Annotated in this window: 54 protein-coding genes; 28 read left to right on the top strand and 26 right to left on the bottom strand. The window is 71.8% G+C overall.

Features of this window, described 5'->3' with window-relative positions; translation table 11 throughout:
• Positions 1-5 precede the first annotated feature (5 nt).
• On the top strand, positions 6-599 hold the full coding sequence (locus tag ABD401_RS19625) for a MerR family transcriptional regulator (RefSeq protein ID WP_425566204.1): 594 nt from the start codon (positions 6-8) through the stop codon (positions 597-599).
• A 60-nt stretch (positions 600-659) separates the two neighbouring features.
• Here ABD401_RS19625 and ABD401_RS19620 read toward each other — a convergent pair whose 3' ends face one another.
• The 3 genes from ABD401_RS19620 to ABD401_RS19610 form a co-directional block, all read right to left on the bottom strand.
• The gene (locus ABD401_RS19620; protein ID WP_344607875.1) at positions 660-1,421 is read right to left on the bottom strand and encodes an anti-sigma factor; all 762 of its coding nucleotides are present in this window, start codon (positions 1,419-1,421) and stop codon (positions 660-662) included.
• Positions 1,418-2,017 (bottom strand): sigma-70 family RNA polymerase sigma factor, encoded by a 600-nt coding sequence (locus ABD401_RS19615; RefSeq protein WP_344607873.1) that lies wholly within the window; start codon positions 2,015-2,017, stop codon positions 1,418-1,420. The genes ABD401_RS19620 and ABD401_RS19615 overlap by 4 nt, the downstream gene beginning before the upstream one ends.
• A gap of 62 nt (positions 2,018-2,079) precedes the next feature.
• Positions 2,080-3,540, bottom strand: coding sequence for a hypothetical protein (locus ABD401_RS19610; protein WP_344607871.1), 1,461 nt, complete (start codon positions 3,538-3,540; stop codon positions 2,080-2,082).
• Between the two features lie 95 nt (positions 3,541-3,635).
• On the opposite strand from ABD401_RS19610, the gene ABD401_RS19605 reads away from it, so the two are divergent.
• From ABD401_RS19605 to ABD401_RS19585, 5 genes are all read left to right on the top strand, one after another.
• Positions 3,636-5,681, top strand: coding sequence for an acetoacetate--CoA ligase (locus ABD401_RS19605; RefSeq protein WP_344607869.1), 2,046 nt, complete (start codon positions 3,636-3,638; stop codon positions 5,679-5,681).
• A 91-nt stretch (positions 5,682-5,772) separates the two neighbouring features.
• A complete protein-coding gene (locus ABD401_RS19600) occupies positions 5,773-6,453 on the top strand; it encodes a lysophospholipid acyltransferase family protein (protein ID WP_344607867.1) in 681 nt (226 codons plus the stop codon).
• Between the two features lie 15 nt (positions 6,454-6,468).
• Positions 6,469-7,326 carry a HipA family kinase gene (locus tag ABD401_RS19595; RefSeq protein WP_344607865.1) on the top strand — a complete coding sequence of 286 codons (858 nt, stop codon included), beginning with the start codon at positions 6,469-6,471 and terminating at the stop codon, positions 7,324-7,326.
• A complete protein-coding gene (locus ABD401_RS19590; RefSeq protein ID WP_344607863.1) occupies positions 7,323-7,721 on the top strand; it encodes a DUF3037 domain-containing protein in 399 nt (132 codons plus the stop codon). The genes ABD401_RS19595 and ABD401_RS19590 overlap by 4 nt, the downstream gene beginning before the upstream one ends.
• Positions 7,721-8,488 (top strand): CoA transferase subunit A, encoded by a 768-nt coding sequence (locus ABD401_RS19585; RefSeq protein ID WP_344607861.1) that lies wholly within the window; start codon positions 7,721-7,723, stop codon positions 8,486-8,488. The genes ABD401_RS19590 and ABD401_RS19585 overlap by 1 nt, the downstream gene beginning before the upstream one ends.
• Before the next feature lie 7 nt (positions 8,489-8,495).
• Here the strand turns inward: ABD401_RS19585 and ABD401_RS19580 are convergent, their stop codons facing one another.
• Positions 8,496-12,848 (bottom strand): bifunctional nitrate reductase/sulfite reductase flavoprotein subunit alpha, encoded by a 4,353-nt coding sequence (locus ABD401_RS19580; RefSeq protein ID WP_344607859.1) that lies wholly within the window; start codon positions 12,846-12,848, stop codon positions 8,496-8,498.
• Positions 12,849-12,956: 108 nt separating this feature from the next.
• Here ABD401_RS19580 and ABD401_RS19575 point away from each other — a divergent pair, with 108 nt between their 5' ends.
• Entirely contained in the window at positions 12,957-13,328 is a 372-nt protein-coding gene (locus ABD401_RS19575) for a YchJ family protein (RefSeq protein ID WP_344607857.1), read from the top strand.
• 62 nt (positions 13,329-13,390) lie between these two features.
• On the opposite strand, the gene ABD401_RS19570 is transcribed toward ABD401_RS19575, so the two are convergent.
• Both ABD401_RS19570 and ABD401_RS19565 read right to left on the bottom strand, forming a co-directional pair.
• Complete coding sequence (locus ABD401_RS19570) at positions 13,391-14,269, bottom strand: dioxygenase family protein (protein ID WP_344607855.1); 879 nt, start codon at positions 14,267-14,269, stop codon at positions 13,391-13,393.
• A gap of 50 nt (positions 14,270-14,319) precedes the next feature.
• Positions 14,320-14,976, bottom strand: a complete 657-nt coding sequence (locus ABD401_RS19565) for a class I SAM-dependent DNA methyltransferase (RefSeq protein WP_344607853.1) — start codon at positions 14,974-14,976, stop codon at positions 14,320-14,322.
• Positions 14,977-15,069: 93 nt separating this feature from the next.
• On the opposite strand from ABD401_RS19565, the gene ABD401_RS19560 reads away from it, so the two are divergent.
• Positions 15,070-15,861 carry an ArsR/SmtB family transcription factor gene (locus ABD401_RS19560; protein ID WP_344607912.1) on the top strand — a complete coding sequence of 264 codons (792 nt, stop codon included), beginning with the start codon at positions 15,070-15,072 and terminating at the stop codon, positions 15,859-15,861.
• Here ABD401_RS19560 and ABD401_RS19555 read toward each other — a convergent pair.
• Positions 15,849-16,418: a GNAT family N-acetyltransferase gene (locus ABD401_RS19555; RefSeq protein ID WP_344607851.1), complete on the bottom strand. Its 570-nt coding sequence runs from the start codon at positions 16,416-16,418 to the stop codon at positions 15,849-15,851. The genes ABD401_RS19560 and ABD401_RS19555 overlap by 13 nt on opposite strands.
• 47 nt (positions 16,419-16,465) lie before the next feature.
• On the opposite strand from ABD401_RS19555, the gene ABD401_RS19550 reads away from it, so the two are divergent.
• A complete protein-coding gene (locus ABD401_RS19550; RefSeq protein WP_344607849.1) occupies positions 16,466-17,020 on the top strand; it encodes a TIGR03086 family metal-binding protein in 555 nt (184 codons plus the stop codon).
• Between the two features lie 52 nt (positions 17,021-17,072).
• Complete coding sequence (locus ABD401_RS19545; RefSeq protein ID WP_344607847.1) at positions 17,073-17,705, top strand: type II toxin-antitoxin system Phd/YefM family antitoxin; 633 nt, start codon at positions 17,073-17,075, stop codon at positions 17,703-17,705.
• Positions 17,706-17,831: 126 nt separating this feature from the next.
• On the opposite strand, the gene ABD401_RS19540 is transcribed toward ABD401_RS19545, so the two are convergent.
• Positions 17,832-18,506, bottom strand: a complete 675-nt coding sequence (locus ABD401_RS19540; protein ID WP_344607845.1) for an Ltp family lipoprotein — start codon at positions 18,504-18,506, stop codon at positions 17,832-17,834.
• Positions 18,507-18,560: 54 nt separating this feature from the next.
• Complete coding sequence (locus ABD401_RS19535; RefSeq protein WP_344607843.1) at positions 18,561-19,661, bottom strand: hypothetical protein; 1,101 nt, start codon at positions 19,659-19,661, stop codon at positions 18,561-18,563.
• 255 nt (positions 19,662-19,916) lie between these two features.
• Here ABD401_RS19535 and ABD401_RS19530 point away from each other — a divergent pair, with 255 nt between their 5' ends.
• Both ABD401_RS19530 and ABD401_RS19525 read left to right on the top strand, forming a co-directional pair.
• A complete protein-coding gene (locus tag ABD401_RS19530; RefSeq protein ID WP_344607841.1) occupies positions 19,917-20,126 on the top strand; it encodes a hypothetical protein in 210 nt (69 codons plus the stop codon).
• A gap of 37 nt (positions 20,127-20,163) precedes the next feature.
• The gene (locus ABD401_RS19525; protein ID WP_344607839.1) at positions 20,164-21,048 is read left to right on the top strand and encodes an AraC family transcriptional regulator; all 885 of its coding nucleotides are present in this window, start codon (positions 20,164-20,166) and stop codon (positions 21,046-21,048) included.
• Position 21,049: 1 nt separating this feature from the next.
• On the opposite strand, the gene ABD401_RS19520 is transcribed toward ABD401_RS19525, so the two are convergent.
• Genes ABD401_RS19520 through ABD401_RS19505 form a run of 4 tightly spaced genes read right to left on the bottom strand, consistent with a single transcriptional unit; the run spans position 21,050 to position 24,888 of the window.
• Positions 21,050-23,449 (bottom strand): ATP-binding cassette domain-containing protein, encoded by a 2,400-nt coding sequence (locus ABD401_RS19520; protein ID WP_344607837.1) that lies wholly within the window; start codon positions 23,447-23,449, stop codon positions 21,050-21,052.
• A gap of 35 nt (positions 23,450-23,484) precedes the next feature.
• Positions 23,485-23,895, bottom strand: a complete 411-nt coding sequence (locus ABD401_RS19515; RefSeq protein ID WP_344607835.1) for a VOC family protein — start codon at positions 23,893-23,895, stop codon at positions 23,485-23,487.
• Between the two features lie 5 nt (positions 23,896-23,900).
• Complete coding sequence (locus ABD401_RS19510; protein WP_344607833.1) at positions 23,901-24,362, bottom strand: helix-turn-helix transcriptional regulator; 462 nt, start codon at positions 24,360-24,362, stop codon at positions 23,901-23,903.
• 28 nt (positions 24,363-24,390) lie between these two features.
• Positions 24,391-24,888 carry a MarR family winged helix-turn-helix transcriptional regulator gene (locus ABD401_RS19505; RefSeq protein WP_344607831.1) on the bottom strand — a complete coding sequence of 166 codons (498 nt, stop codon included), beginning with the start codon at positions 24,886-24,888 and terminating at the stop codon, positions 24,391-24,393.
• 84 nt (positions 24,889-24,972) lie between these two features.
• Between ABD401_RS19505 and ABD401_RS19500 the strand changes: the two genes are divergently transcribed.
• The 12 genes from ABD401_RS19500 to ABD401_RS19445 all read left to right on the top strand — a co-directional run bounded on the left by ABD401_RS19500 (position 24,973) and on the right by ABD401_RS19445 (position 37,042).
• Positions 24,973-25,260 carry a hypothetical protein gene (locus tag ABD401_RS19500; RefSeq protein WP_344607829.1) on the top strand — a complete coding sequence of 96 codons (288 nt, stop codon included), beginning with the start codon at positions 24,973-24,975 and terminating at the stop codon, positions 25,258-25,260.
• Positions 25,261-25,288: 28 nt separating this feature from the next.
• Positions 25,289-26,761, top strand: coding sequence for a protein adenylyltransferase SelO (locus ABD401_RS19495; protein WP_344607827.1), 1,473 nt, complete (start codon positions 25,289-25,291; stop codon positions 26,759-26,761).
• 10 nt (positions 26,762-26,771) lie between these two features.
• Positions 26,772-27,596, top strand: a complete 825-nt coding sequence (locus ABD401_RS19490) for a mycofactocin-coupled SDR family oxidoreductase (protein ID WP_344607825.1) — start codon at positions 26,772-26,774, stop codon at positions 27,594-27,596.
• A 13-nt stretch (positions 27,597-27,609) separates the two neighbouring features.
• Positions 27,610-28,374 (top strand): maleylpyruvate isomerase family mycothiol-dependent enzyme, encoded by a 765-nt coding sequence (locus tag ABD401_RS19485; protein WP_344607823.1) that lies wholly within the window; start codon positions 27,610-27,612, stop codon positions 28,372-28,374.
• A gap of 129 nt (positions 28,375-28,503) precedes the next feature.
• The gene (locus tag ABD401_RS19480; protein WP_344607821.1) at positions 28,504-30,708 is read left to right on the top strand and encodes an MMPL family transporter; all 2,205 of its coding nucleotides are present in this window, start codon (positions 28,504-28,506) and stop codon (positions 30,706-30,708) included.
• A gap of 57 nt (positions 30,709-30,765) precedes the next feature.
• Positions 30,766-31,167 carry a TOBE domain-containing protein gene (locus tag ABD401_RS19475; protein ID WP_344607819.1) on the top strand — a complete coding sequence of 134 codons (402 nt, stop codon included), beginning with the start codon at positions 30,766-30,768 and terminating at the stop codon, positions 31,165-31,167.
• 50 nt (positions 31,168-31,217) lie between these two features.
• On the top strand, positions 31,218-31,805 hold the full coding sequence (locus ABD401_RS19470; protein WP_344607817.1) for a hypothetical protein: 588 nt from the start codon (positions 31,218-31,220) through the stop codon (positions 31,803-31,805).
• Positions 31,806-31,856: 51 nt separating this feature from the next.
• Positions 31,857-32,711 carry a molybdate ABC transporter substrate-binding protein gene (modA, locus tag ABD401_RS19465; protein WP_344607815.1) on the top strand — a complete coding sequence of 285 codons (855 nt, stop codon included), beginning with the start codon at positions 31,857-31,859 and terminating at the stop codon, positions 32,709-32,711.
• 27 nt (positions 32,712-32,738) lie between these two features.
• Entirely contained in the window at positions 32,739-33,605 is an 867-nt protein-coding gene (gene modB / locus ABD401_RS19460; protein WP_344607813.1) for a molybdate ABC transporter permease subunit, read from the top strand.
• Entirely contained in the window at positions 33,602-34,666 is a 1,065-nt protein-coding gene (locus ABD401_RS19455) for an ABC transporter ATP-binding protein (RefSeq protein ID WP_344607811.1), read from the top strand. Before modB ends, ABD401_RS19455 begins: the two co-directional genes overlap by 4 nt.
• A 10-nt stretch (positions 34,667-34,676) precedes the next feature.
• Positions 34,677-36,362: a S49 family peptidase gene (locus ABD401_RS19450; RefSeq protein WP_344607809.1), complete on the top strand. Its 1,686-nt coding sequence runs from the start codon at positions 34,677-34,679 to the stop codon at positions 36,360-36,362.
• Positions 36,363-36,673: 311 nt separating this feature from the next.
• Positions 36,674-37,042 carry an RNA polymerase-binding protein RbpA gene (locus ABD401_RS19445; protein ID WP_344607807.1) on the top strand — a complete coding sequence of 123 codons (369 nt, stop codon included), beginning with the start codon at positions 36,674-36,676 and terminating at the stop codon, positions 37,040-37,042.
• Between the two features lie 142 nt (positions 37,043-37,184).
• Here the strand turns inward: ABD401_RS19445 and ABD401_RS19440 are convergent, their stop codons facing one another.
• The 3 genes from ABD401_RS19440 to lnt form a co-directional block, all read right to left on the bottom strand.
• Positions 37,185-37,691 carry an FxsA family protein gene (locus tag ABD401_RS19440; RefSeq protein WP_344607805.1) on the bottom strand — a complete coding sequence of 169 codons (507 nt, stop codon included), beginning with the start codon at positions 37,689-37,691 and terminating at the stop codon, positions 37,185-37,187.
• A 118-nt stretch (positions 37,692-37,809) separates the two neighbouring features.
• The gene (locus tag ABD401_RS19435) at positions 37,810-38,595 is read right to left on the bottom strand and encodes a polyprenol monophosphomannose synthase (protein WP_344607803.1); all 786 of its coding nucleotides are present in this window, start codon (positions 38,593-38,595) and stop codon (positions 37,810-37,812) included.
• Positions 38,592-40,106 (bottom strand): apolipoprotein N-acyltransferase, encoded by a 1,515-nt coding sequence (gene lnt / locus ABD401_RS19430; RefSeq protein WP_344607801.1) that lies wholly within the window; start codon positions 40,104-40,106, stop codon positions 38,592-38,594. Before lnt ends, ABD401_RS19435 begins: the two co-directional genes overlap by 4 nt.
• 140 nt (positions 40,107-40,246) lie before the next feature.
• Here lnt and ABD401_RS19425 point away from each other — a divergent pair, with 140 nt between their 5' ends.
• The 3 genes from ABD401_RS19425 to ABD401_RS19415 all read left to right on the top strand — a co-directional run bounded on the left by ABD401_RS19425 (position 40,247) and on the right by ABD401_RS19415 (position 42,298).
• Complete coding sequence (locus tag ABD401_RS19425; RefSeq protein WP_344607799.1) at positions 40,247-40,765, top strand: cysteine dioxygenase; 519 nt, start codon at positions 40,247-40,249, stop codon at positions 40,763-40,765.
• Positions 40,762-41,178, top strand: a complete 417-nt coding sequence (locus ABD401_RS19420) for a rhodanese-like domain-containing protein (protein ID WP_344607797.1) — start codon at positions 40,762-40,764, stop codon at positions 41,176-41,178. The genes ABD401_RS19425 and ABD401_RS19420 overlap by 4 nt, the downstream gene beginning before the upstream one ends.
• Before the next feature lie 100 nt (positions 41,179-41,278).
• Positions 41,279-42,298 carry a sulfite exporter TauE/SafE family protein gene (locus ABD401_RS19415; RefSeq protein ID WP_344607795.1) on the top strand — a complete coding sequence of 340 codons (1,020 nt, stop codon included), beginning with the start codon at positions 41,279-41,281 and terminating at the stop codon, positions 42,296-42,298.
• Between the two features lie 526 nt (positions 42,299-42,824).
• Here ABD401_RS19415 and kal read toward each other — a convergent pair.
• Genes kal through kdd form a run of 4 tightly spaced genes read right to left on the bottom strand, consistent with a single transcriptional unit; the run spans position 42,825 to position 46,664 of the window.
• Positions 42,825-43,241 carry a 3-aminobutyryl-CoA ammonia lyase gene (kal, locus tag ABD401_RS19410; RefSeq protein ID WP_344607793.1) on the bottom strand — a complete coding sequence of 139 codons (417 nt, stop codon included), beginning with the start codon at positions 43,239-43,241 and terminating at the stop codon, positions 42,825-42,827.
• Complete coding sequence (gene kamE / locus ABD401_RS19405) at positions 43,238-43,987, bottom strand: lysine 5,6-aminomutase subunit beta (RefSeq protein WP_425566203.1); 750 nt, start codon at positions 43,985-43,987, stop codon at positions 43,238-43,240. The genes kal and kamE overlap by 4 nt, the downstream gene beginning before the upstream one ends.
• 11 nt (positions 43,988-43,998) lie before the next feature.
• Positions 43,999-45,561 (bottom strand): lysine 5,6-aminomutase subunit alpha, encoded by a 1,563-nt coding sequence (kamD, locus tag ABD401_RS19400; RefSeq protein ID WP_344607789.1) that lies wholly within the window; start codon positions 45,559-45,561, stop codon positions 43,999-44,001.
• Positions 45,558-46,664: an L-erythro-3,5-diaminohexanoate dehydrogenase gene (gene kdd, locus ABD401_RS19395; RefSeq protein ID WP_344607788.1), complete on the bottom strand. Its 1,107-nt coding sequence runs from the start codon at positions 46,662-46,664 to the stop codon at positions 45,558-45,560. Before kdd ends, kamD begins: the two co-directional genes overlap by 4 nt.
• A 110-nt stretch (positions 46,665-46,774) precedes the next feature.
• Here kdd and ABD401_RS19390 point away from each other — a divergent pair, with 110 nt between their 5' ends.
• Positions 46,775-48,139, top strand: a complete 1,365-nt coding sequence (locus ABD401_RS19390) for a KamA family radical SAM protein (protein ID WP_344607786.1) — start codon at positions 46,775-46,777, stop codon at positions 48,137-48,139.
• Positions 48,140-48,268: 129 nt separating this feature from the next.
• On the opposite strand, the gene ABD401_RS19385 is transcribed toward ABD401_RS19390, so the two are convergent.
• From ABD401_RS19385 to ABD401_RS19360, 6 genes are all read right to left on the bottom strand, one after another.
• The gene (locus ABD401_RS19385; protein ID WP_344607784.1) at positions 48,269-49,237 is read right to left on the bottom strand and encodes a type IV toxin-antitoxin system AbiEi family antitoxin domain-containing protein; all 969 of its coding nucleotides are present in this window, start codon (positions 49,235-49,237) and stop codon (positions 48,269-48,271) included.
• A 215-nt stretch (positions 49,238-49,452) separates the two neighbouring features.
• Positions 49,453-51,819 carry a peptidase M6 immune inhibitor A gene (locus ABD401_RS19380; RefSeq protein ID WP_344607782.1) on the bottom strand — a complete coding sequence of 789 codons (2,367 nt, stop codon included), beginning with the start codon at positions 51,817-51,819 and terminating at the stop codon, positions 49,453-49,455.
• A gap of 85 nt (positions 51,820-51,904) precedes the next feature.
• Positions 51,905-52,390 carry a nitroreductase family deazaflavin-dependent oxidoreductase gene (locus ABD401_RS19375; RefSeq protein WP_344607910.1) on the bottom strand — a complete coding sequence of 162 codons (486 nt, stop codon included), beginning with the start codon at positions 52,388-52,390 and terminating at the stop codon, positions 51,905-51,907.
• A gap of 41 nt (positions 52,391-52,431) precedes the next feature.
• Positions 52,432-53,904 (bottom strand): PEP-utilizing enzyme, encoded by a 1,473-nt coding sequence (locus tag ABD401_RS19370; RefSeq protein WP_344607780.1) that lies wholly within the window; start codon positions 53,902-53,904, stop codon positions 52,432-52,434.
• Positions 53,901-54,359, bottom strand: a complete 459-nt coding sequence (locus ABD401_RS19365; protein ID WP_344607778.1) for an Lrp/AsnC family transcriptional regulator — start codon at positions 54,357-54,359, stop codon at positions 53,901-53,903. Before ABD401_RS19365 ends, ABD401_RS19370 begins: the two co-directional genes overlap by 4 nt.
• A 3-nt stretch (positions 54,360-54,362) precedes the next feature.
• Positions 54,363-55,475: a M24 family metallopeptidase gene (locus ABD401_RS19360; RefSeq protein WP_344607776.1), complete on the bottom strand. Its 1,113-nt coding sequence runs from the start codon at positions 55,473-55,475 to the stop codon at positions 54,363-54,365.
• Positions 55,476-55,911 lie beyond the last annotated feature (436 nt).

Genomic DNA, 55,911 nt, shown 5'->3' with positions numbered 1-55,911 from the left:
GCGCCGTGAGCGACACCCCGGGCACCCCCGCGACCGGCACCGCGCCGGACACGCGCGCAGTGCTGGCAGCGGGCGAGCAGGGCCTGCTGTTCGAGCCCGAGATCACCTCGCTGACCGAGGAGATCGGGTACCGCGGCCCGACGGCCTGCGCCGCGGCCGGCATCACGTACCGGCAGCTCGACTACTGGGCCCGCACCGGCCTGGTCGAGCCGAGCATCCGCCCGGCCACCGGCTCGGGGACGCAGCGGCTCTACGGCTTCCGCGACATCCTCGTCCTGAAGATCGTCAAGCGACTGCTCGACGCCGGCGTCTCGCTCCAGCAGATCCGCCAGGCCGTCAGCCACCTCGCCGACCGGGGGGTCTCCGACCTCGCGACGCTCACCCTGATGAGTGACGGCGCGACCGTCTACGAGTGCAGCTCCCCGGACGAGGTCGTCGACCTGCTCCAGGGCGGCCAGGGCGTGTTCGGCATCGCCGTCGGCCGCGTCTGGCAGGAGGTGGAGGGCTCGCTCGCCGAGCTCCCCGGCGAGCGTCCCGACGCGACGGGGGACGTCGCGACCGACGAGCTCGCCCAGCGCCGGGCCCGCCGCACCGGCTGAGCCGGCCCGGCGGGATCTCCCGTCGCGGACTGCCCCCGCGGGACTGTCCCCGCGGGGCGCTCAGGCCCCGGCGGGGAAGTTGACCGCGAGGACCGGCGAGGTCGTCGGCCGGTCCGAGCCACCCGCGGGTTCCTCGGTGACCGCCAGCGCGGTCGCCCGGTCCGGGAAGCCCTTCATCACGCGCGTCGTGTTGCGGCCGTCGGTGTCGAAGGTGCCGACGGACCGGACCGACGAGCCCGGGCCGAGCAGCCAGATCTGGTAGGTCCGGCCCGCACCCGGGTCCCGCAGGCCGTGCGCCATGAAGACCATGGCGCCCGCGCTGCGCGACATCATCACGGCCGCCGTGGCGTCGCCGGCCTTCGCCGACACCGACTGCGCGTCGGGGGCGGTCTGCACGGCGGCGATCAGCTCAGTGCGCCGGCGGAGCTCGGAGTTCTCCTCGTTCAGCGTCAGCGCCCAGGTCCCGACACCGAGCGCGACGACGGCGACCGCGGCGGCCGCGCCCAGGGTCCACTGGCGGACCCGCGAGTCACGGCGGCCCCGGCGGCGGCCCGCGGACTCCAGCGGAGTCACGACCGGGGGCAGCTGGCGCGTCGTGGCAACCTCGGCCATCACCCGCTCGCGGAAGCCGGGCGGCGGGGTCTCGGCGGCGGCGATGCCCAGCACGTTCGCGGTGGCGGTGAGTTCGGCCACCTCCTCCCGGCACTGCGCACAGCTGTCGAGGTGGACGGCGAACTCCTCGGCCTCGGCAGGGTCGAGGGCGCCCATCGCGTAGGCGCCGCTGAGCAGGTGCAGGTCGGCACCGGTGTTCGAGGAACTCATGCCGTCACCCCCAGGCAGTCGCGCAGGCGGATCAGTCCGTCCCGCATGCGGGTCTTCACGGTGCCGAGCGGCACGTCGAGGAGTTCACCGACCTCGCGGTAGGTGTAGCCCCCGTAGTAGGCCAGTCCGACGGACTCGCGCTGCAGGTCGGTGAGCGTGCCCAGGCAGCGCCGGACCGCTTCCTTCTCCAGCCGGGTCTCGACGGCCTCGGAGACGTCGTCGTAGGCGGGCTCGTAGGACTGCGGCGCCAGGCGACGCGTGCGGTCGGTGGCGGCCTGCTCCGAGCGGACGCGGTCCACCGCGCGGCGGTGGGCCATCGTCAGGATCCAGGACATGCCCGAGCCCTGGTTCGCGTCGAAGCGGGAGGCGGTCTGCCAGACGGTGACCAGCACCTCCTGGGCGACCTCCTCGGACTGCGCGGGGTCGCGCAGGACGCGGCGGATCAGTCCGTAGACCGGTCCGGAGACGCGGGTGTAGACCGCCTCGTACGCGGCGGTGTCGCCCCGCGCCACGCGGACCAGGAGGTCCTCGAGGCGCTCGGGGGCGTCCGCCGGCACCGTGCGGGCCGTGGGCAGCGGGACAGGACCGGAGCTCATGTCCGATCTTCGGGGCCGGAAGCCGCCCGGATTGGTGTCCATGTCGGTCGGGCCGGCCCGCCTCAGTTGCTGCGGAAGGCCACCTCGAGGGCGTCCACCGCCCCGATCATCGCGGCGAGCTGGGCTCGCAGGCGTTCCTCGACGGTCTCGGCCGGGATCGCGCCCTTCGTCACGTTCTTGAGGAACGTCGACACCGTGCCCAGGTAGGTGTGGAGGGCCTCCGCGGCGGTGCGCCGGACCTCCAGGTCCCCGTCGAGCAGCCCGCGCGTGTAGTTCTCCAGGTCACGGAGGTGGATGCGCCAGCCCTGGAGGAACTCGGCCTCCTTGAACGGCCCGCCGACGTCCTTCACCAAGTCGGCGATCTGCTTGGAGTTGTCGTCGAGGCTGACCTGGACGCGGCGGTAGTTCGTGCCGACCAGCCCGGCCGAGCCCGCCTTCACCGCGACCTGGAAGGCCATGACGGTCAGGTAGGAGTGACCGGTCATCGTGGCGGTGAGGTTCGCGCGCAGCTCGGCGGCCTTGTCGGTGACGCTGCCCTTGCGGTCGGTCGCCGCGGCGAGGCCGGCGGCGAGACGCTGGGAGATCTCCGGCATCGCGTCGGCCGCCTCGCGCAGGGCGACGAAGCTCTCGCCGTCCCGGCTCGCGAGGCCCTCGATCGCCTCGGTGATCGCGTCGAGGTAGTCGCCGAGGTCGGTGCGCACGGTGTACGAGGACAGCCGGCTCTTGGTGATCGCCCGGAAGTACTGGCCGGCCTGGGACGCCCAGCCGTCGAGCTGGCGGCGGGCGGTCCGCTGGTCGTTCTCGTTGCGGCCCCGCGCGGCGAGCGCGTAGTCGGTCAGCAGGCCGACGTGCTCGCGCCAGGACTTCGCGAAGTCGTACTCGTCGAGGTCGAACGGCGGTTCGGTCGCGGTCGGGCGAGGGGAGGGGGACTCCTTCTTGCCCTTCTTCCCCTTGTCGCCCGGGTTGGCCGGCGGCGCACTCGGCGGCGGGGTGTCCGCGGTCGGCGCGAGTCGGGCCGTCCCCTTGCCGCCGCGACCGCCCTTCCCGGTGGACTCGGCCGCGAGCGAGCGCACCAGCTTGATCAGGGCCGTCGAGTTCGTCTCGACCGCGGCCCAGGCCGCCTCGGACTGCTTGCTCTTGCGGTCGGTCTGGTAGACGGTGCTGACCGCCGACCCCACCGCGTACACGTGGGTGGCCAGCCGGGACGTCAACTCCGCCGCCAGGTCGGAGGCGGGGGACTTCACGTCTCCGGAGAGCTTGTCCGCCTTCGCGATGCCGCGCGCGAGCACCAGAGCCAGGTCCGGAGCCTGCGCGGCCGCGTCCACCGCCCCGCTGTACGGGTCCGGGTAGGCCGACGGCGTGATCGCGAGGCCCAGATCCGGCGCGGTCGCTGCCGTGGTCGAGTCCGGGCCCGGCGTCGAGGTCCCCCCGTCGCCGCCGCAGGCCGGGACGGTCCCGAGGACCGCCAGGGTGATCCCGGCGGCGAGGACACGCCGGGAACGGAACCGCCATCTGTCGCGCACGGGCGAATTCTGCCGTACCGCCCTGACCCGGCTGCCAGGGGCGAAGCCGGGCACCCGGGGAAGAATGACGTCGACACCGTTCCCCGGGAGGTTTCATGTCGCAGGTTCCGTCCGGCCCCGCTGCCGCCGACGACCTCGGCCCGGTGCTGTGGCAGGCCTCGCCCGAGCGTGCCGCGGCGTGCACCATGACGCGGTTCCTGACCTGGCTGTCCGAGCGTGAGGGCCGGGACTTCCCGGACCACGACTCGATGTGGGCCTGGTCGGTCGAGGAGACCGACCGGTTCTGGGCCGCCATGTGGGACTTCGTCGACATGCGGTCGCCGACCCCGTGGACCGCGGTCCGCGAGGGCGACACCATGCCGGGCGTCCGCTGGTTCCCCGGGGCGAGCGTCAACTTCGCCGAGCGATGTTTGCGGCCGGGCGCGGACGACGATCCGGCGCTGATCTGCCTGAAGGAACCGGCCGCGGGCGGGCAACTGGAGCCGCGCACGATCACGCGCGGGCAGCTCCGGCGTGACGTCGCCGCACTCGCGGCCTGGCTCCGCTCCGTCGGCGTCCGGCCGGGGGACCGGGTGGCGGCGTACCTGCCGAACATCGAGCACGCCGTGATCGGGTGCATGGCCGCCGCGTCGGTCGGCGCGGTGTGGGCGCTGCTCTCGCCCGACTTCGGTTCCGAGGGCACGATCGCGCGCCTCTCGCAGCTCGAGCCCACCGTGCTGCTCGCCGTCGACGGCTACCACTGGCAGGGCCGGACGATCGACCGCCGCGACGTCGCCGTCGAGCTGGCGGCCAGCCTTCCGACGGTGCGTCAGGTCGTCCAGGTCTCCTACGCGTTCCCCGGCGAGCCACTGCCGGGCTACGCGGCCGACGGGCCGGCGGTGACCGCCTGGGTCGACGCGATCGCCACGGACGCGCCCCTCGAGTTCGAGCAGACCGACTTCTCGCACCCGCTCTGGGTGCTGTTCACCTCCGGCACGACCGGGATGCCCAAGGGGCTCGTGCACGGGCACGGCGGGATTCTGATGGAGGGTCTGAAGTGGGCCCACCTCTACGCCGACCTCGGTCTCGGGGACACCTACTTCACCTACACGACCACCGGCTGGATGCTCTGGAACTCCCAGCTGCTCGGCCTGGCCGCCGGGTCGTCGATCGTGCTCTACGAGGGCAGCCCGGGCTACCCCGACTTCGGCGTCCTCTGGGAGGCGGCCGGCCTGGTCCGCGCGAAGGTCTTCTTCCTCGGCGCCGCGCTGGTGACCGCCACGCAGAACGCGGGGATCGTGCCCAAGGAGCGCGCCGACCTCTCGTGCGTGCAAACCATCCAGGTCAGCGGGTCCGCGCTGCCGACCGCCGGGTACCCGTGGGTCTACGAGAACGTCTCCGCCGACGTCCGGCTGGACTCCACCAGCGGCGGGACCGACATCTGCGGTGCCTTCGTCGGCGGCAACGACCTGCTGCCGGTCCGGGCGGGGCGCATCTCCGGCCCGCTCGCCGGCGCCGCGATCGCCGCCTGGGACGACGACGGCAAGCCGGTGACCGGCGAGGTGGGGGAACTCGTCATCACCCGCCCGATGCCGTCGATGCCGCTCCACCTCTGGAACGACACCGACAACGCGCGGTACCTCGACTCCTACTTCGACCCCTGGCCGGGCGTGTGGCGGCACGGGGACTGGATCACGCTGTACTCCGACCACTCCGTCGTCATCCACGGCCGTTCGGACGCCACGCTCAATCGCGACGGCGTCCGCCTGGGCAGCAGCGACTTCTACGGCGTGCTGGAGGCGATGCCGCAGATCCAGGAGACGCTCGTCCTCGGCGTCGAGCAGCCGGGCGGCGGGTACTACCTGCCGTTGTTCGTCGTCCCTGCGCCCGGTCACGAGCTCGACGACGAGCTGATCGCGGCGATCCGGACCGAGCTGCGGACCAAGCGCACGCCGCGGCACGTCCCGGACGAGATCATCGCGGCGCCCGCCATCCCGCACACGCTGACCGGCAAGCGCCTGGAGGTGCCGATCAAGCGGCTGCTCCAGGGCGTGCCGCTGGAGAAGGCGGCCAACCTCGCGGCGGTGGACGACCCGGACGTCGTCCGCTGGTTCGCCGAGTTCGCGCGGACCCGGTCGGTGGGCGGGTCGGCGAGCACCTGACCGAGCGGTCGCGGGCGACCATTAGAGTTGCGGCTGACGGGGAGCTGCGCCCCGCGCAGTCGATGGCTCCGGCCGCCCGGGAGGTTCCGCCGTGCTCTACAGGGGGATGAAAATCTTCCTGGGACCCGTGGTCCAGGCGGTGTTCAAGCCCACGGTGAGCGGCCTGGAGCACGTGCCGAGGAGCGGCCCCGCGATCCTCGCCGGCAATCACGTGTCGTTCTCGGACCACTTCTTCGTGCCGCACGTGCTCGACCGCAAGGTCATCTACCTGGCCAAGGCGCAGTACTTCACCGGCCAGGGTGTGGCGGGGAAGCTGACCGCGAGCTTCTTCAACGCGCTCGGCCAGAAGCCGGTCGACCGGGACAGTGGCCGGGCCGGGCTCGCGGCGATCGCGACCGCGGCCGAGGTGCTGGCCGAGGGCAACCTGCTCGGCATCTACCCCGAGGGCACGCGGTCGCCGGACGGTCGGCTCTACCGCGGCCGCGTCGGCGTCGCCCGGCTGTGGCTGGAGACCGGGGCCCCGCTGCTGCCCTGCGCGATGATCGGCAGCTTCGAGGTCCAGCCGCCCGGCAAGGTGTGGCCCCGTCGCCACCCGGTCGCCGTGAAGTTCGGGCCGCCGATGGATCTCGCCAAGTACGACGGCCGTAAGCGCGACGCCCGGCTCTACCGCGAGATCACCGACGACATCATGCGGGCGATCCAGGAGCTGTCCGGCCAGGAGTACGTCGACGCCTACGCGACCGACGTCAAGGAGCAGCTCGCCGCCGGCTGAGGCAGACTTCGGCGGGTGAGTTCCCGAGAGATCGGCCTGCCCGTCCGTGTCGCGACGCGCTACGTGGCGCCGTTGCGTGAGGGCGGGTCGCTGCCCGGGCTGATGGAGGCCGCCGACCTCGGCACGTACGTCGTGAAGTTCCGCGGCGCCGGTCAGGGCCCGAAGGTGCTCGTCGCCGAGGTGATCTGTGCCGGTCTCGCCCGCGCCCTCGACCTCCCCGTGCCGGACCTGGTGGCGATCGAGCTCGACCCGGCGCTGGCGCCGGGGGAGCCGGACGAGGAGATCCAGGCGCTGCTGAAGGCGAGCCCGGGTCTGAACCTGGGCGTCGACTACCTGCCGGGGGCGCTGGACTTCGACCCGGCCGACCTCGACCGCGACCTCGGCCTGGCCGGCCAGGTGCTCTGGTTCGACGCGTTCATCCAGAACGCGGACCGTTCGTGGCGGAACCCGAACATGCTCCACTGGCACGACCGGCTGATCCTGATCGACCACGGCGCGGCCCTGACGTTCCATCACGACTGGGCCCGGGCCGACTCCTCCGTCGCCCGGCCCTACGACATCGGGGAGCACGCGCTGGTCCGGTTCACCCCGGACGTGACGGCGGCGGCCGAGCTCTGCGCCCCGCGGGTGACGGACGACCTGTTGACCTCGGTGCTCGCCACCGTGCCGGACGAGTGGCTGGTCGCGGAGGACGATCGCACGCCGGACGAGCTGCGCGTCGCCTACGTCGCGCGGCTGCGGGCGCGGCTGGACGCGCAGCCGCAGTGGCTGCCGGCGCTGGCTGAGGCCGCCGCGGCCGGACCGGTGGTCGCCGAGCGCGGCGACAACCGACCGGCCTGGCTGAACCGGCGTCGCCGTGGGGGACAGGCGTGACCGGGCGGGTGAGCTTCGAGTACGCCCTGCTGCGCGTCGTGCCCCGCGTCGAGCGTGGGGAGTTCATCAACGGCGGGGTGCTCCTGTACTGCCGGGCGCGGGACTACCTGGCGGCGCAGACGCATCTGGACGTCGAGCGGTTGCGGGCGCTCGACGGGCGCGCCGAAGTCGCGGCGATCGAGCGTGCGCTGGCGACCGCGGCCGACGTCTGCGCGGGCGGCGCCGGGGCGGGGCCGGTCGCGGCCGAGGACCTCGGAAAGCGTTTCCGTTGGCTGACCGCGCCCCGCAGCACCGTGATCCAGCCCGGTCCGGTGCACACCGGCCTGACGCTCGACCCCGCGGCCGACCTCGCACGGTTGATGCGTTCCCTGGTGCTCCCGGCGGACACGCGCTGATGAACAAGACGGTCGCATCCGCCGCGGAGGCGGTCGCGGACATCGGCGACGGCGCGACGCTGGCCGTCGGCGGGTTCGGGCTCTGCGGCGTCCCGGCCGTGCTGATCGACGCGCTGGTGGAGCAGGGGACGAGGAACTTGCACGTCGCGTCGAACAACTGCGGCGTCGGGGAGATGGGCCTCGGCAAGCTCCTGCACGCGCACCGGATCGCGCGCATGACCGCCTCCTACATCGGCGACAACCGCGAGTTCGCCCGGCAGTACCTCGCCGGTGAGCTCGAGGTCGAACTGATCCCGCAGGGGACCCTCGCCGAGCGGCTGCGGGCCGCGGGCGTCGGCATCCCGGCCTTCTACACCCCGGCCGGCGGCGGGACGCTGGTCGAGACCGGTGGCATCCCGTGGCGCTACGACGCCGACGGCAACGTCGTCGCGGCGTCGCCGCCGCGCCCGACCGCGGAGTTCACCGTCGACGGGGTGACACGGACGTACGTGCTCGAGCAGGCCTTCTTCGCCGACTTCGCGTTGGTACGGGCGATCAAGGGGGACCGCCACGGCAACCTCGTCTTCCACCGCGCCGCCCGGAACTTCAACCCCGTCACCGCGATGGCCGGCCGCGTCACGATCGCGGAGGTCGAGGAGCTGGTCGAGGTCGGGGCGCTCGACCCGGACGAGGTCCACCTGCCCGGCGTCTTCGTCCACCGCGTCCTGCCCCTGACGCCCGAGCAGGCCGCGGACAAGCCGATCGAGAAGCGAACCCTGCGGAGCTGACGTCTCGTCAGTACACGTCGCGCACGTACCGGCGCTGGGTGACGAGGCTCCGGACGTACTCCTCGGCCCGCTCGCCGAGACCGCCGTGGTCGCGGACGATCTCGATCAGCGCGGCGTGGACGTCCTTCGCCATCCGTCCGGCGTCGCCGCAGACGTAGACGTGCGCACCGGCGTCGAGCCACCGCCAGAACTCACGGCCGGCGGCACGCATCAGGTCCTGGACATAGACCTTCTGGCGCTGGTCGCGGGAGAACGCGAGCGAGAGCCGGGTGAGTAGCCCCGCGCCGTACATCTCCTCGAGCTCGGCGCGGTAGTAGAAGTCCGTCGCGGAGCGCTGCTCGCCGAAGAACAGCCAGTTGCGGCCGTGGTGGCCGAGCTGGCGGCGCTCCTGGAGGAAGCCGCGGAACGGCGCGACGCCGGTGCCGGGGCCGATCATGATCATCGGCGTCCGGCCGTCGGTGGGTGGCCGGAAGTGCGGCGAGCGCTGGAGGAAGACCGGAACGGTCTCGTCGGCGCAACGGTCGGCGAGGAAGGTCGAGCAGACGCCGTGCCGGGCCCGCCCCTCGTAGGCGTAGCGCACGGCGGAGACCGTCAGCGCGACCTCGTGCGGGAACTCCTTCGGGCTCGACGAGATCGAGTACAGGCGCGGGGCGAGGGGGCGGATCACGTCCAGCCAGTCCTCGGTCGCGGCGCGGACCGGGTACTCGGCGAGCAGGTCCATCGCCTGCTTGCCCCAGAGCCACTGCTCGAGCGCGATCTTGTTGTTGGCGCGCAGCAGCCGGGCCAGGTCGCGGTCGGGGTGACGCTGGTTCACGAACCGCATCAGGTCCGGAGTGATCCGGACGATGTCGAGGTACTCCCGCGCGGCGGTGCGCAGGTCCGTCTCCGGTCGGTCGTCGAGGGCGACGACGGCGTCCCCGTCGAGTCCGGTGACCGCGAGCCACTCGTCGACGACCGTCTCGTCGTTCTTGGGCCAGACCCCGAGCGCGTCCCCGACCTCGTAGGTGCAACCGGCGTCGAGCGCGAACCCGAACCGGCGGACGTCCTTCGCCGACCCGGCGCCGGTGAGCGCGAGGTTCGTGACCAGCCGCGTCGGCAGCGGCTGGCGCCGGGTGAACAGACCGGCCGCCTCGACGTCCGGCTGGACGTCGGGGGAGACGTACTCGGCGCCGGGATCGGGCGCGGGGACCGGCACCGACGGCGGGAGGGTCACCGCGACCGGGCGCGGAACCGGACGCGTCGCGGGCGCGGTCGGCGCCGCCGCCGGCGGGGGCTCCGGACGCTCTCCGTCGGGGCGGAGGAGGTCGCGGACCGCCGTGAGCCAGTTGGCGGCGCGGGCGCGGTCGTCGGGACCGGCGTCGACGCGATCGGCCAGACGCGTCGCGCCGAGTTCGGCGAGGCGGGCGTCGAGCCGGCGGCCGTGGCCGCAGAAGTCGGCGTAGTTCGGATCGCCGAAGGCCAGGACGGCGAACCGGACGCCGTCGAGTCGCGGCGCGGCGGTGTCGCTGAGAGCGGCCCAGAACCCCTGGCCGTTGTCGGGGGACTCGCCGTCCCCGAAGGTGCTGGTGACGACGAGCAGGGTCGAGGCCTGCGGCAGCGTGGCGACGTCGAGATCGTCCATCATCGTGAGGTGGACGGGCAGGCCGTCCCGGGCGAGCAGGGCCGCGGCCCCGCTCGCGAAGTCCTCGGCGTTCCCGGTCTGCGACGCCCAGGCGAGCACCACGGTCTCCGGCGGCGCCCCCGCACTGGAGATGACATCTCCAGTGGAGATGACATCTCCACTCGCGGTGGGGCCCGGCCCCACGTCGGCGCGGGAGAACAGGCCCGCCAGCAGGCCCGCGACCCACGCTCGGCGCTCGTCGTCGAACGGGGCGTCCGCGGGCAGCACCGGCGTCCCCGGCCGCGCCTGCGGCGACGCGAGCCCGACCGTGAGCCCGGCGAGGTACTGCCGCTGGATCCCCGTGAACTCCGGCGCGGTGAACTCCGGCGCGGTGAACTCCGGCGCGGTGAACTCCGGCGCGGTGAACTCCGCCCCGGCGACCTCGCCCAGCCCGAGCGCGGCCGCCAGCGCCGACTCCACTGGAGATGACATCTCCACCGAAATCGCGGAATCCGGTGGAGATGTCATCTCCACCGGATCGGCCGAGTGCACTGGAGATGTCATCTCCAGTGCCGGGGCGGAGACGCGGGCGAGGGCGACGGCGCAGACCTTGAACTCCGGCTGGAAGGAGGCGGGGTCGACGGCGTCATTGGTGACGGCGTTGATCGAGAGGTCGGCGCCGAAGGCGTCGTTCCAGTGGAACGGGGCCCAGCAGGTGCCGGGGGCCATGCGATCGCTGATCACCGCGGGGAGCACCGCGCGGCCGCGGCGCGAGGTGATCTCGACGCGGTCGCCGGCGGCCAGGCCCAGCGCGGTGGCGTCGTCGGGGTGGACCTCGACGAACGGGCCGGGGTTGAGCTTCGCCAGCCGCGGGACCTTGCCGGTCTTGGTCAGCGTGTGCCACTGGTGCTGGACGCGACCGGTCGTGAGGACGAACGGATGCTCGGCGTCCGGCAGCTCGGCCGGCCCGACGTGCGGGCGGGCGTGGAAGACCGCGCGGCCGTCGGGAGTGGCGAAGGCCAACCGGGGGGTCGAACCGTCCTCCCGCGTGACGAGGGCACGGCTACGGCCGTCGTTGAGGTAGCGGATCGGGTGGCGCGCCTCGTCGTCGTCCGGCGGAGCGGGCCACTGGACGGGGGAGGTGCGCAACCGGTCGTAGGTGACGCCGCGGAGGTCGTAGCCCGTCGCGGGGTTCGCGAAGGCACGCAGCTCGTCGAAGATCTGCTCGGCGCGGTCGTAGGCGAACGCCTCGACGAAGCCCAACCCGCGCGCGATGCGCGCGATCAGGTCCCAGTCCGGCAAGGCCTCGCCCGGCGCGTCCGCCACGGGCTGAAGCAGGGTCAGATTCCGTTCGGAGTTGACGAACACGCCGTCGACCTCGGTCCACAGCGCCGCCGGCAGCACGATGTCCGCGTAGGCGATGGTCTCCGCGTCGGTGAACGCGTCCTGGACGATGACGAGCTCGGCGGCCTCGAGCCCGGCGATCACGGTGTTGCGGTTGGCGACCGAGGCGACGGGGTTGGTGCAGATCACCCAGATCGCCTTGATCTCCCCGGCGGCGGCCTTCTCGAACAGTTCGACGGTGCCCTGACCGACGTCCGTGCGCAGCGTCCCGGCCGGCAGGTTCCAGAGGTTCTCGACGAACGCGCGGTCGTCGGGGGAGAGGACGGCACGCTGCCCGGGCAGGCCGGCCCCCATGTAGCCCATCTCCCGCCCGCCCATGGCGTTCGGCTGTCCGGTGAGGGAGAACGGGCCGGAGCCGGTCCGGCAGATCGCGCCGGTGGCGAGGTGCAGGTTGCAGATCGCGTTGGTGTTCCACGTGCCCTGGACGGACTGGTTGAGGCCCATCGTCCAGCAGGTCATCCAGTTCGCGGCGCCGCCGATCCACGCCGCCGCGGTGCGGAGGTCCTGCTCGGCGAGACCGGTGATCTCCGCGACCCGGGCCGGGGCGTAGTCGGCCAGCATCGCCTCGACGGCGTCCCAGTTCGTCGTGAACTCGGCGATGAAGTCGGGGTGGTGGTCGCCGTTCGCAACGATCAGGTGCAGCAGCCCGTTGAGCAGCGCGAGGTCCGTACCGGGGCGCACCTGAAGGAACAGGTCCGCCTTGTCGGCGGTCGCGGTGCGCCGGACGTCGACGACAATCAGCTTGGCCCCGGCCTTGACCCGCTCCATCATCCGCAGGAACAGGATCGGGTGGCAGTCGGCCATGTTCGAGCCGACGACCAGGAAGACGTCGGCGGCGTCGAAGTCGTCGTACGACCCGGGCGGGGCGTCGGAACCGAGCGACTGCTTGTAGCCGACGCCGGCGCTCGCCATGCACAGCCGCGAGTTCGACTCGATGTTGTTGGTGCGCAGGTAGCCCTTGGCCAACTTGTTGGACAGGTACTGCGCCTCGGTCGTCATCTGCCCGGAGACGTAGAGGGCGACCGCGTCCGGGCCGTGCTCGTCGACGATCGCACGCAGGCGGACGACGGCCTCGGCGATCGCGTCGTCCACCCCGACGGCGATCGGGGTCGCGCCACGCTCGGGACGCAGCAGCGCGGACTCGAGCCGACCGGGCGCGCAGGCGACCTCGGCGCTCGTCGCGCCCTTCGTGCAGAGACGGCCGCGGTTCGCCGGGTGCTCGGTGTCCCCGGCGACGGAGAGGACCCGCCGTCCGCCGGCCGCGTCCCGGCCGATCTCGAGGACGATGCCGCAGCCCACGCCGCAGTAGGAACAGACGCCGCGCACGCGGGTGGTCGAGGGGGAGTGGGGGCTCACCCTGCCAGGGAAGCCGCCGCGTGTTTCCGATCCGTTTCATCCGTATCGCGTGCGGCGACACCCGCCCTCACTGCACCCGGGGACGACACGTGAGTACGGTCTGCTGTCATGCCGCCCCGCCCCTGCCCGTGCGGCGCCCCGGCGCCCTACGACGCGTGCTGCGGCCCGCTGCACCGCGGCGACGCCCCGGCCGCGTCCGCGGAAGCGTTGATGCGCTCCCGCTACAGCGCCTTCGTCCTCCGGGACGCGGACTACCTGCTCGCGACGTGGCACCCGTCGACCCGGCCCAAGAAGCTGACGCTCGACCCGGACGTGCGGTGGCTGGGCCTGGAGGTGATCTCCGCCAGCGGCGGGGTGTTCGACACCGCCGGCATGGTCGAGTTCCGGGCCACCCACGACGCCGGCGTCCAGACCGAACGCAGCCGCTTCGTTCGCGAGGGCGGCCGCTGGTACTACGTCGACGGGGTCGTCGCCCGCTGACACACCACGACGTCAGCGGAACCGCGCGTCATAGCGCACGATCCCGCTGACGTTACGAGGGTTCAGGCCACCTGGAGCGAGCGCTTCGCGAAGCCGAACTGGAAGTCGTCGATCACCGTCAGGGCGGGGGCCTCGGGGTCGGTGGCGGCGCCGAGGGTGACGAACAGCGGGGTGAAGTGCTCGACGGTCGGGTGGGCGTACGGCATGCCCGGGGCCCGGCGGAAGTTCGCGAGGGCGTCGACGTCGCCGCGGGCGAGGGCGTCGGCGGCCCAGGCGTCGAAGTCGGTCGACCAGCCCGGGACCTGGTTGAAGAAGAACATCTCCCGGGTCGCGAACTGCAAGCCGTGGGTCATGAAACCGGAGCCGATGACGAGCACGCCCTCCGAGCGCAGCTGACGCAGGCGCCGGCCGAGGTCCAGCAGCTTGTCCGGCGCGTTGGTCGGCAGGCTCAGCTGGAGGACGGGGATGTCCGCGTCCGGGTACAGAACCTTCAGCGGCACCCACGCGCCGTGGTCCAGGCCACGGCGCGGATGGATGTGGACGGGCTCGGTGTCCGGCAGGACCGCCGCCACCTGGCGCGCCAGCGCGGAGGCGTCCGGGGTCTCGTAGCGTTCGTTGTAGTAGCGCGCCGCGAAGCCGCCGAAGTCGTAGACCAGGGGAGTCGCGGCCCCGGTCGCGCTCAGGCTGATCGGCGCGGACTCCCAGTGGGCGCTGACGATGAGGATCGAGCGCGGCACCGGCAGCCGCTGCGCCCAGGTGAAGAGCTGGTCGATCCAGTGCGGGTCGTCGAACAGCGGCGGGGCGCCGTGGCTGATGTACAGCGCGGGCATCGGTCCGTCGGCGGGCGTCCACGGGCGACGCTCGGCCGTCCGGGGCGCCACGTCCCGCAGGAAGGCGTCCAGCGCAGCTCCGGGGACCTCGGGGGCCATGATCGAGGACATTGCGTGCTCCACATCTCGTCGGTCGTCACCCTCGCCAACAAGTTGTAGCGTCAACTAATTCCGGCGTCCGGCTTTCGGGCCAGGACGTAGCCCTGCGGGGTCCGTTCGTGGCCCTCGACGGGCTCCCGCTCCAGGCGCGCACTGACGACGAGTCCGGCGCCCTCGGCCAGGGCCGCCACCTCGGTACAAGTGCGGCGATGGAAGTGCAGGTCGATCGTGCACCCGAACGCCTCGGCGTAGTGAACCACCTCGTCGCCGGCCTGGAAGACCACCAGTAAGTGCCCACGCGGCGCGAGGGCGCGCGCGAACCCGGCGAACGCGTCGGGCAGGCGCGCCGGCGGGGCGTGGATGATCGAGTAGAACGCGAGCAGGCCGTCCAGCGAGCCGGCCGGGAGCTGAAGGTCCGTCATGTCACCGACGGAGAAGGACAATCCGGGGTGGTCGCGCCGTGCTACGGCGAGCATGCCGGGGGAGAGGTCGATCCCGACGACGTCGAGTCCCCGCGCGGCGAGCCAGGCCGTTACCCGGCCGGTCCCGCACCCGACGTCGGCGACACGGCCACCCGGGCCGACAAGTTCCGCGAAGACGGACAGAGCCGCGCGGTCCCAGGGCTTGACGTCGAGGTCGTGCCGCCAGGCGTCAGCCACGGTCTCGGCGACCGCGTCGTAGGAGCGGCGGGTGGCGGTCAGGAAGTCAGGCTCGGGCACCCGCGGAACGGTACGGGCACCCCCTGACGGCGCCTCTTGCTATATGCAGGTAATTACCTGCATAATCGTCCCGTGGCCGACGAAGCAGGGGAGATGGACCGGGTCTTCAAGGCCCTGGCCGACCCGACCCGCCGGCTCCTGCTCGACCGACTGCGCGAACAGAACGGCCAGACCCTGAGCGAACTCTGCGCACATCTCGGCATGGCCCGACAGTCGGCGACCCAGCACCTGGACCTCCTGCAGGCCGCGAACCTCGTGAGCGTCGTGCGGCGAGGGCGCGAGCGCCTGCACTACCTGAACCCCACGCCGATCCACGAGATCCAGGAGCGCTGGATCTCCGAGTTCGACGCCCCCCGACTAGCAGCCCTGAGCGCCGTCAAGGCGCGGGCGGAGGAGTACGCGATGAACGACACCGCCATTCCGACGTACGTGTACACGACCTACATCAAGGCCACGGCCGAGCAGGTGTGGAAGGCATTGACCGACGCCGACCTCACCGCGAAGTACTGGGACCACGCCAACGTCTCCGACTGGCAGCCCGACTCGACCTGGGAGCACCGACGCAACGGCTCGGGGGAGTTGGACGTCGTCGGCACCGTGCTGGAGGTCGAGTACCCGCGCCGACTCGTCGTCACCTTCGAGACACCTGGTGAGGTGCTGCCCGGCGGGCCGTCGATCGTCACGTACCTCATCGAGAGCGACACCGACATCGTCAAACTGACGGTCACTCATGAGAACCTGCCCAACGCGGACTTCCACCGCGGCATCTCCAACGGCTGGCCGGCGGTGCTGGCGAACCTCAAGTCGCTGCTGGAGACGGGGAACCCGCTGCCCACCGAGCCGTGGGACCTGGCGATGGCCCACACGGCCCGTCAGAACACCTGACGCGCATGCCATTCCTCGCGGGTGATCGCGTACTCGACCTCGCCGAGCTCGGAGCCGGGGAGTGGGTCGGGGAAGTCGAGCCGGAAGGTCCGGACGTACCGCAGCCCGACGGCCTCCATCGTCCGGCGGGACGCGACGTTCACCGCCATCGTCTCGGCGAAGATCCGGGAGAGCCCGAGGTCGACGAATCCGTGCCGGAGCAGGGCCCGGGCACCCTCGGACGCGAAGCCCTGCCGCCAGTACTCGCGGCGGACGCGGTAGCCGAGTTCGGCCTGGCCGGCGATCGGGCCATGGTCGTCGCGGTGCGGCGGTTCGAGGGTCCAGCGGCCGATGAGCTCATCGCCGACGAACCCGACCCAGACGCCGAGCCCGGGGACACGGCCGGCGACGGCCAGCAGCGCACGGTGCGCCTCGACAGCCTCCTCGCGGGTGCGGCCGCGACCGGTGAGGTGGCGCATCACCTCGGGATCGGCGTAGAGGCGGACGCTGTGCTCGACATGCTCCAGCGCCAGCGGCACGAGCCGGAGTCGGGGAGCCAGCACGAGCGTCTGCGCCATGCCTCGCAGGCTAGGCGGCTGTCGGTGCCCGGGCTTAGGTTCGCAGCATGACCGAGAATTCGAGTTCGCAGACGGCCGATCGGTACCGGAAGATCGCGGCGGCGTTCACCGAGCGGGTCGAGCGCGTACCCGCGGACGGCTGGGACAGCCCGAGCCCGTGCGAGGGCTGGGTGGCGCGCGACATCATCCGGCACATCGTCGGCACCACGGAGTTCTTCCTCGGCGCACCGGCGCAGGGTGCACCGTCGGTCGACGAGGACCCGGTCGGCGCCTGGAAGTCCGCGCGCGACACGATCCTCGGCGCCCTGGCCGACCCGGCGATCGCCGGCAAGGAGGTCGAGAGCCCCGCCGGAACGCGCACCATCGAGGAGATGATTGCCATCTTCGGCGTCGGCGACCTGCTGATCCACACCTGGGACTTGTCCCGGGCCACCGGCCAGGACGACACCCTCGACGCCGACGAGGTGAATCGGTTGTTCACCTTCATGCAGCCGATGGACGAGATGATGCGCCAGGGCGGCGCGTTCGGCCTGAGGGTCGAGGTACCCGAGGACGCCGACCCCCAGACCCGGCTCATCGCGTTCACCGGTCGCACGCCCTGACGTGACCCGGCTCCGCTGCGCCCGGTGCGGCGCGGATCTGACGACCGATCTGGTGGAGATTCCGCTACCGGATTGGCGGGCTCCGGAGCGCCCGGAGGACGTGCACCCGCTGATGCCGCCCGGAACGTACGCGGTCGACCCGCGGGGTGTGTCGACCCGCCCGCACGGGACGGTGGTGGTCAACCCGGCCGATGCCGTGGGCCTGCGGGAGCACGACGACGCCATGCGCCTGAGCGGGTGCTGCCGGCGTGACGGGCTCGACGGGCCGAACCAGCTGTGCGCGTCCTGCGGCGCCGAGGTCGCCACGCTCCAGGACGACTGCTGGGTCGACTGGTCGACGCTGCGGTTCGAGTCCACCGCGGTTCTGCACGCAGAGGCGACACCGACGACTGATATTCATCAGGGGGAGCAGCACATGGTGGACGTCCCGATCGCTGAGCTCCGCGCCGATCTGGCCTCGTGGATCGCACGCGCCCAGGCCGGCGACGAAGTCGTGATCACCGAGCAGGGCACGCCGGTTGCCCGACTGTGCCCGGTCGAGTCTGCGTCGCTGGTCGAGCGTCTCGTCCGGGACGGCGTACTCACGCCGGCCAAGAACCCGCGGACGCCCAGCAAGAGCATCAGGCGAATCCAACCGACCCCAGGCCCACCGATCTCGGGCCTCGTCGGCGAGCAGCGGCGCTGACGTTCCCACTGGTCAGAAGGGGATTCCCACACCCACGTTACTTGACATAACGTACATTATCGGCGCTGCACGACCAGGCGGAGAGCCGAGGTCGCGCAGTGCGACCCCGGCTTCCCGCTCGCTCTCTCAGAGACCGAGCTTGTTGACAGCGAACGTGGCCTGCGCGTTCGTGTACTGGTCGCCGGCCGACGAAGTCAGCTGCTGGATCAGGCCAGATCGCGAGAACGCCATCATGTCCACGTACGCCTGGGCCGCCCGGTACGCCTGCTCGTTCCAGTCGACCTTCAGTTGGTTGACCGCAAACGTGGCGTCCGCCTTCGAGTAGCCGTCCCCGGCACTCGACGACAGCTGCCGGATCAGACCCAGCTTCGAGAACGGCATCAGCTCGAGGTAGCTCTCGGCAGAACGGACGGCGTTCTTCTGGGACATCGTCATCGCCGGCTCGGACTTCTCGGCCGGCTTCGCGTCGCCGGCCTTCGCCTCGTTCCCGCCGCCCTTCGCCTCGTTCCCACCACCCTTGGCGTCGCTACCGGTGGCACTCCCGTTGTTTCCAGCGGCACCCCCGTTCGACGCGCCCGTGGAAGCCGACGGAGACTGCGCGACGGTGTCGGACGACGAACCCGAGCCGCCAACGGCCCCGGCAACCCCAACCACCCCGACGAAGGCGAGCACGCCGGTGGCGATCTTGTGACGCACGAACCAGTTACCTGTCTTAGGCGCCTTCGGCGGGAGCGGCGGCAGCGCACTGAACGCTTGGTCGCCGTCGCTCTGGTTCGGATGCGGCTGGGGATTACTGCTCATGGAGCGGATCTCTCCTAGGTAGTCGTGGCGTTGTCTACCTAGTCGGTGGTTAGTTCAACTCACTTGCGTGCCGTTTGGCCGGTTTCGCATCAGCCGATCGGTGGATTCCTTTGGCGCCAGGGAGTCCTGCCTCGTGGGTCTTGGTCCGCCCGCAGGAGCGTCAATGGGCGCAGCAAAGACGATGACGACCTCGCCGTCACGGGCGTCGGCCGGGCCGACGCCGAACTCGGTGCCGTCGGGGCCGAACCCGCTGCCTCCACCGCCGCCGGCGAAGACGCTGCCGGCGGAGCCGCCGAAGTATCCGCCGCCTCCGCCGCCGCCTCCGCCGATCCCGTCCTCGAAGGCCGTCGGGATCGTGAACATGCCGGCGTCGCCGCCCTGGCCACGGACGCCGGAGCCACCCATGAGCGGCGGCAACCCCTGGATCACGAGGCCGGACGCCTCGCCGCCGGCCGTCGGCGTGCCGCCGGTGCCGCCTCCGCCGAGAACGCCGCCGAACGCCTCGCCGGGATCCACGCCCGGTGCGTGCTCACCGGTGGTACCGCCGCCGGCGCCACCGGGACCCAGGACCACCGCGTCCTGAGCCGTGAGCGCGCCGCTGCCGCCACCGCCACCGCCGCCGGCGGCGATCAGCGGGTCGGCACCGGACGGGTTCGAGCCACCGATCCGGACCTCGGACGCACCGCCACCGCCACCACCGGCCAACCCGAGGCCACCCAGCACGAGCGTGTTGCCGTTGCCGCCGCCACCCGGACCACCCGCGCCGCCGTCGACCCCGGACAGCCCGGCACCGCCGACGCGGACGTCGAGCTCGGACCCCGGCACCAACGGGATCGTCGCGGTCGCGGTCCCACCCGGCCCACCCGGGCTCTCGGTCAGGCCCGGGACCGGCACCGGCGTCTGGAGCGTCCCGGCCCCACCGGCGCCACCGCGCAAGCTCATGACGGCGCTGTGCACGCCCGCCGGGACATGGACACGCTGTGGCCCGCTCGCCGGAAGAAGGCGGCAGATGACCGTCCCGTCGCCGTTGCTCCGGCACCCGTCGTCCAGCCCGGGCACCGACGTCACGGCCCCGGCCGGCGCGGCGGCCAGGACCAGCAGGCCGGCACTCAACGCGCCGGTCCGGGCGGTCGCCCGGAGGCGCGCGGACGTCATGTGCCCAGTCTGCTTCACCCGGGCCGCCGACGGCGAGACCTGCGGTCCGGACCGTCCGACGACACCCAATCCGACACCCAATCCGACGCCCGATCTGACGCCCAATCCGACGCCCCGTCAGGGTGAGCCACACCACCCGCGTTTCGAAGGTTCGTCCAAGAACCGGGAAGTTCCGACTCTGCCCGTTCCGCCGCCCTGAATCGAGACTGGAGGTGCGCCGGTCACCGCGACAGGGCGCGGGAGGGAGCGAGGGAGATGTCGCAGATCATCGAGACATCGGTGCCGGAGAATCCGACCGTGGCGACGGACGCGGAGGTTCGCGAGGCCGAACTTCTTCGCGAGGAGGGCCGGATGCGCGCACACGACGGAGCGGTCGAGTCCACGTACTGGTACATGGTCGCGATGTTCGTACTCGGGCTCTACGCTGCCTTCTGGATCGTCCTGTTCACCAGAATGAACCCGTAGCGGTGGAGGTGGCGCCCTGGCCGGCCCGGAGCTCCCGTTGCTGACGGCCCGTCACACGGGGACGGGGGATCCTGGGGTACGGGTACTCCCCTTCGACGCGACGCACCATCGCGTTCTGCTGGGCCCGCACCGGCACGGAAACCTCGAGCTGATGTTCTACGCCGAGGGCTCCGGCGTGGACCGACTCGGCGACGTGGCCTTCGACGTCGCCGCCGGCGACGTGCTGCTCGTGACGCCCGGGGTCGTCCACGACGCGAGCGGAATCGCGGGCGCACGCGGCTGGGCGATCGAGTTCGACGCCGCGTCGGTCATCACGGTGGACGCGACCGCCTCCAACCGGGCGCGGACGACCGGCCGGCTGTGGTGGTCCAATCCCCTGCTCACGCCGTTCGTCCGCGCCGGCCGGGGCCCCCGACACGCGCACCTGCGGGTGCCGCCGGACCGGCACGACGAATGGGTCGCACGGATGCGCGAGATGGAGCGCGAGCACGCCGAGCGCATCGACGGCTGGGAGGAGGTCCTCTCCGCGCTGCTCCACGTGACGCTGATCGACCTCGCTCGCTTCGCTGCTCCCCACGCCGCCGGTCTGCGCCACCAGGGCGAGACGGTGCTCGCGCAGGTCTTCGAACTCATCGACGCCAGGTACGCGGAGCCGCTGAGCACGTCCGACGTCGCGGCCGCCGTCGCCCTGACCCCGACGTACCTGACGACGCTCGTTCGCCAACGGACCGGGCGCACCGTTCTGGACTGGATCCACGAACGCCGCATGGCGGCAGCCCGGGAACTCCTCCTGGAGACGGACCTGACCGTCGAGGCCGTCGCCGCGCAGGTCGGATACACCGACCCCACGTACTTCAGTCGGCGGTTCCGCGCCCACCACGGTCTGGCGCCCGGCCGCTGGCGGACGGCGGCGGGTATCTGACTCAGCGCTTACGCGGTTTCCTCGCCGGAGCCGGCGCCCCGACGTACTCGGCGAGGTGCTCCCCGGTCAGTGTCGATCGCGCGGCGACCAGGTCGGCCGGCGTGCCCTCGAAGACGACGCGGCCCCCGTCGTGGCCGGCGCCCGGGCCGAGGTCGATGATCCAGTCCGCGTGCGCCATCACCGCCTGGTGGTGCTCGATGACGAGAACCGACTTGCCCGAGTCCACGATCCGGTCCAGCAGCGCGAGCAGGTTCTCGACGTCCGCGAGGTGCAGGCCGGTCGTCGGCTCGTCGAGGATGTAGACGCCGCCCTTCTCCCCCAGGTGCGTGGCGAGCTTGAGCCGCTGCCGCTCTCCCCCGGACAACGTCGTCAGGGGCTGACCCAGTGTCAGGTAACCGAGCCCGACGTCCTTCATCCGCGCGAGGATCGCATGCGCGGCGGGCGTCCTCGCGTCGCCGTCGGCGAAGAACGCCTCGGCGTCCGCGACCGACATCGCGAGGACCTCGCTGATGTCCTTGCCACCGAAGGTGTAGTCGAGCACCGAGGCGTCGAACCGCTTGCCCTCGCACTGCTCGCACACCGTCGAGACCGGCGCCATCACGCCCAGGTCGTGAAAGATCACGCCCGCGCCGTTGCACGTCGGGCACGCACCTTCCGAGTTCGGGCTGAACAGCGCCGGCTTCACGCCGTTCGCCTTCGCGAACGCCTTGCGGATCGGCTCCAGCAGACCCGTGTAGGTGGCCGGGTTGCTGCGTCGGGAGCCCTTGATCGCCCCCTGGTCGATCGCGACGACGCCGTCGCGACCGGCGACCGAACCGTGGATCAGCGAACTCTTGCCCGACCCCGCCACACCGGTCACCACGACGAGCACCCCGAGCGGGATGTCCACGTCGACCTTCTGCAGGTTGTGCAGGTCGGCCCCGCGGACCTCCAGGACCCCGGTCCGCTCACGGACCGTCTCCTTCAACGCGGCGCGGTCGTCCAGATGACGACCCGTCAGGGTGCCCGAGCGCCGCAGCCCGGCGAGGTCGCCCTCGTAGACCACTTCCCCACCGTCGGAACCGGCGCCGGGGCCGAGGTCGACGATGTGGTCGGCGATCGCGATGGCCTCGGGCTTGTGCTCGACGACGAGCACGGTGTTGCCCTTGTCCCTCAGCTGCAGCAGCAGGTCGTTCATCCGGGCGATGTCGTGCGGGTGCAGACCGATCGTCGGCTCGTCGAACACGTAGGTGACGTCGGTCAGCGACGAGCCGAGGTGACGGATCATCTTGGTCCGCTGTGCCTCTCCCCCGGACAACGTCCCGGAGGGACGGTCGAGCGAGAGGTAACCCAGACCGATCTCGACGAAGGAGTCGAGCGTGTGCTGGATGTTGTCGAGCAGCGGTTTGACCGACGGCTCGTCCAGCCCGCGGACCCACTCGGCGAGGTCGGAGATCTGCATCGCGCACGCGTCGGCGATGCTGACGTCCTTGATCTTCGAGCGCCGCGCATGCTCCGCGAGCCGCGTGCCGTCGCACTCCGGGCAGGTCGTGAACACGACCGCGCGTTCGACGAACGCCCGGATGTGCGGCTGCATCGCCTCGACGTCCTTGGACAGGAAGGACTTCTGGATCTGCGGGATCAGGCCGAGGTAGGTGAGGTTGATGCCCTCGACCTTGATCTTGGTCGCCTCCTTGTACAGGAGGGCGTCGAGCTCCTTCTTCGTGAACTTCTTGATCGGCTTGTCGCAGTCGAAGAACCCGCAGCCGTTGAAGATGCGTCCGTACCAGCCCTCCATGGAGTAGCCGGGGATCGTGATGGCACCGTCGTTGATCGACTTGTTCTCGTCGTAGAGCGCCGCGAGGTCGAAGTCGGAGACCTTGCCCATGCCCTCGCAGCGCGGGCACATGCCGCCGGTGATCGAGAACGAACGGCGTTCCTTGACCTGCCGACCGCCCTTCTCCAGCGTGACGGCACCGGCCCCGCTGACCGAGGCGACGTTGAACGAGAAGGCCTGCGGCGAGCCGACGTGCGGCCGCCCCAGCCGGCTGAACAGGATGCGCAGCATCGCGTTCGCGTCGGTGACGGTGCCGACGGTGGAGCGGGCGTTGGCGCCCATCCGCTCCTGGTCGACGAGAATCGCCGTGGTCAGACCGTCGAGGACGTCGACGTCCGGCCGGGCCATCGCCGGCATGAAGCCCTGCACGAAGGCCGAGTAGGTCTCGTTGATCATCCGCTGCGACTCGGCCGCGATCGTGCCGAAGACCAGCGAGGACTTGCCCGAGCCCGAGACGCCGGTGAACACCGTCAGCCGGCGTTTCGGGATCTCGACGCTGACGTCCTTGAGGTTGTTCACCCGTGCGCCGTGGACGCGGATCCGGTCGTGCGAGTCGGCGGGGTGCGGTGCGGCCGGTCGAGCCATACGGGGTGGTCGCCTTCCTGGACGTCGTCGTTCGGTCAGCCGATCTGCTGGATGCGGACCGTGTTGCCCGCGGGGTCGCGGACGGCACAGTCACGCGAGCCCCAGGCCTGCTCGATGGGCTCCTGCATGATGTCGGCACCCCCGGCCTCGAGCTTGGCGAAGACGCCGTCGAGGTCCTTCGTCGCGAACATGATCGCGCCGTAGGTCCCCTTCGCCATCATCTCGGCGATGACCCGGCGCTCCTCGTCGGTGACGCCCGGGTCCGCGCCGGGCGGGTGCAGGACGATGTTGACCTCGGGCTGGTTGGGCGGGCCGACGGTGAGCCAGCGCAGGCCCTCGTAGCCCACGTCGTTGCGGAGCTCGAAGCCCAGCAGGTCGCGGTAGAACGCCAGTGCGGCGTCGGCGTCGTTGTGCGGGAGGAAGGTGGCGCAGATGGTGATGTCCATGGCACTCATGCTGTCCGCGACTCCCCCGTGGGTGCTTCTTGATTCCTGACCGGCCTGACGCGGACCGGCCGGGTGACCGTACGTGCGACGCAGGGCGGCATGGCGTCCGCCGCCGGCGCGCTGTCCCGCCGGTAGACGCTCGGCGGCACCCCCACCAGTTCGGTGAACCGGGTGCTGAACGTGCCGAGGGACGAGCACCCCACCGCGAAGCAGATGTCGGTGACGCTGCGGTCCGTGAGCCGGAGCAGCGTCATCGCCCGTTCGATCCGGCGCGTCATCAGATACGAGTACGGAGACTCCCCGTAGGCCCGCTTGAACTCACGGCTCAGGTGCCCGGCGGACATGTGGACGCCGCGGGCCAGCTCCTCGACGTTCAGCGGACGGGCGTACTCCCGATCCATCCGGTCGCGGACCTTGCGGAGCAGCACGAGGTCCCGCAGTCGCTGCTCCTCGGCGGGCGTGCTCACCTGCGGGATCGTACGGCGCGAACCTGGCTCAGTCGGGGATTCGTTCGGCCGCGGTGATGACCTGGCCGAGCGCGGCGTGCAGCGCCATCAGGTCCTCCACGCCGACCCCGAGGCGGCGTACGACCGCGTAGGGGATCTTCTCCGCCTCGGCGCGCAGCGCCCGTCCGGTGGCCGTCAGCTCGACGGACAGGGCTCGTTCGTCCTCCGTGTTCCGGCGGCGGCTGATGTAGCCGAGCGACTCCAGCCGCTTGAGCATCGGAGAGAGCGTCGCCGGCTCCAGCCGCAGCGTCGCGCCGATGTCCTTCACTGTCCGGGGCTCCCGGTCCCAGAGCGCGAGCATCACCAGGTACTGCGGGTGCGTCAGGCCGAGGGGTTCGAGCAGCGGACGGTAGATGCCGATCACCGACCGCGACGCCACCGCCAGGGCGAAGCAGACCTGCCGATCCAGCGCGAGCGGGTTCTCCCCCAGGTCGATGTCGGCCCGGTCGACCGTCCCGTTCACTCCCTCGGGCGCGTGCGTCGTCATGTCTCCCCTGCGGCCTCGTCGACCGGGTCGGCTGTGATGCACCCCATTTTGTTAGGGCACTAATCATTAGAGTACTATGTAGCCATGGCGAACGACGCTGACGAGCACGGGAAGAGCAACGCGCTCTACCAGGACAACCGCACGGCTCCGATCGTGAAGAAGGAGCCGAAGGCGGCGGTGATCAGCGCCCGCCAGCTCGCGCCGGGCACGTACCAGCCCCGCTGGTACGAGGACATCCCGTGGCGGATCTCCTACCGGATCAAGCGCGGGGTATTCACCATCTGGGGCCCGCCCCAGCTGAACCCGCACAACGACCCGCTCGCGCTGCTGGCCCGCCGCCGTGAGGAGCGCTACGCCGGCCGTAACCGCTGAGTCCCCTCCGCGGACGTAGCCTCGGCCCATGACTTCCGTCGCGGCGCCCGACATCCGGCTCGAGAACTCGTTCGCGCGGGACCTCGAGGGCCTCTACGTCGCCTGGCAGGCCGCGGAGTTCCCGTCGCCGTCGCTGCTGGCGTTGAACGACGACCTCGCCCGCGAGCTCGGGCTCGACCCGCAGTGGCTGCGCAGCCCCGCAGGCGTGCGCTTCTTCCTCGGCGCGGAACTGCCCGACGGGGCGACGCCGATCGCGCAGGGCTACGCCGGCCACCAGTTCGGCGGGTACTCCCCCCGGCTCGGCGACGGGCGCGCCCTGTTGCTCGGTGAACTCACCGATGTCCGCGGCGACCGGCGCGACGTGCACCTGAAGGGGTCCGGCCGCACCCCGTTCTCCCGGGGCGGCGACGGCAAGGCGGCCGTCGGCCCGATGCTGCGCGAGTACGTGATCGGCGAGGCGATGCACGCCCTCGGCGTCCCGACCACCCGCGCGCTGGCGGTCCTCGGCACCGGCGAGCAGATCTACCGCGAGGAGGGCGCGCTCCCCGGTGCGGTCCTCGTCCGCATCGCCGCGAGCCACCTGCGCGTCGGCAGCTTCCAGTACGCCTCCGCCCTGACCGTCGCGAAGCGGGACGAGACGGTGCTGCAGCGGCTCGCCGACTACGCGATCGCCCGTCACCACCCGGAGGCGGCGCAGGCCGAGCAGCCGTACGTGGCGCTGCTCGACGCCGTGACGACGCGTCAGGCCGAGCTGGTCGCCCGCTGGATGTGCCTCGGGTTCGTGCACGGCGTGATGAACACGGACAACGTCACGATCTCCGGCGAGACGATCGACTACGGGCCTTGCGCGTTTCTGGACGCCTTCGACCCCGGCACCGTGTTCTCCTCGATCGACTCGGGCGGTCGCTACGCGTACGCCAACCAGCCTCCGATCACCCTGTGGAACCTCTCCCGGTTCGCCGAGGCCCTGCTCCCCCTGCTCGGCGGCGACACCGACGAGGCCGTCAACCTCGTGGTGCCGGTGCTCGACACGTTCGCGGACCGGTTCGCCCACGCCTGGCGGGCCGGAGTCCTGGCGAAGCTGGGGCTGACCGAGTCGGACCCGGAGGCGGACGGCCAACTGGTTCAGGACCTCCTCGAGCTGATGGCGACGGAGCACGTCGACTGGACCTCGTTCTGGCGGTCGCTCAGTTCGGCGGCACGCGGCAACCCCGCCCCAGCCCGGGACGCGTTCCTCGCCCGCGACGCGTTCGACGCCTGGGCCGAGCGGTGGCTCGCCCGGCAACCCGACGCCGACGCGATGGACCGCGTCAACCCGATCTACATCCCGCGCAACCACAAGGTCGAGGAGGCGCTCACCGCGGCGACGCGCGGCGATCTCGCCCCGGTGACGCAACTGGTCGAGATCGTCCGCGACCCGTTCACCGAGCAGCCGGGCGCCGAGGAGTACGCCGCGCCCGACCCGAACGGCGGGAAGTACGTCACCTTCTGCGGGACCTAAGCTCCACCGCATGGCACGACTGGACGGCAAGGTCGCTCTGATCACCGGCGCGGCTCGCGGCATGGGTCGCGCCCACGCCCTCCGGCTGGCCGCGGACGGCGCCGACGTCCTCGCCCTCGACATCTGCGCGGACATCCCGAGTGTCGGGTACCCGCTCGGCACACCGGCGGAACTCGCCGAGACGGTGGCCGGCGTCGAGCGGGCCGACCGGCGCGCACTCGGCCTCACCGCCGACGTCCGCGACGTCGAGGCGATGAAGGCGGCGGTGGCGCAGGGGGTGGCCGAGTTCGGCCGGCTCGACATCGTCGTCGCGAACGCGGGCATCGCGCTGCCGGCCTGGGACATCGGCGACCCGCAGGCGTTCACCGATCAGATCGCGGTCAACCTGACCGGTGTCTGGAACACGGTCCACGCGGCCGCGCCGGCGATGATCGAGGCCGGCAACGGCGGTGCGATCGTGTTGATCAGCTCCGTGATGGGCCTGTCCGGGAGGACCGGCGGCGGCAACGGCACCGCCGACGGCTACACCGCCGCCAAGCACGGTCAGGTCGGGCTGATGCGCGCCTGGGCCCGGTGGCTCGCGCCCCACGCGATCCGCGTCAACACGATCCACCCCAGCGGCGTGGCCACGCCCATGGTCCTCAACGACACGATGGCCGCGTTGTTCGCCGACAAGCCGCCGCCCGAGAGCGGGGCCGACGTCGGGAACCTGCTGAACGTGACGATCCTTCAGCCCGAGGACATCGCGGGCGCGGTCGCCTGGCTGGTCTCCGACGAGGCCAAGTACGTCACCGGCGTCTCGCTCCCCGTCGACGCGGGCTTCGCCGTTCCCTGAGTGCGGAGGTTCGATGGAACAGATCACGACCGACCTCGCCGCCCAGCACGCGGAGCTGCGCGCCGTCCTGGGCGGCCTGCGGGCCGACCAGTGGGACGCGCCGTCGCGATGTGCGGGTTGGTCCGTCGCCGACGTCGTGCTGCACCTGGCCCAGTCGGACGAGGTCGCGGTCGGCAGCGCGCGGGGCGACATCGACGGCGCGGCCCGGGCGGCGGGCTGGGACCTGGACGCCCTGCACGCCGGCGAGCAGTCGATGGACGCACTCGCCGACCGCGCCGTGCAGGCTCAGCGCGGCGCCTCCCCCGCCGACCTCCTCGCCCGGTGGTCGGACACCGCCGACGCGCTGGTGACGACCCTGGCCGGGCTGGACCCCAAGGAGGCGCTGCCCTGGGTGGTCGGCCGGCTTCCGGCGCGCACCCTCGCGACCACGCGCCTCGCCGAGTGCTGGATCCACACCGGGGACATCACACCCGCTGCCGGGGTCGAGCAGCCGTTCAGCGAGCGGATGTGGCACATCGCCCGGCTGGCCTGGCGGACGATCCCCTACGCGTTCAGCCAGGCCGGGCAGGCGCTGGTCGGACCGGTGGCGGTCGTCCTGACCACCCCGGAGGGCGGGACCTGGACCTTCTCCGACGGCGACCCCGTGACCACGGTCACCGGCGACGCCATGACGTTCTGTCAGGTGGCGGCGCGGCGAATCCCCGGAGACGAGAGCGGCCTGATCGCGACCGGGCCGGACGCCGCCGCCGTGCTTGACCTGGTTCGCACCTTCGCCTGACCGTCCGGGACGGGTTGCGGGACACGCTGCGGGGAGGAATCCGGGAAAACCCGGATGCGACGAAGAGCGTCGTGCCGCCATCCTCGACACCGCTCCTCTACCGTCGTCACGTCGTCCTTGGGGGGACTCGTGGAACGCCTCGCTCATTTCGTGCTGCTGCACCGGCGGCTCGTCATCCTGGCCTGGGCGCTGATGTTCGTGATCGGCGGCATGACGGCGGCCAAGGTCCCGGACCGGCTGAACATCGACTTCTCGCTGCCCGGCCAGCAGGGCTACGAGACGTCGAAGGACGTGCTCGAGCGGTTCGGCAACGGCGGGCCAACCTCGAACACCCCCATCATCGTGACGGCGACGGTGCCGGAGGGGCAGTCGATCCCCGATCGCGCCGCGGACATCGAACCCGTCCTCGCGAAGCTCGGCGAGATCATTCCGGGCGGCCGGATCGCCGACTACTTCTCCGCCGACGAGGACCTGTTCCTCACCGAGGACCGGCGGACGATGTTCGCCTACGTGTACCCGGAGGAGTTCACCTCCTTCGACTACGCCCCGTGGGAGGACCTCCAGCCGCCCCTCGACGAGGCGATGGAGAACACCGACATCGACTGGGCGACCACCGGCTACGGAAAGCTGTCCGAGGGCGAAGGCGACGAGGAGGGCGAGTCGAGCCTGTTCATCGAGACGATGATCGGTGGCCTCGGTGCCCTGGCCGTCCTGCTGTTCCTGTTCGCCAGTCTGCTGGCGTTCATCCCGCTGCTGATCGCCGCCGTCTCGATCCTCACCACGTTCCTGGTCGTGCTGCTCGCGACCTACGTGATGGACGTCAGCTTCGTCGTGCAGTTCCTGATCGCACTCGTCGGCCTCGGGGTCGCGATCGACTACTCCCTGCTCGTCGTCAACCGATGGCGTGAGGAACGAGCTCACGGCCGGGACAACCACGACGCCGTCGTCATCGCGATGAAGTACGCCGGCCACGCCGTGGTCGCGAGCGCCGGCACGGTTGCGATCAGCCTGTGCGCACTGCTCGTCATCCCCGTGCCGCTGCTGCGGAGCATGGGCATCGGCGGCATGCTCATCCCGCTGATCAGCACGCTCGTGGTCTGCACGCTGCTGCCCGCCGTCCTCGGCGGCATCGGGCCGCGCGTCGACTGGCCGAAGATCCGGCACGAGGACAAGCCGTCCCGCGGCTGGTCGGCCTGGGCCCGTGGCATCGTGCGCTCCCGGTGGCTCGCCGCCGGTCTCGCGACCCTCGCCCTGGCGTTGCTGACCGCGCCGATCTTCGGCATCAAGATCGGGCAGGCCCGGACCGAGTCGCTGGCCAACGGGGGCACGGCCTATGAGGCCCTGCGGACGCTGCACGCCGGCGGTGTCGCCCCCGGTGTGGTCTCCCCCATCGAGGTGCTGATCACCGGGCCGGAGGCGAACGAGTCCGCCGGCAAGGTGGTCGCGGCCGCCGAGGCGACCCCGGGCGTCTACGCCGCGTTCGCCCCGGCGAACGAGCAGTGGCGTACCGGCGACTCGGTGCTCGTCGACGTCATCCCCACGGCCGAGACCGTCGACACGACGGAGGCCGGCATCGTCGACCGGCTCGCGGCCAACTTCGCGGACATCCCCGGCGTCGTCGGCCTCTCCGGTTCGGGCCCGACGATCCAGGACTACATCGACGCCGTCTACAAGAACTTCCCGTACAGCCTGGCGCTGATCGCGCTGGTGACGTTCATCCTGCTGGTGCGGACGTTCCGCTCGATCCTGCTGCCGCTCAAGGCGGTGGTGCTGAACATCTTCTCGGTGGCCGCGACGTTCGGCGCGACCGTCCTGTTCTGGCAGCACGGCCACGGCTCGGAGCAGATCTTCGACATCGAGGCGACCGGGGCGATCACGTTCTGGGTGCCGCTGGTGATCTTCGCGTTCCTCTTCGGCCTCTCGATGGACTACGAGGTGTTCATCCTCGCCCGGATGCGGGAGGAGTACGACCGGACCGGGCACACGGACACCGCGGTCATCGAGGGCCTGGCCCGGACCGGACGGCTCGTCACCGGCGCGGCGCTGATCCTGTTCCTCGCCTTCGTCGCCCTCGCGGCCTCCCCCGGCACCGAGATCAAGGTGCTCGCCACCGGCCTCGGCATCGGCATCCTGCTCGACGCGACGATCGTCCGCGCCGTGCTCGTGCCGGCCCTGGTGTCACTGTTCGGGGACTGGAACTGGTGGCTCCCGGCCTGGATCGCCAAGCCGCTCCGCCTCGAACCGCACCCGCGGCCGGGCAAGACCCTCCCGGTTGCCCCTCCCCCGGAGGAGCCGGAGTTGGTCCCCACCACGACGGGGTGGCCTCCCGCCTGAGCTTGGCAGGGGCTGGCTCTCTCGCCAGACATACCTCGCATCTGCCATACTGGGGTCGTGACGACGTTTCGCATCAGCGAGGTCGCTGACCTGATGGGGGTCAGCACCGACACCGTGCGCCGCTGGACCGACAGCGGCCGCCTGCCCGCCTCCCGCGAGGCCAACGGACACCGGACCGTGGACGGGGCCGCTCTCGCCGCGTTCGCGCGCTCCCTGGCGGAGAACCCCGACCCCGAACGGACCGTCACCACGTCGGCCCGCAACAGCATGCGCGGGATCGTGACCCACGTCGTTCGCGACACCGTGATGGCCCAGGTCGAGATGCAGTGCGGGCCCTACCGGATCGTCTCGCTGATGAGCCGCGAGGCCGCCGACGACCTCGGCCTCGAACCGGGTGTCCTCGCGATCGCGATGGTCAAGTCGACCAACGTGATCGTCGAGCTCGCCGACGCCGACTGACCCCGACCTCCGGGCCGGCACGGTCCGGACCGAGCCGCTGGAGCTCCCCCATGTCCCGAGCACTCCCCGTCGTGGTGGCCTGCGTCCTTGCCGTGGGCATGTTCGCCGCGGCACCCGGCAGCGCGAGCGTCGACTCCCCCGGCAGCTCGACGGCCGAACTCAAGGGCGTCACCGTGACGGGCGCCGTGGGCGACCGCGGCCCGATCAGCCGGGCGGCTCTGGCCCGGTTCGACCAACGCGCGGTCCGGATGACCTACCGGACCAGCGGCGGGCCCCAGACGCATCGGTACACCGGACCGCTGCTGCTCGACGTCCTGCGCGCGGTCGAGCCGAACTTCAGCTCCGACCGGCACGACCCGCTCCGCTACGCGATCCTCGTGCAGGCCACCGACGGGTTCCTCTCCGCGATCGCCTGGGGCGAGATCGACCCGGAGCTCGCGAACAAGCGGGCGATCGTCGCACTGACCGAGGACGGCAAGAAGCTGACGCGTCCCCGCATCGTCCTGCCCAGCGACGCCCACGGTGCGCGCCAGGTCTACGACGTCGCTTCGATCTCACTGCTCCGCCTGAGCCCGGAGATGGCTCACGGCAAGGCGGGCCGGGTCCTGCGCGACACCCCCGGCCACGAACACCACTGACGCCGCCTCACATCGCCGCCCCACCTGGACCTGCGAACTCTGGAGACCTCCATGTCCCGCTCTCCGCGGTTTCGGCGCAGCTGCGCCGTCGTCGCCGCTCTCGCCCTGGCCCTGCCCCTCGCCGCGTGCTCCAACGACGACGACGATGCGCTCGTGCCGTCGGGTTCGAGCACGCCCGCCGCCGAGCGCCGCGAGCTGATGGTGTTCGCCGCGGCCTCGCTCACCGGGGCCTTCACGGAGCTCGGCAAGAAGTTCGAGTCCGACCACCCCGGGGTGACGGTGCGTTTCAACTTCGGGTCCAGCGGCACACTCGCGACCCAGATCAACGAGGGCGCACCCGCGGACGTGTTCGCCTCCGCATCCCCCGCCACGATGACGACCGTCACCGACGCCGGCAACGGTGCCGGTGAAGCCGTGACGTTCGTGAAGAACCGGCTCGAGATCGCGGTGCCCGCGGGCAACCCGGGCGAGGTCGACGACATCGAGGACTTCGCCGACGACGGCCTCGACATCGCGCTGTGCGCCGACACCGCCCCGTGCGGTGCGGCCGCGGACAAGATGTTCGCCGCCGCGAACATCACCCCGAAGCCCGACACCCGCGAGGCTGACGTGAAGGCCGTACTCACCAAGGTCGAGGCCGGCGAGGTCGACGCGGCGCTCGTGTATCACACCGACGTGCTGTCGGCCGCCGCCGGCAAGGTCGAAGGCATCAGCTTCGAGGAGTCGGACCTCGCGATCAACGACTACCTGATCAGTGCGTTGAAGGACGCCAAGCACGCGGACCTGGCAACCCAGTTCGTCGAGTTCATCCAGACCGACGCCGCGCAGGACGTGCTCAAGGCGGCGGGCTTCGAGTCTCCCGGGGCGACGGAGAGCGCGTCGCCCTCCGCCTCGCCGGCGTCGTAGCGACGGCGTGGCAGCATCGCGAGGGCGATGAGCATCTCCACCGAGAGCGAGAGGGCGGGCCCCGTGGGCGGCGGGGCCCGCCCTCCGCGCGCGCCCCGGGAGCGGTCCGGGATCCCGCCGCTGCTGCTCGCGCCGGCCGGCATCGGCCTGGTCTTCCTGATCATCCCGCTCGTCGGTCTGATGGTGCGCGCGCCGTGGACCGAGCTGCCCGACCAGCTCGGCCGAGAGATCGTGCGCGACGCGCTCGCCCGGTCGATGTACACGGCGTCGATGGCGACGCTGCTCTCGCTCCTGCTCGGGGTGCCGATCGCCGTGGTGCTCGCGCACGGCCGGTTCCGCGGCCGTGGCCTGGTGCGCGCACTGGTGACGGTCCCACTGGTGCTGCCACCGGTCGTCGGTGGTGTCGCGCTCTTCGCCGCGCTCGGCCGCCGGGGCGTGATCGGTCAGCACGTCCACGACTGGACCGGCTACTCGCTCCCCTTCACCACGAACGCGGTGATCATCGCCGAGACGTTCGTCGCGATGCCGTTCCTGATCATCGCCGTGGAGGGCGCCCTGCGCGGCGCGGATCCCCGTTTCACCGAGGCGGCCAGCACGCTCGGAGCCACCCGCTGGTACGCGTTCCGACGAGTGACGCTCCCTCAGGTGATGCCGGGTATCGCCGCCGGCGCGGTGCTCTGCTGGGCCCGCGCGCTCGGCGAGTTCGGCGCGACGGTCACCTTCGCGGGCAGCCTCGAGGGCCGGACGATGGTCATGCCCTCCGCCGTCTACCGCGAGCTCGAAGCCGGTCACCCGGACACCGCGATCGCGCTGAGCCTGGTGCTCATGGTGATCTCGGTCGTCGTGCTCGCCAGCCTGCGCGAGCACTGGATCTCGCCGGGACGGACGCGATGACCGGACTGACCGCGGACTTCCGCGTCGGCCGTGGCACCTTCCACCTGGACCTCGGCCTGACCGTGCCCCCGGGTGGGACCGTGGCCCTGCTGGGCCCGAACGGGGCGGGCAAGTCGACCGCGTTGCGCGTCCTCACCGGGCTGCTGCGCCCGTACGAGGGCGAGGTCCGCCTCGACGGCACCGTGCTCGACGGGCCGGGCGTCCACGTCGCACCGGAGCGCCGGCCGATCGGTGTCGTCTGGCAGGACTACCGGCTGTTCCCCAACCTGTCCGCACTCGACAACGTCGCCTTCGGGCTGCGCACGCGCGGCGTCGGGAAGACCGAGGCCCGGGAGCGCGCGGCGGCCTGGATCGAGCGCGTCGGCCTCACCGAGCACGCGCGTAAGAAGCCGGGTTCGCTCTCCGGCGGCCAGGCGCAGCGGGTGGCTCTGGCCCGCGCGCTCGCCCCGGAACCGAAGCTGCTGCTGCTCGACGAGCCGTTGGCCGCCCTCGACGCGCGCACGCGGCTCGACGTCCGCACGAACCTCCGCAAGCACCTGGCCGATTTCGGCGGCGCGACGGTGCTCGTCACCCACGACCCGCTCGACGCGATGGTGCTCGCCTCCGACGTCCTCGTCCTGGAGGAGGGCCGGGCGGTGCAGCGCGGACCGGTCGCCGAGGTCGCCCGTCACCCGCAGACCGACTACGTCGCGCAACTCGTCGGGTTGAACCTCTACCGCGGGATCGCCGACACCACGGGCGTGCGGTTGCCGGACGGGACGGTGATCTCCGCCGTTATGGACCACCTCGCGCCGCACGATCCGGTCGAGGTGCTCGTCGCGTTCTCGCCGTCCGCGGTCAGCGTCTTCACCGAGCGGCCGGTGGGTACGCCGCGGAACGTCTTCCCCGCGCAGATCACCGACATGGAGCTGCACGCCGGCGCGGTGCGCCTGCGGTTGGAGGGCGCGCTGGACGTCCTCGCGGACGTCACCGCCGGCGCGGTGGCGGACCTCGACCTCGTGCCCGGCCGGCAGGTCTGGGCCACCGTGAAAGCGACGGAGACCTCGGTCTATCCCGCCTAGGGTGGCGATCATGTCGCTGCCCGGTCGCCGCCCGTCGTTCCTGCTCGAGCTCGACCTCGACGTCCCGCTCGTCGACCCACCCCCGCAGGCCCCGCTGGCGAAGGCCCTGGGCCGCGGCCAACCGGCGCTGCGCACGGTGCTCGCGGACCTGCATCGCGCGGCGAAGGACCCGCGGGTGGCGGGGCTGATCGTCCGCACCGGCGGCACCTCGCACCCCCTGGCGCACGCCCAGGAACTGCGCGACGCCCTCACCGAGTTCGGCGCCTCCGGCCGCCCGACGGTCGCGTGGGCGGAGACGTTCGGCGAGTTCGGTCGCGGGACGTCGGGCTACCTGATCGCGACGGGGTGCTCGGAGATCTGGCTGCAGCCGACCGGGGAGGTCGGCGTCACCGGGATGGCGGCCGAGGCACTGTTCCTCCGCGAGCTGTTCGACCGGCTCGGGCTGCGGGCCGAGGTCGGTGCTCGGCGCGAGTACAAGAACGCGCCGAATCTGGTGACCGAGCGCGGGTACACCGAGCCCCACCGCGAGGCGATGACCCGTCTGGTGACCTCGAGCCTGGGCACGGTGCTGGAGGAGCTCGCGGAACGCCGCGGGCTGGACGCCGACGACCTGCGCACCCTCGTCGACCGGGCGCCGATCGCGGCGGAGGACGCCCTCGCCGCCGGGCTGGTCGACCACCTGGGCTACCGGGACGAGGCGTACGCGGCCCTGACCGCGCGGCTGCCCGGGGCGCAGCTGCGGTTCCTGCACCGCCTCACCGAGACCCCGGCCGCCCGGCTCCGCACCGCCACCGCCCGGGACCGGCGCCACGTCGCGGTCGTCGACGTCGTCGGCACGATCCGGTCCGGCCGCAGCGGCCGCAACCTGTTCGGAGCGGCCGCGGGGGCCGACACCGTGAACGCGGCCCTACGGGCCGCGGCGCGCGACGAGCACGTCGGCGCGGTCGTCCTGCGCGTCGACTCCCCCGGCGGTTCCTACATCGCCTCGGACGCGATCTGGCGGACCTCACAGGGGCTGCGAGCCGCCGGCAAGCCACTGGTCGTCTCCATGGGCGCGGTCGCCGCGTCGGGCGGCTACTACGTCGCGATCGGCGCGGACCGGATCCTCGCGCAGCCCACGACCGTCACCGGCTCGATCGGGGTGTTCGGCGGCAAGCTCGTCGTGGGCGACGTCCTCACCCGGCACGGCATCGACCACGACGCGGTCGCCGTCGGCGCGCGGGCCCGGATGTCGTCGCCGCGCGTCGGGTTCGACGCCGACCAGCTCGCCGCGCTCGAGGCCTGGCTGGACCGGGTCTACGCCGACTTCAAGGCGAAGGTCGCGGCCGCCCGGGGGCTCTCGGCGGAGGAGATCGAGGTGGCGGCGCGGGGCCGGGTCTGGACCGGGGCGGACGCTCGCGAACGCGGCCTGGTCGACGCCTTCGGCGGGCTGCCGGAGGCCGTCGCGCAGGCCCGTGCCCTCGCCGGCCTCTCCCCCGACGCCCCGGCGCGGCCCCTGCCCGTCCCGTCTCCCCTGAACCGCTTCGCCCGGCCCCGGTCGAGCGAGGACCCCCGGGCCGCGGCCGCGCTCGGGCCCGTGTCCTTCGCCACCTCGGTCGCGGCCGCCGGGTGGGGTTCCTGGGCGGAGCTCGCCACCGCCCTCGGGCTGCCGGCCGCGGGTCCGCTCACGCTGGACGTCGGCGCGCTGCGGGGCTGATCCCGGCCCGGCCCCACGAGACCCGCCGACGGGGCGTGCTGGCCCGTGACCTGCGCATACCGCCTTTCGGTGGCGTTTTCTGTGGCGACGCTGTGGTCGGACTGGGAAGGCGCTACGCGTTGGTAACTTTGACCCGAATTCAGTGGCGGACGGCCTCCGGACGCGGTACCAAGAGGGTGGCGAAACGGTTTCGTACACCGGCTCCCGGGAATTGATAGCAGCATCGGGCCGTTGCTCGTACCAGTGAGTACGAGTAGCTCCCAACCGGGGGATTGCCACGACAGGGCCTGGAGCCCAGGAGGCGGCGGAACATGAGTGAGCGAGCACTGCGCGGCTCGCGGCTCGGCGCGACGAGCTACGAGACCGACCGGGACATCGAGCTGGCCCCGCGCCAGGTCGTGGGCTACGCCTGCCCGAAGGGGCACGCGTTCGAGGTGCCCTTCTCGGCCGAGGCCGAAGAGGTTCCGGTGGTCTGGGAGTGCCGTGTCTGCGGCAACGTCGCACTGCGTGCCGACAACCCCGAGCAGGACGACAAGCGGGGCAAGCCGGCCCGCACCCACTGGGACATGTTGATGGAGCGCCGGACGCGCGAGGAGCTCGAAGAGATCCTCGAGGAGCGCCTGGCCGTCCTCCGCGCCGGTGGGATCCCCGGCCACCCGGCCACCCGCAAGTCGGCCTGACCCGACGCGCCCCGCGCCGACCCGCGCGACCGCACAACCGAACAGACCTGCGAAACAACCCCACCAAGGGGGTGTCACCCCTTGGTGGGGTTTTTCCACATCTGGCGCCGGTTCTCCACAACCCCGGCTGTGGATATGTGGATTACTCGTCGACGATCTCGCCGGGGATGACATCCCCGCGGCCGTCCGGCCGCCGGCCAGGACCGAAGCCGCCAGGACCGAAGCCGCCGGGCCCGAAGCCGCCGGGCCCGAAGCCGCCGGGACCGGTCGGCCCGCCGGGGATGACGACGAAGTAGCGCTTCGCGAAGACCACGAGGCCCCGCCTCGCGAGCGGTCGGGTGAACGGCAGGACGAGGAAGAGCCCGACGGTGTCGGACAGGAAGCCGGGCGCCAGCAGCAGCGTGCCGCCGATCAGGATCAGCGCGCCGTCGGCGAGTTCCTTCGCGGGCAGCCCGCCGCTGTTCACCTTCTCCCGGAGCGCGAGCCAGGCCCGTCGGCCCTCGCGCTTGATCAGCCAGCTGCCGAGGACGGCCGAGCCCATCAGCAGGAGGATCGTCCAGCCCGCGCCGATCTCCTGGCCGACCTGCACGATCACGTAGATCTCGGCGATCGGCACGATCAGCAGGGCGAGGACCACGAGCAACGGCATGCCGCCCATCCTCCCCCACCACCCGCGGGATGACGTCCCGGGCGCAGCCGTGTCAGCCCGTACGCGGGCCGACAGGGCACCCCTGCGGGACGTCATCCCGCAGGAGAGGGCGCGCGGGTCAGACCCGGGCGGGCGGGGTGGGCGTGGCGCGGTTGCCGCGGCGGAGCCGGGCGACGCGGTGGGCGACGCCCCACGTCGTGACGCGCCAGAGCGCCTCGGTGACGATGCCGCGGCTCATCTTGGAGACGCCGTGCTCGCGCTCGACGAAGGTGATCGGCACCTCGACGACCGTGAACCCGCGCTGGACGGCCCGCCACGCCAGGTCGATCTGGAAGCAGTAGCCCTGGGACGCGACGTCCTGCATGTCGAGGCCGCGCAGGGTGTCGGCACGGAAGGCGCGGAAACCGCCAGTCGCGTCGCGGATCGGGATGCCGAGGGCGAGCTTCGCGTAGAGGGTGCCGCCGCGCGAGATCAGCTTGCGCGTCGCGGGCCAGTTCACGACGGCGCCACCGGGGACCCAGCGGGAACCGAGCACGAGGTCGGCCGTGCCGCCGTTGTCCTTGAGCGCGGCGAGCAGGCGGGGCAGGTCCTCGGGCCGGTGGGAACCGTCGGCGTCCATCTCGACGAGGACGTCGTAGCCGCGGTCCAGGCCCCAGGCGAAGCCGGCGAGGTACGCGGCGCCGAGACCGGCCTTGCCGGCGCGGTGCATCACGTGCACCTGCGAGTCGGACGCGGCGAGGGAGTCGGCGAGGTCGCCGGTGCCGTCCGGGCTGTTGTCGTCGGCGATCAGGACGTCCGCGTACGGGACGGCCTCCCGCAGCCGCGCGGTCACCGCGACGATGTTGGGCGCCTCGTTGTAGGTCGGGACGATGACCAGCACCGACGGCTGGACGGGCTCACTCATGGTGAAGCCACCGTAACCGGGTCGCCCGCACGTCGAGCGCGGAACCGGCGCAGCCACGCGGTGACGAGCAGTACACCGACGGGCAGGCACAACGCGAGCTCGACCCAGGCGCCCAGCCGGGTCGCGAGGGTCTTCGCCCCGCGCAGCGGCACCTCGGCGACGATCACGCGCTGCGTGAACTCCTGGGTGCGGTGCTCCACGCTGCCGTCCGCGCGGATGACGCCACTGATCCCGCTGGTGGCGGCGATCACCATCGCGCGGCCGTGCTCGATCGAGCGCAGACGCGAGATCGCGAGCTGCTGCTCGGGCTGGCCGGTCCGGCCGTAGGTGGCGTTGTTGGTCTGGACGACGAGCAGCTTCCCGCCGTCGCGCACGGTCTCGCGGACCAGACCGTCGAACGCAACCTCGAAGCAGATGACGTCCCCGACGCGCGTGCCCCCGAGGTCGAGGACCCCGGACTCGGTTCCCGGCAGGAAGTCGCGCGGGATCAGCGCGAGGCGGCCGATGAACTTCGTCATCAGGTCGCGCATCGGGATGTACTCGCCGAACGGCACCAGCTTGCGCTTGGTATACCGCTGCCCCGGGCCGGACGTGGGCGACCAGACGATCGCGGTGTTGGTGACGTGGTCAGGCGGGGCGTCGAGCACCGTGCCGATGAGGGTGTCGGCACCGACGTCGCGGACGGCGTCGTTCATGCGCGCGAAGACGTCCGGGTCGCGGAACGGGTCCTCGTCGGAGGCGTTCTCGGGCCAGATGACCATCTGTGGCGCGGGCACCTTGCCGGCGCGGATGTCCGCCGCGAGCTGGTGCGTGGCCGTGAGGTGGTTGGTGATGACAGCGTCGCGCTGCGCCGCGAGCGAGAGGCCGGCGCGCGGCACGTTGCCCTGGACGAGCGCGACGGTCGCGCTCGAGCCGCCCGAGGTCGGCAACGGGATCGCCAGGCAGGCGAGCACACCGGCGAGCGTCCCGCCGGCGAGCACGCCCGCGGGCCGGACCCGCCCGGAACGGGCGGCGAGGACGACGGCGGCGAGCGCGGTCCCGGCGGCGGCGACGCCGGCGCTGACGAGCGGACTGCCGCCGATCGACGCGAGCGCGGCGAGCGGGGAGTCGACCACCCCGAACGCGAGCTTGCCCCAGGGAAAACCCCCGAGCGGTTGGCGCGAACGCAGGGCCTCGACGAGCACCCAGAGTCCGGCGTGGATCAGCGGCCAGGCGCGGTAGCGGTAGCTCCAGGCCATCGCGATCGCGGCCGGCGCGTAGAAGGCCGACTCGAGCAGCGAGAGCACGATCATCGCGTCCCAGCCGATGACGTGCAGCCAGCGGATCAACGTCAGGAAGAACGCGAGCGCGTAGACGTAGCCGACCGCCGCGGCGCGCTTCGGAGTCAGGTCCCGGACGAGCAGGCTGAGCGCGGCGACGGCTGGGAACGCCAGCGGCCACAGGTCGTACGGCGGGAACGCGAGCGCGAGCGCGATCCCGGCGAGGACCGCCAGGGACAGACGAGGTCGCACCGGACCTCCTCCAAGCGCCGCGCGGAACCGGATTGCACGGTACAACGCACCCTGCTCCCCCGCCGTCACGTGACGCGGCATACCAAAGTTATTCGGTCGGGTTACTTGTTTTCGGGCGCCTCCGCTGGCACCGTCGAGGAGTGAGCACGCAAACCCTCTCCGAACCGCGGGCCGGGCGCTCGACCATCACGACGGCGGGCAGCCCGGCCCGGATCGCTCTCGCACTCGCGGCCCAGCCGGCACTCTGGCGGCCCGCGGTGCGGTTCGACCCGGCGGCGCGGGTGCACACCCGGATCGCCGCGGAGGCCGACTGGGAGGCGTGGCTGCTCACCTGGTTACCGGGCCAGGGCACCGACATCCACGACCACGGCGGCTCGGCGGGGGCCCTGCTGCCGTTGCGTGGAGTGCTGTCGGAGTGGACGCCGGGGGGCACCGGACGCCTGGGGCGGGCGTTCCGGCCGGGCCGGACCCGGCGCCTGCGGGGTGGGGACCTGCGGGCGTTCGGGTCCGACCACGTCCACCGCGTCCGCAACGATGCGGACGCGCCGGCGGTCAGCCTGCACGTCTACGCGCCGCGGCTGGAGTCGATGACCCGGTACGCGCTCGTCGAGGGACGCCTGGTGCCGCTGTCGACCGAGCGGGCGGGGGCGGACTGGTGAGCGCGATCAGCATCCTGAGCGCCGGACCGACGGCGCCGCCGGGTGCACGGTCGATCGACGAGATCCTCGCGGCGGCACGCCGTCGCCTGCGCCGCCTCGACCCCGAGCTGGCTCGCCGCGCGATCGCCGAGGGCGCCGTCCTGGTCGACATCCGGCCCGCGGCGCAGCGCGCCGTCGAGGGCTCCGTGCCCGGCGCCCTGGTCGTCGAGCGCAACGTGCTCGAGTGGCGCTTCGACCCCCGGAGCGACGCGCGACTGCCGATCGCCTCGTACGACCTGCACGTCGTCGTCATCTGTTCGGAGGGCTACACCTCCAGCCTGGCGGCCGCGAGCCTGCAGGACCTCGGCCTGCGCGCCACCGACGTCATCGGCGGGTTCGCCGCCTGGAAGGCGGCCGGACTCCCCCACACCTGACCCGCGGGTTCTGCCCCGACCGTCACCCTGACTGAACTAACCTCAGTGACAATCAGGGCTTTTCGGCGTGCCGGCGCGGGGATTCGGGGAGGGGGCTGTCATGGACCTCGACCCGATGATGGCCCTGGCCGGTCTCTTCGTCGGGTTCATCGTCGGTCTCACCGGCATGGGCGGCGGCGCGCTGATGACGCCGGTCCTGGTCATCTTCTTCAACGTCAACCCGCTGACGGCCGTGTCCAGCGACCTCGTCGTCTCGCTGGTGATGAAGCCGATCGGCGGCGCGGTCCACGCCCGGCGCGGGACGGTGAACGTCCCGCTCGTGACCTGGCTCGCGCTCGGCTCGGTGCCGGCCGCGTTCGGCGGCGTGCTGCTCCTGCGCGCCCTCGGCGGTGAGGACGCCGACCTGCAGTCGTTCGTGAAGCACGCGCTGGGCTGGGCGCTGCTCCTCGCGGCCGCCGGGATCGTGCTCAAGTCCCTGCAGACGATCCGGACCAAGGCCCGCACCGCGGACCACACCCCGCCACCGGTGGTGATCCGCCCGATCCCGACGCTGCTGATCGGCGTGGTCGGCGGTGTCGTCGTCGGCATGACGTCGGTGGGCTCGGGCTCGCTGATCATCGTCGCGCTGCTGTTCCTGTACCCCGGGCTCAAGGCGGCCGAGATCGTCGGCACGGACCTGGTCCAGGCGGTCCCCCTCGTCGGCGCGGCCGCCGTCGGGCACCTGCTGTTCGGCGACTTCGAGTTCGAGGTCGCCTCCTCCGTGCTGCTCGGCGCGATCCCCGGCGTCTACGTCGGCGCTCGCGTCTCGTCCCACGCCTCGCAGGCGGTGATCCGGCGGGCGCTGGTCATCGTGCTGACCGCCTCGGCACTCAAGCTGCTCGGCGTCGGGAACGGCGCCCTGTTGGGCTGGCTCGCCGCCGCCCTGGTCCTCGGCACCCTGCTCTGGGCGCTGGTCCGGCACACCCAGGGCCTCACCCGCCGCCCCGGGCCCCTCACCCCCGCCGCGGCGCTTCGGGAGTGGCTCGGCGCCCTCACCGGCCGCGGGAAGCCCAAGGCCCCCAGAAGTGACGTCCCGTCACCTGCGAGCGAAGCCGCCGCTCGGAGCGAAGGGCGCCGGTGACGGAGAGAGCGTCGCGAGCTTGCGAGCACGCGACCGGAGGAACCCGGCGGTCTTCGCGGAGGCGGCCGCTGCGCGAGCGTTCGCGCGCGGAGCGCGCCGTGCAGACAGCGGCGGGGCCGGACGGTTAGGTCCGGCCCCGCACTGTCGGGTTCAGGAACGTGCGCGATTGGTGTCTGGAGAACCTTCGGACCGGGCGCGTGATCGTTGGCTGCGAACCCGCACTCCGTTGTCTACTGGTCTCCAGACTCCTCTCGGGCCCAACCCCGTGCCGGTCGTTCCCCCTTCACGACATCTCCGAACACCCTGGCGTACCTGGCGCCGGTGGCGGTGCAACCACCTTTTCGGCCCGCGCATGGAGTCGTCGTTCCGGCGGCGATCCTCACTGGTCGTCCTGCGTTGGACGTCGGGAAACGTACTAGGGCGAATCGCCCCTTCTCAACCCGGCGATGACCTGCGGCGATGCGCAACGTCGCAGGTCAGTCGCATCGGCGAGGACAAGAGAAATTTCGCGGAATGCGCCGAACGGTCAGCGCGCCGGCGGCACGACCACGTCGGCCACCGCCTCGACGACAAGCAGCGGCGGATCGAGGACGCAGCCGGCCGACTCCGACACCTCGGGCGTGGCCCGGCAGCACACGTACGCGCGTAGGTCGAGCGTCCGGCTCCGGGTGCCGACGCGGGTGACGGTGGCAGTGACCTCGACGACGTCGCCGGCCTTCACCGGGGCCTTGAACGCGATGCTCGAATACCCGGCCAGGAGACCCTCGTCACCGTCGGTACGCAGGCACATCTCCGTTGCGACGTCCCCGAAGAGGCCGAGGACGTAGGCCCCGTCGAGCAGGGACCCGCCGTAGTGCGCCTCCGCGTGCGAGACGTACCGGCGGTGGGTGACGGTGGTCCCCACGACAGCTCCGGCGGGGGCGGTGGGACGAGGCTCACTCATGCCGCGATCCTCGCCGAGGCGAGGGCGTGGACGAGGTAGCCGGCGACCTCACGCGGCGTCGTGCCGCGTGTGAAGATCCGGTCGACGCCGAGGTCCGCCGCAGCACCCGGGTCGAAACGCGGTCCCCCGACGACGAGCAGGGGCCGGCGGCCGTCCGGGAAGAGTTCACTCATCCGGCTCACCAGCGCCCGCGTGTTGGTCAGGTGGGCGTCCTTCTGGGTCACGACCTGGGAGACCAGGACGGCGTCGGCCGCGTGGGCTCGCGCCGCCTCGGCGAGGGCGTCGATCTCGACCTGTGCCCCGAGGTTGACGACCTTGATCTCCCGGTAGTACTCCAGCCCCTTCTCCCCCGCGAACCCCTTGATGTTCAGGATCGCGTCGATGCCGACGGTGTGGGCGTCGGTCCCGATGCACGCGCCGACCACGACGAGCTTGCGCCGCAGAGTCGTCCGGATCGCGGCGTTGACCTCGGCCGGCGTGAGCAGCGGGTACTCGCGCTCGGCGACGGTGATCTCCGCCAGGTCGACCACGTGCCGGCACCGGCCGTAGACGACGAAGAAGGTGAAGTCCGGGCCCATGCCCCGGGCGTGGACGACCATTGCCGGGTCGAGGCCCATCTTGGCGGCCAGCTGGAGGGCGGCGGCCTCGGCGCGCGCGTCGTGGGCGACGGGCAGGGTGAACGAGACCTGGATCATGCCGTCGTTCGTGGTGTCACCGTAGGGACGGACGAAACGCGTGTCCTTCATCTGACCCTCCGTCATGCCGCACGCTCCCGGACGTCGGGTTCCAGCAGTTCCGCGACCGGGTTGCAGTAGTCCTCGGCCTTCTCGGCGACGCCGTCGAGCCCCTTGCCGCGGTCCGCCGGACGACGCATCAACCCGAACGTGCCGTCGCCGATCGCGGCGAGCAGACCCTCGGCGCCGATGCGCTCGAGCAGGTCGATCGCCTCGCCGAGCACCGTGTGGGCGCGCTGCGCGACGAACGAGTCCGGCGCGAGCTGCAGGTCCTCGTGGAGGCGCCCCGCCGCGTCGAGGACGTAGCGGGCGTTACGGAGCGCCAGGTCCCGGTCGGAGAGGAACGGCGTCACGACCGCCTCGGTCATCATCCCGATCAGCAGGATGCCCTGGCCGGTGAGCGCCCCGGCCAGGTTGAAGAACCCGTCGAGCAGGTAACCGCCGAAGATGTCACCGGTCATGTGCTTGGTCGGGGGCATCCACTTCAGTGGAGCGTCCGGGAACAGGGCTCGGGCGAGCATCGCGTGCGCAAGTTCGAGACGGAACGAGTCCGGCAACGCGGGATTGATCTCGAAGGCGTGCCCGAGACCGAGTTGCCAGTCCTCGAGACCGGCCTCCTTGGCGAAGTACTCGTTCAGCAACTGACTGACCGTCACGGTGTGGGCGGCCTCGACCGCGTCCGCCGTCGTCAGGTAGTTGTCCTCGCCGGTGTTGATGATGATCCCGGCGCGCGCGTGGATCTGGCGCGCGAACCGCTGGTCGGTGAAGGTGCGGATCGGGTTGATGTCGCGGAAGAGGATTCCGTACATCGAGTCGTTGAGCATCATGTCCAGCCGCTCGAGCCCGGCGAGCGCCGCGATCTCCGGCATGCACAGACCCGAGGCGTAGTTGGTCAGCCGGACGTAGCGGCCGAGCTCGCGGGAAACGTCGTCGAGCGCCGCGCGCATCAGGCGGAAGTTCTCCTGGGTGGCGTAGGTGCCGGCGTAGCCCTCGCGGGTCGCGCCCTCGGGGACGTGGTCGAGCAGCGACTGACCCGTCGAGCGGATCACCGCGACGACGTCGGCGCCCTCGCGGGCGGCGGCCTGCGCCTGCGGGATGTCCTCGTAGATGTCACCGGTCGCGACGATCAGGTAGATCCACGGCCGGCGCGGCGCGTCGCCGATCTCCTCGATCAACGCCTCGCGCTCGCGGCGACGGGCGTCGATCCGGGCGACGCCGCCGGCGGCCGCGACGCGGGCCGCGCTGCGGGCCTCGCGGGCGGCCGTGCCGGTGGGAACCCGGAAGCGGACCTCGCCCCGGACCACGGCGCCGGCCAGGGCGTGCAGGTCCCCGTGCTCACGCAGCGCGTCCCACACCGGCAGCGCGACGCCGTGCTCGAGTCCGACCTGGTCGCGCACCGTGTCGACCACGTGGTTGGCCCACGGCCGGCCGTCGGGGTCGGCGCCGTTCAGCCCGGCGAGCCGGAGCACCGCACGCTCGACCGAGGTGGTCGTGTGGGCGCGGGCGAGATCGACGATCGGCTCCCCCGCCGCCCGGGCGAGTGCGCGGGCTCGAGCCGCCAGGTCGGGATCGAGGTCGAGCTTCACGCGACCGCCTCCTGCGTCGTCGGGGTGGTGTCGAGGCGCCGGGCGAAGAGCGCACGGACGCCCGGCTCACGTCGGAACAGGTCGAGGGCGAGCTCGGCGTGCCCGGGTGTGTAGCCGGTGCCGACGAGCATCTCGACGTCGGCGGCGAGGCCCTCCGCGCCGAGCGCGGCGGCGGAGAACGACGTCGCCATCGAGAAGAAGACGACCGTGCCGCGGTCGCGCGTGGCGAGGATGGCTCCGCCCTCGGCGCCGGGGACGTCCACACAGACGACGGTGACGTCGGCCGGCCCGCCGCGGGAGGACACCGCGTCGAGGACGGCGACCGGGTTGCGGGCGTCGACGACGGCGACGTCGGTGGCGAGGTCGGTGGCGCGCAGCGCGGCGGCCTCGTCCTCGTCGCGCACCAGACCGATGCGCCGTCGGGCCCCGTTCGCCCTGGCCGCGGCGAGGGCGAGGGAGCCGCTCTTGCCGGCGGCGCCGAGGACTGCGACGGCGTGCGCCCCGCGTTCCCGTACGACCCGGGCCGTGAGGGCCGGGGCGCCACAGACGTCGAGCACGGCGAGCGCGGTCTCGGCCGGCAGGTCGATGGGGAGGACGGCCGCGATGGAACGGCCGAACAGGATTGCGTAGCCGGCGGCGGGGACCTGCTCGCCGCGACCGTCCCATTGCGCCAGTCCGTCGGTGAGGGCCAGCGGGGTCAGGGTGAGCGAGACGAGCGTGGCGACGCGGTCACCGGCACGCAGACCGAGTGGGCTGTCCGGGCCGACCTCGGCGACGCGGCCGATGAGCATGCCGCCGGAGCCCGTGACCGGGTTGTGCATCTTGCCCCGGCTCTCGACGATCTCGAGCACCTCCGCACGCACAGCCGCTCCGTCGCCGCCGTGAGCCTCGGACAGCTGCCGGAAGGAGGCGGCGTCCAGGTTGAGCCGCTCGACGTCGATGCGAACCTCGTCGGAGAACAGCTCGGCGCCGGCGTCGAGACGCCAGGCGGCCTGCGGGAGCGCACCCACGGGGTCGACGACCCGGTGCAGCCCCAGCGGATGCCCGGTCCCACGCACGGCCGCTCCGATCCGACTCGACGGGAAGATCTTTCGTCCCAGCATAGCCAGAGGACAGGAATTCCTGTCTCGAATCGCGCTCTGACCTATACTTTCTCCTGTCGAAACACCTTAGGGCAGTAGATTTGCCCGTCTCTGCCGTGTGGAGGGCACCCATGGTCCAGCCGTACCTGTACCAGCGGGCTGTCCTCGTCGAGCCCGACTGGACGCGGTTCCCGGGCTGGCGCGGGGTGACCGCGGCCGAGTGGGAGTCCGCGCAGTGGCAGCGCGCCCACTGCGTGAAGAACGTGGCGCAACTGCGGGCGGTCCTCGGTGACCTGGTCGACGAGCGGTTCTACGCCGACCTCGTCGCCGACCAGGAGCGGCACGCGACGATGTCGATGCTGATTCCGCCTCAGATGCTCAACACCATGGCCGCGACGCACGTCCCGGGCGGCCCCGGCTCATTGACGGACGCGTTCTACGCGGACCCCGTTCGCCGCTACATGCTGCCCGTCGCGTCCGACCGCGACCCGGAGTGGCCCAGCCACCCCTACTCGACCCGCGACTCCCTCCACGAGGCGGAGATGTGGGCCGTCGAGGGTCTGACGCACCGTTACCCGACCAAGGTGCTGGCCGAGCTCACCAACACGTGCCCGCAGTACTGCGGCCACTGCACCCGCATGGACCTGGTCGGCAACTCGACGCCGGCCGTCGACAAGCACCGCTTCGAGCTCAAGCCTGCCGACCGGCACGACCGGATGCTCGACTACCTGCGGGCCACTCCCGGCGTCCGTGACGTCGTCGTCTCCGGCGGCGACGTGGCCAACGTGCCCTGGCCGCGGGTGGAGTCGTTCGTCGGCGCACTCCTCGAGATCGAGAACGTTCGCGACATCCGCCTCGCCTCGAAGGGGCTCGTCGGACTCCCCCAGCACTGGCTCGCCGACGAGGTCAGGGCGGGGATGGAGCGCCTGGCTCGCGTCGCGCGGCGACGCGGGGTCGGCCTGGCGGTCCACACGCACGCGAACAGCGCCGCCTCGGTCACCCCCATGGTGGCGCGCGCCGCCGGGGCGATGCTCGACGCCGGAGTCCGTGACGTCCGGAACCAGGGCGTCCTGCTGCGCGGCGTCAACGACTCGGTGCCGGCGCTGCTCGACCTGTGCTTCGCACTCCTCGACGGCGCCGCGATCACGCCGTACTACTTCTACCAGTGCGACATGATCCCGAACTCCGAGCACTGGCGGCTCTCCCTCGCCCAGGCCCAGGCGCTCCAGCACGGGATCATGGGCTACCTCCCCGGGTTTGCGACCCCGCGCATCGTCGCCGACGTCCCGTACGTCGGGAAGCGGTGGGTCCACCAGGTCGAGTCGTACGACCAGGTCCGCGGCATCTCGCACTGGACGAAGAACTACCGGACCTCGATCGAGTCCGACGACACCGCCGCGATCTCCCGCGTCTACCCGTACTACGACCCGATCCACTCCCTCCCCGCCGCCGGCCAGGCCTGGTGGCGCCAGCAGGTCGCCCGCGCCGCCTCCTGACCCGCCGCCCCGCCCCTCCCCGCTCATTACTGAGCGGAGTGTTGCCTCTGATGCGCCGGCGACCACAGATCGTCCGTTGGCGGGCCGGAAATTGGTCGTCCGCGTATTAGAGATGCGCCGTCCGCTCGATCAGCCGGTGCGGCCCTGAAGGCGTGCCTCGGCCCGCGCCATCGCCGGAAGGACCCGCGCCGCCAGCAGCCGCGGGCTGCAGGCGATGCGCCAGTCCCATCGGACGATGTCGTAGCCGGCGTCGCGGAGACGCTGTTCGCGCTCCCACTGCAGACGGAGTTCCTCCATCGGTTCACGACCACGCATGCCGTACTTGGCCATACCGTCGGCCTCCCCGACCAGTCGCAGCGACGGCCAGTAGAAGTCGACCCGAATACGCGGGTAGTCCTTGATCAGGTACACCTGGCTCAGCGGCATGCGGATACCGGCTTCACGGAAAGAGATTCGCGAGACGCTCTCCAGCACCGACTCGGTCAGCGGGCACGCGAACTCATGGACGTCTCGCGCCACGTGGATACCAGGTCGACCGGCGCCGGCCGCGACCACCGCTCCGAACTCCTCCGGCGTGATCAGCTTCTTGCGGTACGCAGATTCGGCTGCGACCACGCCGTCCTCGAACCCGTGGTTCGCTGCCACATCGAGCAAAGTCCGTGCCGGAGACGTGACCGGGGTTCCATGGCACGTCGTCACCTGCTCGGACGGCAGGGATGCGACGCGTAGGAAATAGCCGTCCCGATGGGTGCTGGCGACGCCCTCGTCGTCCGTCAACAGCACGACCTCGTCGCCCGGTTGACGGCGCAGGTCGAGGCCGAAGATTCGCACCGCCGACGTGTCGGCTCCAACGACCTGACGCCGGCTCAGAGCAAGTTGGACGGCCCGTGTGTCCTGCGCGTGCAGCGTCTCCGGCGACGTCGCCGCCACGGCGCGGTCCGTCGCGGTGACGTAGACGTTCCGGCGCAGCCGGATCCACTGCCCCGACCGGGTGAGCGCCCGAACGTCGGCCCGGGTGTGACCCGCGGCGAGCGCATGGGCCAGCGTGAACGGTCCGGTTCCCTCAGAAATCCCCCGCATGGGCGCGTAGATTGCCACGATTTCGCCGAGGCCTCGGAAGTTATCCACAGGGGCCCGAACTCGCTCGCCGGGGCCCGAGCGGCAACGCGTCAGGATTGGGCGTCAGGCCGGCGACCTCTCTGATGCGCGCAGTGCCAGATTCGGGCGGCGAACGGGCTCAGATCGGGTCGTCCGGGTATTACAGGCAGCGCTCCGCTCAATAATGAGCAACCAAGAGAGCGGCGCGGGCCCTCTCAGCGGCCGCCGAGCTGGGTGATGCCGTTGGCCTTGAGGTCGTAGGGGGCGTGGGCGGTCTGGGTCTCGGTGAAGTCGTCGCAGGAGATGATCGCGACGAGGACGGGGTAGCTGCGGAACCCTCGGAGCTGACGACGGGTCAGCTCGGCCCGGTAGGTCGGGTTCAGGCGGAGGACGCGGGCGCGGTGACCGGCCTCGTCGAGACCGACGAGGGTGACCGTGAACGGGTTCACCGGCCGGGGACGGATCTGGGTGAACGTCTGGAACGGCGCGGTCGAGGTCCCGTCGCTGATCAGGGTGTTGCCGACCTTGACGTCGTCGATGTACCAGCCGCCGGCGTTCACCAGCGGGTCCGAGAGGTAGCGGAACCCGAGGATGACGTCCTGGCCGGCGTACTCGGAGAGGTCGAAGGTCAGGGTCTGCGGCACGCCCGAGGCACCGGTGAGGGCGTTGCCGGGCGGCGCGGGTGCGCTCGTCTGGACCGTGGCGGAGTTCGAGAGCGAGCGGTACGTCGCACCGCCGTCGGTGGAGATGACGGTGTACCCGTAGTCGAAACCGTTCTCCAGGTTGTAGCTGGTGAGGTAGCTCAGCGTCGGGGCGTCGACGGGCACCTTGGCCCGGAACACCGCGGTGGCGTCGGTGCGGCCCGTGTTGCCGGAGAACAGCGCCGGGTTGTCCAGGTCGCTCGGCGGGAGCTCCGGCGGCGCAATGTCCGGCAGCGCCGGGAGGCCCTGCTGCTGCGGGAACGAGATCGTCGGCAACAGCGGGACGCGCGGCACGACCGACCACAGCATCGGCTCCGGGTCGAGCACCTTCCGGCCGGTGAACGCGAGCGAGTTCAGGTCCGCGCCGCTGAGCAGCCCCGCCCCGGTCCCCCGCAGCGGCACGAAGTCAGCGCCGTTGGGCGCGACCCCCGGCGCCGCGTAGCCCGCCGGGTTCAGCAGGTTGATGTAGGACTGCAGGCTCGACGATGTCACGCGGCTCTTCGCGATGCCCTCGACCCGTCCGTCCTTGCCGCCGACGGCGCGGTCGACGAGCGTCATCACCTGGAAGTCGTGCAGGACGTCGGCGAGCTTCGTGCTTTCGGCGTACTTCTTGAGAGCGTGGGCGACGCTGTCGAGGCCCTGGCGCTCACCGTCGCGGTGGATCTCCTCGAGGATCTTCGCGCCGTAGCGGTCGCGCAGGAACAGCAGGAACGACCACGCGATCCCGTAGTCGGCGAGGATCTCGGCGCCGGTGCCCTCGTCACCCCAGATCGTCAGGGAGTTCTGCGGACCGCCGCACGGCCGCGCGTTGGGCTGGTACTTCGTCGTGACCGTGCCGAAGCCCTGGTAGCAGATGATGTGGCTCTCGTACCGGTGCTGGAACACCGACCGGTGCGGCTGGCCGTAGCCCGTGACGGTGAGGGCGTAGTCGGACAGGCCCTCGTTGATGAAGTTCACCTCGGCCGGGTCCACGTAGTACTGCAGCAGGTGCTGGTACTCGTGCGCGAAGATCCCCTCGTACAGCAGCGGCCGCGACGGGCGGCTGACGCAGACGTCGTCGGCCGGTTCGTGCTTGGGGTTGCGGCCCGTCCGGTGCGCCCAGTCGTAGGCGTCGATCGTCATGATGTTGCGGTCCGTCAGTTCGTTGAACTGTCGGGAGAAGAAGCCCGCGACGTACGTCTGGTTCGTCGGGAAGTCGTAGAAGTTGGGGTCCCGCACGTTGTCGACGAGGGTGACGACCTTGTGCCCGTCGCCGGAGAAGTCGAGCCCCGCGGTCGGACCGACCTGCGACGCACCGGCCCCGTTGCGCCGCGGCGCGACGCTGAACGCCTTCGACTCCCGCGGGAGCATGACGTCCTCGTACTGGTGAATCAGGTCGCGCACCTGCGCATCGGTCACCTGCGTGCTGCCCGGCACCTTCGCCCGGCAGTCCCCCGGCGGGAAGTCCGTGCCGACGACGTTGTCGGGCCCGACGCCGCTCGCGACCCAGACCTCGATGTTCTTGCCGACCCCGCGCAGCGTGTACTCCTTCACGTACACGGTCTGCTTCACCTGGTCGAGCGCCGGCCACAGGCGCTTCGTCCCGACCTCCAGCGCCCCGGGGGCGGTCGCGGACGTCCGCAACTGCGCGGCGCCGGTGGCGGTCCGCCCCCAGGCCGCGACCGTGTCGGCCACGTCCGCGGCCAACGGGTAGCGGGTGACGTCGGGGAGTTCCTCGGGCACGACATCGGGCACCACATCGGGCACCACATCGGGGAGCACGTCGGCGACCGGTGGCAGCGCCGGGGCGCCGGCCAGCGCCGTCCCCGGGGCGGTCGTGCCGGCGGCACCGATCAGCAGGACCAGCCCGACCGCACCGGCGGCCCCTCGCAGTCCCCGCATGTGTCCCTCCCTGGTGCAACCTTCACTGTCCCCCGCGGCGAGGTCCTCTCCGCGGTGTCTGTCCCCATTTGACCATTTGCAGACGTCAGCGGGGTTCGAGCAGGAAGACCGGGAACTCGCGGTCCGTGCGCTTCTTGTAGTCCTCGAACGCCGGCCACATCCGCGACAGCTGCGGCCACAGGGCGGTCGTCTCCTCCGCGGTGGCCAGGCGGGCCCGAACTGGACGACGCTGCCCCCGGATGTCGACCTCGATCTCCGGGTGCGCGCGCAGGTTGTGGTACCAGGCCGGGTTCACGTCCTGGCCGCCCATCGACGCGACGACGACGAGGTTCGGCCCGTCCTCCAGGTAGATCACCGGCGTCGCGCGCGGCTGCCCGGTCTTCGCCCCGCGGTGGTGGAGGACCAGCAGGCGCGCCGCGTCCATCCGGCCGCCGAGTCGCCCCTTCGACAGGCGGTACAGCGCGACGTGCATCTTGGTCATGAGCTTGGCCAGGAAGAACAACGGCCCGTCCGGCCGCGGCTGCGGCATCGCGGTCGTGAACTTGCCGGCCAGGCCCTTCTTCGCCTCCACCAACGGACTCTCCTCGTTCGCGCGTCAACCCCGACGCCGCGTCACGGCGCCACTCCTACGACCTCGACCCGTCCGCTGTGTCCGTCCACCCGCAGCAGGTCCCCGGTGCGGAGGCGGCGGGTCCCGTCGCCGGTGCCCATCACGCACGGGAGGCTCAGCTCCCGGGCGAGGACGGCAGCGTGGCTGTGCGTCCCGCCGTTGTCCACGACCAGTCCCGCCGCGGGGAACAGCACCGGCGCCCAGCTCGGGTCGGGGTCCGGTGCCACGAGGATCTCACCGGGGCCGACCGCGGCGTCGCGGGCGTCCGTCACGACCCGCGCCCGGCCCTCGGCCAGACCGGAACTGACGCCGAGGCCCCGCAGCACCGTGCCGGTCGAGACCGGACTGCTGGTGACCGGGACGGGCACGGGGCGCCCCCGCCACCGCGGCGGCAGGGCCACCGCGAGGTGTTCCGCGCGCCGGGCCCGGCGGTCCGCGACCAGACCCTGGCGCGGGACGTCCGCGCACATCTCCTCCGCGGTCAGCAGGAAGACGTCCTCAGGGTCGTCGAGGAACCCGGCGGCGGCGAGCAGCTCGCCGTTGCGCCGCGCCGCCGCCCGGGCGACGTCGAGCACCCGCAGGTACCCGGCCTTCCCGAGCCCCCGCAGCGGGAGAACGCGCTCCGCGGTCAGCAGCAGGGCGCGCGCCGGCGCCTGCTGCCAGGTCGGCAGGGCCTCGCGCAGCTGCCGTTCGGCGATCTCGCGTTCCATCGCGCGCAGCCGCAGCAGGTCCGCGGGTCCCGCGGAGGCGGCACCGTACGCCGCAGCCAACTCCGTCGCGGCGGTCGGCTCCTCCCGCCAGACCCGGGCGGCCAGTTCCCCCGGCCCGGCGAATCCGTGCGCGGCGAGGAACTCGGTCTCCGAGGCCCGGCCGTGCGCGAGGTCCCACAGCCCGGAGACGACGTCGAGCTCGAGGTGGCCCCCGAGGCCGGCGGTGAGGCGGGGTGCGAGTTCGGGCCGGTCCGCCGCGTCGCAGAGCCGGGCGAGGCCGTCCTGCACCGGCCGCACGGCGGCGAACACGCACACCAGGTGGGTCGTCATGGCGTGGGCGAACCGGTCGGCCGCGAGGCCCCAGAGTGCGCGGGCCGCGTCACGGTCCAGACCCGGTGCCCGAGCCACGTGGCCGGCCCACCAGGAGGCGGTGCCCTCCGCCAGCGCCCGCACGTCGCGAGGCGAGGACGCGGCCGCGCGGGGCTGGGCGAGCGCAATGCCGCTGCGCCGCGCGGTGCGGTCCGCGTTGACGGCGAGGCGGCCGTGGAAGACCCCGAGCACCCGGTCGCGTTCGCGCCGCGGCACCCCGGCCCGTCGTCGCTCCAGGGCTCCGGTCGCGACCAGCGCAGCCCGCAGCCCGGCCTCCCCGCCGCGCCGCCAGAGCGACCAGGTCAGGGGCGTGAGCACCCCGGGGACAGCCTCACCGACCTGCTCGGTCGACCAGTAGGCCTCGGCGTCCCAGTCCCCGTCGAGCGGGTCTCTCACGCACCCGGCCCGGACCCGGTGGCCGGTGGTCGTCCCTCGTACGGGGTCGAGAGCACGATCGTCGTCCGCGTGGCGACGTTGGCCTTGCTGCGGATCTCGGCGAGCAACGCCTCCAGGTCCGACGGCTTCCCCACCCGGACCTTGAGGATGTAGTTCTCGTCGCCCGCCACGCTGTGGCAGGCCTCGATCTCCTTGATGTCGGCCAGTGCCTCGGGCGAGTCGTCCGAGCGGCTCGGGTCGATCGGCTTGATCGAGATGAACGCGGTCAGCGGGAGACCGAGCGCCTCGTGGTCGACCACCGCCGTGTAGCCGCGGATGATGCCGCGCTGCTCGAGCCGGCGCACGCGCTGGTGCACCGCCGAGGTCGACAACCCGGTGTGTTTGCCGAGGTCGGTGTAGCTCATCCGACCGTCGGCGCACAGCAGCTCGATGAGCTGACGATCCAGGGCTTCCACGGGTCAGCCCGGAAGAACGATGAGCTCACGGGGCGTCAGATTGACCCGTTCGCCGCCGGTGTCGGTGCAGACCACGATGTCCTCGATGCGGGCGCCGTGGCGACCGGGGAGATAGATCCCAGGTTCGATCGAGAAGGCCATGCCCGGCTCCAGGACCTCGGTGTTCCCCTCGACGATGTAGGGGTGCTCGTGGCCCTCCATGCCGATGCCGTGGCCCGTGCGGTGGATGAAGTACTCGCCGTAGCCGGCGTCCGTGATGACCCGACGGGCGACCCGGTCGATCTCCTGGCACTCGACGCCCGGGCGCACCGCGTCGCACGCGGCCATCTGCGCCTCGAGCAGGACCTCGTAGTAGCGCCGGAACTCGGCGTCCGGCTCCCCCACCGCGTAGGTGCGGGTCTCGTCGGAGCAGTATCCGGCCTCGGTCGTGCCACCGATGTCGACGACGACGGGGTCGCCGGGCTGGATGACGCGGTCCGAGACGTCGTGGTGCGGGCTCGCCCCGTTCGGGCCGGACCCGACGATGATGAAGTCCGCGCGGACGTGACCCTCGGCGACGATCGCGTCGCCGATGTCGCGGCCGACCTCGGCCTCGGTCCGCCCCGGCCGCAGCCACTCGGCGATCCGGGCGTGGACGCGGTCGATCGCAGCGCCGGCGTCCCGCAGCGCCTGGACCTCCTCGGGCGTCTTGCGGATGCGCAGCTCACGCAGCACGCCGCCGGCCAGGGCCTGCTCGACCCCGGGGATACCGGCCCGCAGGCGCAGCACCTTCTCGGCCCACATGTGGTCGTCGAGGCCGTAGACCTTCGTCGAGGCCGGCAGCAGTTGCCGCACCAGCGCGATCGGGTCGTCGGTCTCCTGCCAGTCGGCGATCTCCAGCCCGAGCTCCCCTACGCCGGCCGCCTCGGCCGCCGCCCGCTCCAGGAACGGGACGATCAGGACGGGATCGGCGTCGGCCGGCAGGACCAGGCAGGTCAGCCGCTCCAGCGGCTTCGCGACGTAGCCGGTGAGGTACCGCAGGTCCGGTCCGGGCGTGATCAGCAGCGCGTCGAGCCCGGCCTCGGCCGTCGCCGCCTGCGCCCGCTTGAGCCGGGCCGTGAAGAGGTCGCTTCCCATACCTCCCATCCTGTCACCGTCACCCCTCCCCCTGCCGGGAAGCGCCCTCACTCGGTCCGGCGCATGACGCGCCGCCTCGCCGCGCCGCGCCTCGCCGCGCGGTCGGGGAATCGCGAACGATCCGGGCCTGGTTGACGGCGGGCATGGCCACGGAGCCGGCGAGTGGCCGCAGGCTAAGAAGGGCCCTGGCTATGACCGGGCGCCGGCGGTGCCATGGCGAGCGCCGGACCTGGCCCCGCCTCGGCACCGCGCGGTGCACCTTACGCGCGGCTAGGTATCGCAGCGGCCTTCGCGAAGCGCGGCCCCTGATGGCGCGTCAGAAAGTAGTGACGGCAGGGGCGAATGAGGTCTTGACAGCACTAGAACATGTGTTCTGCATATCTGCTTGAGTGCAGTAGCATTTGATGGGTGAGCGAGGAACGACCCGTCGGTGGTG

The organism is Sporichthya brevicatena (genome assembly GCF_039525035.1).
In the GTDB taxonomy this organism is placed as follows: Bacteria; Actinomycetota; Actinomycetes; order Sporichthyales; family Sporichthyaceae; genus Sporichthya; species Sporichthya brevicatena.
This window is presented reverse-complemented; position numbering and strand designations above follow the sequence as displayed.

Coding starts and splice junctions, on each gene's coding strand:
- ABD401_RS19620 (WP_344607875.1), bottom strand. CDS start 1,421: ATGAGTTCCTCGAACACCGGTGCCGACCTGCACCTGCTCAGCGGCGCC.
- ABD401_RS19615 (WP_344607873.1), bottom strand. CDS start 2,017: ATGAGCTCCGGTCCTGTCCCGCTGCCCACGGCCCGCACGGTGCCGGCG.
- ABD401_RS19605 (WP_344607869.1), top strand. CDS start 3,636: ATGTCGCAGGTTCCGTCCGGCCCCGCTGCCGCCGACGACCTCGGCCCG.
- ABD401_RS19585 (WP_344607861.1), top strand. CDS start 7,721: ATGAACAAGACGGTCGCATCCGCCGCGGAGGCGGTCGCGGACATCGGC.
- ABD401_RS19575 (WP_344607857.1), top strand. CDS start 12,957: ATGCCGCCCCGCCCCTGCCCGTGCGGCGCCCCGGCGCCCTACGACGCG.
- ABD401_RS19570 (WP_344607855.1), bottom strand. CDS start 14,269: ATGTCCTCGATCATGGCCCCCGAGGTCCCCGGAGCTGCGCTGGACGCC.
- ABD401_RS19560 (WP_344607912.1), top strand. CDS start 15,070: ATGGACCGGGTCTTCAAGGCCCTGGCCGACCCGACCCGCCGGCTCCTG.
- ABD401_RS19555 (WP_344607851.1), bottom strand. CDS start 16,418: ATGGCGCAGACGCTCGTGCTGGCTCCCCGACTCCGGCTCGTGCCGCTG.
- ABD401_RS19550 (WP_344607849.1), top strand. CDS start 16,466: ATGACCGAGAATTCGAGTTCGCAGACGGCCGATCGGTACCGGAAGATC.
- ABD401_RS19540 (WP_344607845.1), bottom strand. CDS start 18,506: ATGAGCAGTAATCCCCAGCCGCATCCGAACCAGAGCGACGGCGACCAA.
- ABD401_RS19535 (WP_344607843.1), bottom strand. CDS start 19,661: ATGACGTCCGCGCGCCTCCGGGCGACCGCCCGGACCGGCGCGTTGAGT.
- ABD401_RS19530 (WP_344607841.1), top strand. CDS start 19,917: ATGTCGCAGATCATCGAGACATCGGTGCCGGAGAATCCGACCGTGGCG.
- ABD401_RS19520 (WP_344607837.1), bottom strand. CDS start 23,449: ATGGCTCGACCGGCCGCACCGCACCCCGCCGACTCGCACGACCGGATC.
- ABD401_RS19515 (WP_344607835.1), bottom strand. CDS start 23,895: ATGGACATCACCATCTGCGCCACCTTCCTCCCGCACAACGACGCCGAC.
- ABD401_RS19505 (WP_344607831.1), bottom strand. CDS start 24,888: ATGACGACGCACGCGCCCGAGGGAGTGAACGGGACGGTCGACCGGGCC.
- ABD401_RS19500 (WP_344607829.1), top strand. CDS start 24,973: ATGGCGAACGACGCTGACGAGCACGGGAAGAGCAACGCGCTCTACCAG.
- ABD401_RS19495 (WP_344607827.1), top strand. CDS start 25,289: ATGACTTCCGTCGCGGCGCCCGACATCCGGCTCGAGAACTCGTTCGCG.
- ABD401_RS19490 (WP_344607825.1), top strand. CDS start 26,772: ATGGCACGACTGGACGGCAAGGTCGCTCTGATCACCGGCGCGGCTCGC.
- ABD401_RS19485 (WP_344607823.1), top strand. CDS start 27,610: ATGGAACAGATCACGACCGACCTCGCCGCCCAGCACGCGGAGCTGCGC.
- ABD401_RS19470 (WP_344607817.1), top strand. CDS start 31,218: ATGTCCCGAGCACTCCCCGTCGTGGTGGCCTGCGTCCTTGCCGTGGGC.
- modA (WP_344607815.1), top strand. CDS start 31,857: ATGTCCCGCTCTCCGCGGTTTCGGCGCAGCTGCGCCGTCGTCGCCGCT.
- modB (WP_344607813.1), top strand. CDS start 32,739: ATGAGCATCTCCACCGAGAGCGAGAGGGCGGGCCCCGTGGGCGGCGGG.
- ABD401_RS19455 (WP_344607811.1), top strand. CDS start 33,602: ATGACCGGACTGACCGCGGACTTCCGCGTCGGCCGTGGCACCTTCCAC.
- ABD401_RS19450 (WP_344607809.1), top strand. CDS start 34,677: ATGTCGCTGCCCGGTCGCCGCCCGTCGTTCCTGCTCGAGCTCGACCTC.
- ABD401_RS19445 (WP_344607807.1), top strand. CDS start 36,674: ATGAGTGAGCGAGCACTGCGCGGCTCGCGGCTCGGCGCGACGAGCTAC.
- ABD401_RS19440 (WP_344607805.1), bottom strand. CDS start 37,691: ATGCCGTTGCTCGTGGTCCTCGCCCTGCTGATCGTGCCGATCGCCGAG.
- ABD401_RS19435 (WP_344607803.1), bottom strand. CDS start 38,595: ATGAGTGAGCCCGTCCAGCCGTCGGTGCTGGTCATCGTCCCGACCTAC.
- ABD401_RS19415 (WP_344607795.1), top strand. CDS start 41,279: ATGGACCTCGACCCGATGATGGCCCTGGCCGGTCTCTTCGTCGGGTTC.
- kal (WP_344607793.1), bottom strand. CDS start 43,241: ATGAGTGAGCCTCGTCCCACCGCCCCCGCCGGAGCTGTCGTGGGGACC.
- kamE (WP_425566203.1), bottom strand. CDS start 43,987: ATGAAGGACACGCGTTTCGTCCGTCCCTACGGTGACACCACGAACGAC.
- kdd (WP_344607788.1), bottom strand. CDS start 46,664: ATGCTGGGACGAAAGATCTTCCCGTCGAGTCGGATCGGAGCGGCCGTG.
- ABD401_RS19390 (WP_344607786.1), top strand. CDS start 46,775: ATGGTCCAGCCGTACCTGTACCAGCGGGCTGTCCTCGTCGAGCCCGAC.
- ABD401_RS19380 (WP_344607782.1), bottom strand. CDS start 51,819: ATGCGGGGACTGCGAGGGGCCGCCGGTGCGGTCGGGCTGGTCCTGCTG.
- ABD401_RS19360 (WP_344607776.1), bottom strand. CDS start 55,475: ATGGGAAGCGACCTCTTCACGGCCCGGCTCAAGCGGGCGCAGGCGGCG.